This window comes from Clostridium frigidicarnis (assembly GCF_900111985.1).
GTDB lineage: Bacteria > Bacillota > Clostridia > Clostridiales > Clostridiaceae > Clostridium_Z > Clostridium_Z frigidicarnis.
Genome location: NZ_FOKI01000013.1, coordinates 1 through 57,671 on the forward strand (window position 1 = coordinate 1; position 57,671 = coordinate 57,671).

The 57,671-nt window shown below is 29.0% G+C and carries 51 protein-coding genes, 1 pseudogene and 1 riboswitch (1 of these 53 running past the window's edge); of the genes and pseudogenes, 5 read left to right on the forward strand and 47 right to left on the reverse strand.

Translation table 11 applies throughout. The features are described 5' to 3' along the window. A pseudogene (locus BM119_RS19600) lies at window positions 1–155 on the forward strand (integrase core domain-containing protein); the annotation flags it as partial. A 131-nt stretch (window positions 156–286) separates the two neighbouring features. Here the strand turns inward: BM119_RS19600 and BM119_RS09485 are convergent. The 19 genes from BM119_RS09485 to BM119_RS09575 all read right to left on the reverse strand — a co-directional run bounded on the left by BM119_RS09485 (window position 287) and on the right by BM119_RS09575 (window position 20,436). Beyond that, window positions 287–1,894 carry an N-acyl-D-amino-acid deacylase family protein gene (locus BM119_RS09485; RefSeq protein ID WP_090040945.1) on the reverse strand — a complete coding sequence of 536 codons (1,608 nt, stop codon included), beginning with the start codon at window positions 1,892–1,894 and terminating at the stop codon, window positions 287–289. Between the two features lie 23 nt (window positions 1,895–1,917). Next, window positions 1,918–3,105 (reverse strand): YgeY family selenium metabolism-linked hydrolase, encoded by a 1,188-nt coding sequence (locus tag BM119_RS09490; protein WP_090040947.1) that lies wholly within the window; start codon window positions 3,103–3,105, stop codon window positions 1,918–1,920. A 44-nt stretch (window positions 3,106–3,149) separates the two neighbouring features. Continuing rightward, window positions 3,150–4,361, reverse strand: coding sequence for a diaminopropionate ammonia-lyase (gene dpaL / locus BM119_RS09495; RefSeq protein ID WP_090040949.1), 1,212 nt, complete (start codon window positions 4,359–4,361; stop codon window positions 3,150–3,152). A 685-nt stretch (window positions 4,362–5,046) separates the two neighbouring features. Beyond that, window positions 5,047–6,057, reverse strand: a complete 1,011-nt coding sequence (locus BM119_RS09500; protein WP_090040950.1) for a molybdopterin-binding protein — start codon at window positions 6,055–6,057, stop codon at window positions 5,047–5,049. Between the two features lie 17 nt (window positions 6,058–6,074). Further along, the gene (gene modB, locus BM119_RS09505) at window positions 6,075–6,734 is read right to left on the reverse strand and encodes a molybdate ABC transporter permease subunit (RefSeq protein ID WP_090040952.1); all 660 of its coding nucleotides are present in this window, start codon (window positions 6,732–6,734) and stop codon (window positions 6,075–6,077) included. A gap of 5 nt (window positions 6,735–6,739) precedes the next feature. Continuing rightward, the gene (gene modA / locus BM119_RS09510) at window positions 6,740–7,510 is read right to left on the reverse strand and encodes a molybdate ABC transporter substrate-binding protein (protein WP_090040954.1); all 771 of its coding nucleotides are present in this window, start codon (window positions 7,508–7,510) and stop codon (window positions 6,740–6,742) included. A 233-nt stretch (window positions 7,511–7,743) separates the two neighbouring features. After that, the gene (locus tag BM119_RS09515) at window positions 7,744–8,544 is read right to left on the reverse strand and encodes an XdhC family protein (RefSeq protein ID WP_177199381.1); all 801 of its coding nucleotides are present in this window, start codon (window positions 8,542–8,544) and stop codon (window positions 7,744–7,746) included. After that, window positions 8,510–9,352: a selenium-dependent molybdenum cofactor biosynthesis protein YqeB gene (gene yqeB, locus BM119_RS09520; protein WP_090040956.1), complete on the reverse strand. Its 843-nt coding sequence runs from the start codon at window positions 9,350–9,352 to the stop codon at window positions 8,510–8,512. Before yqeB ends, BM119_RS09515 begins: the two co-directional genes overlap by 35 nt. Next, complete coding sequence (locus BM119_RS09525) at window positions 9,349–9,927, reverse strand: nucleotidyltransferase family protein (RefSeq protein ID WP_090040957.1); 579 nt, start codon at window positions 9,925–9,927, stop codon at window positions 9,349–9,351. Before BM119_RS09525 ends, yqeB begins: the two co-directional genes overlap by 4 nt. Then, entirely contained in the window at window positions 9,928–10,659 is a 732-nt protein-coding gene (gene yqeC, locus BM119_RS09530) for a selenium cofactor biosynthesis protein YqeC (RefSeq protein WP_090040958.1), read from the reverse strand. Between the two features lie 228 nt (window positions 10,660–10,887). Next, window positions 10,888–12,282, reverse strand: a complete 1,395-nt coding sequence (locus BM119_RS09535; protein WP_090040960.1) for an NCS2 family permease — start codon at window positions 12,280–12,282, stop codon at window positions 10,888–10,890. 109 nt (window positions 12,283–12,391) lie between these two features. Then, window positions 12,392–12,493: riboswitch (purine riboswitch) on the reverse strand. A 44-nt stretch (window positions 12,494–12,537) separates the two neighbouring features. Beyond that, complete coding sequence (locus BM119_RS09540; RefSeq protein ID WP_090040961.1) at window positions 12,538–13,287, reverse strand: hypothetical protein; 750 nt, start codon at window positions 13,285–13,287, stop codon at window positions 12,538–12,540. A 330-nt stretch (window positions 13,288–13,617) separates the two neighbouring features. Continuing rightward, a complete protein-coding gene (locus tag BM119_RS09545) occupies window positions 13,618–13,902 on the reverse strand; it encodes a DUF4491 family protein (protein ID WP_090040963.1) in 285 nt (94 codons plus the stop codon). 237 nt (window positions 13,903–14,139) lie between these two features. Then, window positions 14,140–14,997 carry a hypothetical protein gene (locus tag BM119_RS09550; protein WP_090040964.1) on the reverse strand — a complete coding sequence of 286 codons (858 nt, stop codon included), beginning with the start codon at window positions 14,995–14,997 and terminating at the stop codon, window positions 14,140–14,142. Between the two features lie 202 nt (window positions 14,998–15,199). Beyond that, entirely contained in the window at window positions 15,200–16,303 is a 1,104-nt protein-coding gene (locus tag BM119_RS09555; protein ID WP_090040966.1) for a hypothetical protein, read from the reverse strand. Next, a complete protein-coding gene (locus tag BM119_RS09560; protein ID WP_090040968.1) occupies window positions 16,296–17,060 on the reverse strand; it encodes a DUF1700 domain-containing protein in 765 nt (254 codons plus the stop codon). Before BM119_RS09560 ends, BM119_RS09555 begins: the two co-directional genes overlap by 8 nt. Further along, window positions 17,053–17,388, reverse strand: a complete 336-nt coding sequence (locus tag BM119_RS09565; protein WP_090040970.1) for a PadR family transcriptional regulator — start codon at window positions 17,386–17,388, stop codon at window positions 17,053–17,055. The genes BM119_RS09560 and BM119_RS09565 overlap by 8 nt, the downstream gene beginning before the upstream one ends. Before the next feature lie 305 nt (window positions 17,389–17,693). Further along, window positions 17,694–19,478: a family 10 glycosylhydrolase gene (locus tag BM119_RS09570; RefSeq protein ID WP_090040972.1), complete on the reverse strand. Its 1,785-nt coding sequence runs from the start codon at window positions 19,476–19,478 to the stop codon at window positions 17,694–17,696. Between the two features lie 139 nt (window positions 19,479–19,617). After that, window positions 19,618–20,436: a RelA/SpoT domain-containing protein gene (locus tag BM119_RS09575; RefSeq protein ID WP_090040974.1), complete on the reverse strand. Its 819-nt coding sequence runs from the start codon at window positions 20,434–20,436 to the stop codon at window positions 19,618–19,620. A 211-nt stretch (window positions 20,437–20,647) separates the two neighbouring features. On the opposite strand from BM119_RS09575, the gene BM119_RS09580 reads away from it, so the two are divergent. Next, window positions 20,648–21,268 (forward strand): HutD family protein, encoded by a 621-nt coding sequence (locus tag BM119_RS09580; protein WP_090040976.1) that lies wholly within the window; start codon window positions 20,648–20,650, stop codon window positions 21,266–21,268. 462 nt (window positions 21,269–21,730) lie between these two features. Here the strand turns inward: BM119_RS09580 and BM119_RS09585 are convergent, their stop codons facing one another. From BM119_RS09585 to BM119_RS09600, 4 genes are all read right to left on the reverse strand, one after another. After that, window positions 21,731–23,092: an APC family permease gene (locus BM119_RS09585; protein ID WP_090040978.1), complete on the reverse strand. Its 1,362-nt coding sequence runs from the start codon at window positions 23,090–23,092 to the stop codon at window positions 21,731–21,733. A gap of 254 nt (window positions 23,093–23,346) precedes the next feature. After that, window positions 23,347–24,708: an APC family permease gene (locus tag BM119_RS09590; protein ID WP_090040979.1), complete on the reverse strand. Its 1,362-nt coding sequence runs from the start codon at window positions 24,706–24,708 to the stop codon at window positions 23,347–23,349. 397 nt (window positions 24,709–25,105) lie between these two features. Further along, window positions 25,106–26,962, reverse strand: coding sequence for an ABC transporter ATP-binding protein (locus tag BM119_RS09595; protein WP_090040981.1), 1,857 nt, complete (start codon window positions 26,960–26,962; stop codon window positions 25,106–25,108). After that, the gene (locus tag BM119_RS09600; RefSeq protein ID WP_090040982.1) at window positions 26,962–29,223 is read right to left on the reverse strand and encodes an ABC transporter ATP-binding protein; all 2,262 of its coding nucleotides are present in this window, start codon (window positions 29,221–29,223) and stop codon (window positions 26,962–26,964) included. The genes BM119_RS09595 and BM119_RS09600 overlap by 1 nt, the downstream gene beginning before the upstream one ends. 478 nt (window positions 29,224–29,701) lie before the next feature. Between BM119_RS09600 and BM119_RS09605 the strand changes: the two genes are divergently transcribed. Then, a complete protein-coding gene (locus tag BM119_RS09605) occupies window positions 29,702–30,217 on the forward strand; it encodes a MarR family winged helix-turn-helix transcriptional regulator (protein ID WP_242948394.1) in 516 nt (171 codons plus the stop codon). Between the two features lie 173 nt (window positions 30,218–30,390). On the opposite strand, the gene BM119_RS09610 is transcribed toward BM119_RS09605, so the two are convergent. From BM119_RS09610 to BM119_RS20400, 15 genes are all read right to left on the reverse strand, one after another. Then, on the reverse strand, window positions 30,391–31,854 hold the full coding sequence (locus tag BM119_RS09610; RefSeq protein WP_090040984.1) for a 4Fe-4S dicluster domain-containing protein: 1,464 nt from the start codon (window positions 31,852–31,854) through the stop codon (window positions 30,391–30,393). Between the two features lie 13 nt (window positions 31,855–31,867). Then, the gene (locus tag BM119_RS09615; RefSeq protein WP_090040986.1) at window positions 31,868–33,028 is read right to left on the reverse strand and encodes a SpoIIE family protein phosphatase; all 1,161 of its coding nucleotides are present in this window, start codon (window positions 33,026–33,028) and stop codon (window positions 31,868–31,870) included. After that, the gene (locus BM119_RS09620) at window positions 33,029–34,726 is read right to left on the reverse strand and encodes a [Fe-Fe] hydrogenase large subunit C-terminal domain-containing protein (RefSeq protein WP_090040987.1); all 1,698 of its coding nucleotides are present in this window, start codon (window positions 34,724–34,726) and stop codon (window positions 33,029–33,031) included. Window positions 34,727–34,738: 12 nt separating this feature from the next. Next, on the reverse strand, window positions 34,739–34,984 hold the full coding sequence (locus tag BM119_RS09625) for a (2Fe-2S) ferredoxin domain-containing protein (RefSeq protein WP_090040989.1): 246 nt from the start codon (window positions 34,982–34,984) through the stop codon (window positions 34,739–34,741). 485 nt (window positions 34,985–35,469) lie between these two features. Further along, window positions 35,470–36,786: a class II D-tagatose-bisphosphate aldolase, non-catalytic subunit gene (locus BM119_RS09630; RefSeq protein WP_090040990.1), complete on the reverse strand. Its 1,317-nt coding sequence runs from the start codon at window positions 36,784–36,786 to the stop codon at window positions 35,470–35,472. A gap of 20 nt (window positions 36,787–36,806) precedes the next feature. Next, the gene (locus BM119_RS09635) at window positions 36,807–37,664 is read right to left on the reverse strand and encodes a tagatose bisphosphate family class II aldolase (protein ID WP_090040992.1); all 858 of its coding nucleotides are present in this window, start codon (window positions 37,662–37,664) and stop codon (window positions 36,807–36,809) included. Between the two features lie 17 nt (window positions 37,665–37,681). After that, window positions 37,682–38,107: a PTS galactosamine/N-acetylgalactosamine transporter subunit IIA gene (gene agaF / locus BM119_RS09640; RefSeq protein WP_090040993.1), complete on the reverse strand. Its 426-nt coding sequence runs from the start codon at window positions 38,105–38,107 to the stop codon at window positions 37,682–37,684. Window positions 38,108–38,121: 14 nt separating this feature from the next. Further along, window positions 38,122–39,288: an SIS domain-containing protein gene (locus BM119_RS09645; protein ID WP_090040995.1), complete on the reverse strand. Its 1,167-nt coding sequence runs from the start codon at window positions 39,286–39,288 to the stop codon at window positions 38,122–38,124. 204 nt (window positions 39,289–39,492) lie between these two features. Next, on the reverse strand, window positions 39,493–40,329 hold the full coding sequence (locus BM119_RS09650; RefSeq protein ID WP_090040997.1) for a PTS system mannose/fructose/sorbose family transporter subunit IID: 837 nt from the start codon (window positions 40,327–40,329) through the stop codon (window positions 39,493–39,495). Next, entirely contained in the window at window positions 40,319–41,083 is a 765-nt protein-coding gene (agaW, locus tag BM119_RS09655) for a PTS N-acetylgalactosamine transporter subunit IIC (RefSeq protein WP_090040999.1), read from the reverse strand. Before agaW ends, BM119_RS09650 begins: the two co-directional genes overlap by 11 nt. A gap of 29 nt (window positions 41,084–41,112) precedes the next feature. Then, window positions 41,113–41,589, reverse strand: a complete 477-nt coding sequence (gene agaB / locus BM119_RS09660; protein WP_090041000.1) for a PTS galactosamine transporter subunit IIB — start codon at window positions 41,587–41,589, stop codon at window positions 41,113–41,115. A 211-nt stretch (window positions 41,590–41,800) separates the two neighbouring features. Continuing rightward, the gene (locus BM119_RS09665; protein ID WP_090041002.1) at window positions 41,801–42,376 is read right to left on the reverse strand and encodes a hypothetical protein; all 576 of its coding nucleotides are present in this window, start codon (window positions 42,374–42,376) and stop codon (window positions 41,801–41,803) included. A gap of 299 nt (window positions 42,377–42,675) precedes the next feature. Further along, window positions 42,676–43,575: a DMT family transporter gene (locus BM119_RS09670; RefSeq protein WP_090041004.1), complete on the reverse strand. Its 900-nt coding sequence runs from the start codon at window positions 43,573–43,575 to the stop codon at window positions 42,676–42,678. A gap of 42 nt (window positions 43,576–43,617) precedes the next feature. Then, entirely contained in the window at window positions 43,618–44,367 is a 750-nt protein-coding gene (gene truA / locus BM119_RS09675) for a tRNA pseudouridine(38-40) synthase TruA (RefSeq protein ID WP_090041005.1), read from the reverse strand. A 241-nt stretch (window positions 44,368–44,608) separates the two neighbouring features. After that, a complete protein-coding gene (locus tag BM119_RS20400) occupies window positions 44,609–44,734 on the reverse strand; it encodes a hypothetical protein (protein WP_278336788.1) in 126 nt (41 codons plus the stop codon). A gap of 472 nt (window positions 44,735–45,206) precedes the next feature. Here BM119_RS20400 and BM119_RS09680 point away from each other — a divergent pair, with 472 nt between their 5' ends. After that, complete coding sequence (locus BM119_RS09680; RefSeq protein ID WP_090041007.1) at window positions 45,207–46,520, forward strand: sodium-dependent transporter; 1,314 nt, start codon at window positions 45,207–45,209, stop codon at window positions 46,518–46,520. Between the two features lie 60 nt (window positions 46,521–46,580). Here BM119_RS09680 and BM119_RS09685 read toward each other — a convergent pair whose 3' ends face one another. From BM119_RS09685 to BM119_RS09695, 3 genes are all read right to left on the reverse strand, one after another. Beyond that, a complete protein-coding gene (locus BM119_RS09685) occupies window positions 46,581–47,783 on the reverse strand; it encodes a flavin reductase family protein (RefSeq protein WP_090041009.1) in 1,203 nt (400 codons plus the stop codon). Further along, on the reverse strand, window positions 47,783–49,354 hold the full coding sequence (locus tag BM119_RS09690; RefSeq protein WP_090041011.1) for a phytoene desaturase family protein: 1,572 nt from the start codon (window positions 49,352–49,354) through the stop codon (window positions 47,783–47,785). Before BM119_RS09690 ends, BM119_RS09685 begins: the two co-directional genes overlap by 1 nt. 151 nt (window positions 49,355–49,505) lie before the next feature. Further along, entirely contained in the window at window positions 49,506–51,815 is a 2,310-nt protein-coding gene (locus BM119_RS09695; protein WP_090041012.1) for a glycoside hydrolase, read from the reverse strand. Window positions 51,816–52,185: 370 nt separating this feature from the next. Here BM119_RS09695 and BM119_RS09700 point away from each other — a divergent pair, with 370 nt between their 5' ends. Next, complete coding sequence (locus BM119_RS09700; RefSeq protein ID WP_090041014.1) at window positions 52,186–53,052, forward strand: SDR family oxidoreductase; 867 nt, start codon at window positions 52,186–52,188, stop codon at window positions 53,050–53,052. Between the two features lie 266 nt (window positions 53,053–53,318). Here BM119_RS09700 and BM119_RS09705 read toward each other — a convergent pair whose 3' ends face one another. The 6 genes from BM119_RS09705 to hpdB form a co-directional block, all read right to left on the reverse strand. Beyond that, the gene (locus tag BM119_RS09705) at window positions 53,319–53,690 is read right to left on the reverse strand and encodes a NifB/NifX family molybdenum-iron cluster-binding protein (protein WP_090041015.1); all 372 of its coding nucleotides are present in this window, start codon (window positions 53,688–53,690) and stop codon (window positions 53,319–53,321) included. A 2-nt stretch (window positions 53,691–53,692) separates the two neighbouring features. Next, entirely contained in the window at window positions 53,693–54,076 is a 384-nt protein-coding gene (locus tag BM119_RS09710; RefSeq protein ID WP_090041017.1) for an ArsR/SmtB family transcription factor, read from the reverse strand. Window positions 54,077–54,338: 262 nt separating this feature from the next. Continuing rightward, the gene (locus BM119_RS09715; protein WP_090041018.1) at window positions 54,339–55,016 is read right to left on the reverse strand and encodes a Crp/Fnr family transcriptional regulator; all 678 of its coding nucleotides are present in this window, start codon (window positions 55,014–55,016) and stop codon (window positions 54,339–54,341) included. Between the two features lie 333 nt (window positions 55,017–55,349). Beyond that, entirely contained in the window at window positions 55,350–56,288 is a 939-nt protein-coding gene (gene hpdA, locus BM119_RS09720) for a 4-hydroxyphenylacetate decarboxylase activase (RefSeq protein WP_090041019.1), read from the reverse strand. A 4-nt stretch (window positions 56,289–56,292) separates the two neighbouring features. Beyond that, window positions 56,293–56,559 carry a 4-hydroxyphenylacetate decarboxylase small subunit gene (hpdC, locus tag BM119_RS09725; protein ID WP_090041022.1) on the reverse strand — a complete coding sequence of 89 codons (267 nt, stop codon included), beginning with the start codon at window positions 56,557–56,559 and terminating at the stop codon, window positions 56,293–56,295. Between the two features lie 4 nt (window positions 56,560–56,563). After that, window positions 56,564–57,671 carry the 3' portion of a 4-hydroxyphenylacetate decarboxylase large subunit gene (gene hpdB, locus BM119_RS09730; RefSeq protein ID WP_090041024.1) on the reverse strand. It continues 1,601 nt past the right edge of the window, so the window shows 1,108 of its 2,709 coding nt (coding positions 1,602–2,709); its start codon lies off the right edge, out of view — the gene reads right to left on this strand; its stop codon occupies window positions 56,564–56,566.

Here is a 57,671-nt window from a genome sequence, read left to right on the forward strand (position 1 = left end):
ATTCTTTTGAAAAAGCAAATAATTTAATATACTTATTTGTATTTCACTATAACTTTATTAGACCACATGGTTCATTAAATAACTGTACTCCAGCAGAAGTTGCTGGCTTCGCTAGCGATAGCTCAGATAAAAACTCTTGGTTTTCAGCGGCTTAATATAAAATTAATATCTTTGATTAACCTGCAAAAATTACGTTTATTGCAGGTTTGTTTACCATACAATAAACTATCCAAACTTATATAATTTTCAAAGAACGAGCAATTCTATGAAATATTAAGCTATTTTTTCATATCAGCTTAACAGATTCACCTCTTCTCAAGACTTTTCCTGGTGCTATTTTAAAATAGTCTCCTTCTCTTATGACAACTTCTCCATTTATAATTACATAATCAATTCCTTCTGGATATTGTGTTGGATCCACAAAAGTTCCTTTTTCGCCTACAGTTTCTTCATTAAAAATTACTATGTCTGCAAAATTCCCCACTTCTAATGTTCCTCTATTTTTTATTGAAAATGCTTGTGCTGCTTTTTTACTCATTTTATAAATAGCTTCTTCTAAAGTTAAAACCTTTTTCTCTCTTACAAATCTACCAAGTATTCTTGGGAATGATCCAAAGGCTCTTGGATGAGGTTTTCCTGAAAGAAGACCATCAGTACACACATTTTGCTCTTTCATTTTCATAAATTTCTCTATATGTTCTTCTAATCCGTAAAAATCAACCATACCAACCGCATTCTCCTCTTCATAAAGAAGATCAAATGTAGCATTGTAAGAATCTTTTCCTCTCATTTCTCCAAGTTCTTTTAAGTTTTTTCCTATAACATCCCTATTTTTTTCTGTTTTCACAGATGTAACAAATATTCCATCTAACCCTGCAAAATCCACAAAGTTATCCCATCCTGGAATTCCAGTTTCCATATCATTTATCATTTTTTTTCTTAATTCACTATTGCTTAATCTTTCTAAAAGATTATCTGTTCCTCCATCATGAGCCCATGGTGGAAGTATTACTCCTAGCATTGTACTTCCAGCGGCATATGGATACTGATCAAATGATATTTTTATTCCTTCCTTTTCCGCCTTTTTTACAAGATCTATAACAGCATCTATGAATCCCCAATTTTTCTTTCCACAAACCTTAAAATGAGAAAAATGCACTCTAACTCCAGATTTTCTTCCTATTTCAATTACTTCTTCCATAGATTCAAGTATAGTATCAGCTTCACTTCTTTGGTGAACAACAAACACACCATCATACTCCGCAACCACTTTACACATTTCAACAAGCTCTTTAGTCTTTGAATAAGCACATGGCATGTATATAAGTCCTGTTGAAAGGCCTAGTGATCCCGCTTCCATTTCTCTTCTTGTTATATTACACATTTTTTCTATATCTTTATCTGTGGCTATATTGCTTCCAAGTCCCATAGCCTCCATCCTTACATTTCCATGTGGTACAAGATAAGCTTCATTTAATCCAACACCATTTTTCTCCATAATCTTTAGATAATTATCAGTTGTTTTATATGTCCAATCTATATTATCTGACTCTCCATCTAATCCAGCTAAATTTTTTCTCCAAGGAGATATATATTCTATAGGCAATGGTGCCATTGATATTCCATCTTGACCTAATACTTCTGTTGTTATTCCCTGTCTTATTTTAATTTCGTTATATGGATTTTCTATTATTTTAAGATCTGAGTGGGAATGAGTATCTATAAATCCTGGACATACAACCCTTTCCTTTGCATCTATTACCTCATCAAAGGAATTTTCATCAGCTACACTACCTATGTAGCTGATTTTTTCTCCCTCAATAACAATATTACTTTTAAATGGAGCCCTCTTATTTCCGTCAACAATTAGCCCATTTTTTATTAGTTTTTTCATTATTATTCACCTACGATTCTTTTTTACTTATTGTAAACTGATTTTAATATTCCGTAATATCCTTCTGCTCCCATAAATAATTGTTCTTGTTCTATATATTCATCTATTGTATGAGCTAAATTTTCTTTTGAAGGACCAAATCCTATGGTTTTTATTCCCTTTTCTCCTGCATAATGAGAACCGTTTGTACAGAATGAATATTGAGTTATTTTAGCATCTATTCCAGCAGATTTTAGTCCTTTATAAGCTGCTTGTACAAATTCATCATTTTCTTCATATAACCAACCTGGGAAGAACCTTTCTCCTTCTATTTTTTCTCCTGTGTAGCAAACTTCTTTTCCTATTGCATACGATGCTTTTACATTTAACCCATTATCTTCTTTTCTAAGTTCTTCTAATAAAGCTTCTATTGGAACTAATACTGATTCTTTAGTTTCACCAACCAATAATCTTCTATCAAATGTAGCTCTACAGTAATCTGGAACTACTGATGCTCCTGGATATGGTGAAGATTTTATATCAGTTAATACTAATATTCCTTTTCCAAGAACCTCATGTTCAGGTGCTTCTATTTCTTGAATTTTTTCTATTACTTTAGCCATTTTATAAACAGCATTTATTCCTTTTTCTGGGTTAGCTGAATGAGCTGGTTTTCCAAAAGTTTCCACAACAATTTCTGCTCTACCCCTTTGACCTATTTTTAAGTTAAGTTCTGAAGATTCCCCTATTATTACATAGTCAGGTTTTATTGCTTCGCTTATTTTTCTAGCTGAAACTCCCTCAAATATTTCTTCATGAACAACCCCTGCTACATATATATCTCCTTCAAAATTTCTATCTATGTCTTCAGCAAAATATGCAGCTGCTGCTATCATAGCTGAAGTTTGTCCCTTCATATCTGATGTTCCTCTACCATAGATTTTTCCATCTACTATTTCTCCTTTAAATGGTGCATGTGTCCATTTAGATTCGTCTGGTACTGGTACAGTATCTATATGACCATCAAACAATAGCTTTTTACCTGGTTTTTTACCTTTTATGTGTCCTATAATGTTTCCATAGCTATCAACAAAACATTCATCATATCCTAATTCTTTTAGCCCCTTTTTTATTGCTTCTACAACATTACCTTCTTGTCCAGACACTGATTTATTCTTTATCATCTCTTGGCATAATCTAGTTAACTGTTCTTTTCTTAATTCTGTTAACATAATACGTTCCCCCTATTTTTCTATTCTTAATGCTATTTTTCTATTTATATTCCATATTCTCCATTCCAAACTATTGACCTATATTTATCTGGGTCTGTATCCCCTTCTGTACTAAATAATAATACCTTTGAATTTTCATCTAATTCTAAAGCCTTCTTTAAATCCTCATATTCTGGATTTGTCATTATTTCATATAAAAGCCCAGCTGTTACTGCTCCTGATTCTCCTGATACTACTTTTTTATCATCTTTCATTCCGTTTCCAAGTACTCTCATGCCTTTTGCTGATACCCAGTCAGGACATGAAACAAATATCTTTGAATGATTCTTTAATACTTCCCAACCTATAGTATTTGCTTCTCCACAAGCTAACCCGGCCATTATTGTTTGCATATCGCCACCAACACTTCTTGCCTCTCCATCATTTGCTACTGCTGATTTATATAAACAATCTGCTAAATTTGCTTCAACTATTACTGTTTTTGGACATTCATCTTTATAAGTTGCTGCAAAATACCCTTGAACAGCACCTGCTAAAGATCCAACTCCAGCTTGTACAAATATGTGTGTTGGCTTTTCAACACTATATTTTTCTAATTGTTCTTTTGATTCTAGAGCCATTGTTCCATATCCCTGCATTATCCATGCTGGAATTTCCTCATATCCTTCCCATGCTGTATCCTGAACCATTAATCCATTGTGTTCCTCTGCATATTTATTTGCTAGTCTAACAGCATCATCATAATTTAAATCTGTTATTGATGCCTCTGCACCTTCTGCTCTTATATTTTCTAATCTTGTTAATGAAGACCCCTTTGGCATATAAACTACTGATTTTTGCTTTAATTGATTAGCTGTCCATGCAACCCCTCTACCATGATTACCATCTGTTGCTGTAACAAAAGTTATATCTCCAAGTTCTTTTCTAACTTCATCTGATATTATCTTTTCATATGGTAATTCTGATATATCCTTTTCAAGCTTTCCTGCTAAGTATTTTGCCATAGCAAAAGATCCGCCTAACACCTTAAATGCATTTAATCCAAATCTATATGACTCATCCTTTATGTAAACCCCACCTAATCCTATATGGTTAGCTAAACTTTCTAAACTAACTAATGGAGTCTCATTATATTGAGGAAAACTAGAATGAAAATTCTTTGCCTTTCTTATTTCTTCTTCGCATAAAAATTTAACGCTATTTTCTTTATTTCCTTGCTTAAGAGTATTTTCTTTCCATTTAATTTTTTCTGACATTACTTCATCTCTCCTTATATTTGTTGCTAATATAAGATTTAGCAACAATCATGCCAATTAATTTAATTTTTAACGAAATCTTTTTTATATTCTTTTATTTGTTTATAATTTTTTTATCTATATTACACTTTTCTTACTTTTTGTATACATTTAAATTAATTTATAACTTGAAAATATTTATTAGTTTTCGTATTTTTATCATTTTGATAATTACTATCAAAATGATAAATGCAGTAAATTCTATGTTTACAGCGTTATTTTTATTTTTTTATCAATTTGATAATTATTTTCCGCATTTTTTCTACAATATTTTGAATCTTTAATTTTTAACATTGTATATAAATAAAAATTTAACATTGTATTGCTAAAAATTCTTAAAAACAAAAAACAGATATACACTAAATTTCTTATTTAATAAATATCTGTTTTATATAAAATTTTTATTCACTTTATATCATTAATACTGCACAAAATATAATCTTCTAAAAATGGCTTATTAATATTCAATTATGTATATAGCTAATACTTTATCCCTAAATTATCCCCCTATTTTATACATAAACCTATTATCTTTACATTTGTTCTCTTCATTAAATTTATATCCCTTTGGTTATTATATATTGTATCTTCTATTTCCCTCTGTATATTAGATAAACTAGTATTTTCCCTAAATTAAATTGATTTATTATTTTCCGAATCCACATTTAGGGAAAATACATATGTTACAATTTAAACACATTCCACCTTCCCCATACATTGCAATATCTTTTTTCATTAACTTTTCATTCACTAAAATTCTAGGTAAAACTAAATCAAATATAGTTCTTTTTGCATACATAACACATCCTGGTAGCCCTAATAAAGGCTTATTTTCATAATAAGAAAGTAAAAACATTGCTCCTGGTAATACTGGTGACCCATAAGTTATAACATCTGCACCACTTTCTCTTATGGCACTAGGTGTTAAATCATCGGGATCAACTGACATTCCACCTGTACATACTACCATCTCTGCACCTTTTATGTACCAATTCTTTATTTCATTTTTAATCATTTCCTTGTTATCTGGTAAAATAACTTGCCCTAAAACTTCACATCCATATTCTTCAACCTTCTTAATTACTGCTGGGCCAAAGGCATCCTCTATTCTTTTATAATAAACTTCATTACCTGTAGTTATTATTCCAACCTTTTTACCTCTAATTTTTTCAACATGTATAAGTTTATTCACTTCTTTCTCTGCTTGTTCTAACTTCTTTTCATCTATCATAAGAGGTATAACTCTTGTACCTCCAACCTTATCACCTTTTTTTACTGGAGTATTATTATGAATTGTAGAAAACATTATTTCATCTAACATATTTAACTTTAAAAGCTCCTTTTTATTAACCTTTAAAAGCCCATCATATGCTGCAAACATATCTATCTTCCCTTCTTTTATTTCTGAAAAATCTAATCCATTTCCACAACATAATTCTTTTAATCTTATTGCTCCTTGATTTTCATGTACCATTCCCTCTATGTCTTCTAAAACATATATGTTATCTTTTCCTAAAGATAATAGCATCTCTATATCTTCTTTTTTTATCACATGCCCTTTTTTGAATGCTCTGCCTTTAAATTCTCCTGGTATTATTTGTGTTATATCATGTAATATAACTTGTCCTACTGAATCGATTGTTTTAATCTTTTTCACATTAACTTCCCCCTAAGTTAAAATTCTCTTTTCTTTAATAGAAAATTATTAAATACTATTAGCGTTGTGCTTATTATAATTACTACAAATGTTAATTTATTAGCTTTTATAAAATCTCCATTTTCTACTGCAAAATATATTGCCATGGGAATATTTTCAGTTTTTCCAGGTATATTACCACATATCATAAGACTTGCTCCAAATTCTCCAAAAGCTCTTGCAAAACTTAGAATAATGCCACTCAATATTCCTTTTATGCACATAGGTAATGTTATTCTAAATAATACTATTAAATTAGTAGCACCATCTAATTTAGCTGCTTGTATACAGTTTTTATCTATGGCCCCCATAGCCCCTTTAACACACTGATACATAATAGGTAGTGCAACAATAAAACACGCTAAAACTGACCCTTGCCATGTAAATATAAAAGAGAAATTAAATATATGATCTATAATTTTGCCTACAAAGCTTTTCTTGCCTATTAATATAAGTGTTATATATCCAACTAATGATGGCGGCATAAACAAAGGAAATAATATTAAGGTCTCTATTATGTACTTACATACTCCTTGTTTATTTAATAATCTATAAGCTATAAATATTCCCACAAATGATACTAAAACTGTAGAAACAAAAGCTGTCCTTATAGAAACAAAAATTGGATTTAATTCCATGGTTATTACCTTACTATAAAGTTGTTTTGTTTTAATATATTTTTACACTCTTCACTTGTCAAATATTCTATAAAGTCTTTTACCTCTATTTTTTCTTTGGAATTCTTTATTGTTGCTAGTGGATATATAATGGGACTATGAAGTTTATCATCTATTTTTTCTATTACCTTTGAACTTTTAAGATTGGGAGAATCATTATCATAAATTATTGCAAAATCTACCTCTCCTTTTTCAACATAACTTATAGTTGCTTTTGCATCTTTACAATATATAATTGTTGGCTCTACCTCTTTAAGTATCCCTATATTATTAAATGCTTCCTTTGTATATAACCCTAACGGAGCGCTCTTTTCTGCTACAGCTATTTTTATGTTTCCAAATTTTAAATCCTTAAAAGAATTTATTTTGGATTTAGATTCATTAGACTTAACTAAAACTAATGAGTTACCTAAAAAATCCTTTGAATTTTCTTCTTTTATATAGCCTTTCTTTATAAGATCATGAATATTTTCTTTTCCAGCTGATAAAAATATATCTACTGGTGCATCATCCTCTATTTGTTTTTGAAGAGTTCCTGATGGGCCAAAGTTTAAATTTACTGTTATATTGTTTTTTTCTTCAAAATTCTTTTTTATTTCTTCCATTGGCACCTTAAGTGATGCTGCAACACTCATATTTATTTCTTTTTTCTTAGATTTATTATTATCATTAGTTGACCCACATCCAACTAAAAATAAACTTCCTATCATAATTAAGCCAATTAATTTTTTTAACATTTCTTATTTCCCCCAATTTTATTGTTATCTCATAGCACTTATTTTCAATACTTCTAGTTTATTTTTAAATTTAATACCAAAATTATAAATAAACACCTATAACCCTCTATCTATAATAAAATATTTATTCAAAATATTTTTATTCGAAACTGAAAATTATTTTATATTAACCCTTAATGTTTTTAAAGTAAAATATACTTTTAAAATTCCTTTTTTATAAATTTACTCTCAAATTAGTATGAAAAATCTTGATTTTTGTGAACTAAACTTCCATTATTTTTGATTTTTAATATTTCAGCTAATATACTTATGGCTATTTCTCCTGGTGTGCCATCTGATATATCTAATCCAACTGGAGTATATATGGTATTTAACTTTTCCCTTTTAAATCCTTGTTCTTTAAGCATTTCCATTAACTTAAAAACCTTCTTTTTGCTACCAAGCATACCTACATACTTATATTCTTTATTTAAAATAATTTCTATTGCCTCTTTATCTAATGCATGTCCTCTAGTTGCAACTATAAAATAGGTATCTTTATTGGTTTTTAAATTTTTTAATTTTTCCTGTAAATCTCCTAATATGACCTGAACCTTTTCAAATGCTTTGTTGCTCATGAATTCTACCCTGTCTTCTAAAACAACAATATTAAATTCCAAGTTTTTAGCTATTCCACATATACTTTGAGCAACATGTCCTCCCCCTATAATTACTAACTTTGGTTTAGGTAGAAAAACTTTTATATATCCTCGCACTTGTCCTCCACAGATCATACCCTCTTCAGGTTTTTCATTTAAACTATAACTAAACTCCATTCCTTCACTATTTTCAATACATTCTAAAGCACACTTATGAGTATAAGCCTCTACCATTCCGCCGCCTACACTTCCTTCTATGTCACCATTTTCTGATACTACCATCATTGACCCGCTTTTTCTTGGTGTTGACCCCTCTGAATAAGTTAATGTAACTAGTGCTGATATCTCTCCTTCATTAAGTTTATCTAATATTTTTTTCAGCAATTTCTCTTCCATATACATAACCTCCCTTTATATTCTTCATATACATTAAAGCTTCTAAAGTAGCTCCTCCTATATTTCTAGCTTTATCTGATACCCTATTACAATTTTCAATTTCTGTTATTCTAGGGTCTATATCTGCTATTTTCAATCCTTTTTTTACATATAAACCGTCTCTAATCATCCCTCTTAAAACTCCTGGAATTGTTGCATATACATTTGAATCATTAACTAAACAAATCACATCACCTTTGTTAACAACATCTCCTATATCTTTTATTATTTTAAGTTTTCCTTCACATGGAGAATATATAACTCTTTCTATTCCGTATCCTTTTATGATCCCTGGTATCCCTGTATTTTTTGATGCCTCTCCCTGAAAAACTAATGTTCCTAAATTATGTCCTCTTTGTGTTTCAATTACTACATCTACATCTTGTCCCCCAACATACCCTGGCCCTAAAGCTATTGTTATAGGAGCCATACATTTATTAGTTCCTATGTTCCTTTTACTTAATGTTGCATCAATAATTGCAGTCACATTAATATCCTTTAATATCCTTACTTTTGGGTCTTTTAATACTGGAATTTTATTATTGTGCCAAGCATTCATTATATCTTTTAAACTTTCACTATAAACCCCTACTAACTTTTCAACTCTTACCTCTCCTTCATAAATTGCTTCGCTTAAACAGACCTTTCTTCTTATAGATGTTGGATTATTAATTTCCGTAACTATAACCTTAAATCCACTTCTATATAATTTCTGTATAACTCCTGTAGCTATATCTCCTCCACCTCTGACTATAACAATGTCGTTCATATCTTTTCCCCCTGTTCAAAAAGATTTTTTAGTGTTTCTTTATTATCAATATCTAGAAGTTCTTTTTCATTATTTAAGTAACAAAACTCTACCTCTAGAGGATTTTTTATTATTATTTCTTTACCTCCAACATCTCCATGTAGATTAAGTAAATCTTTTATAAATCTTTTAGGGAAAATAACTGGTGAACCATTTCTATCTTTATATTTAGGAACTATTATTTTATCTTTCTTTTTAAATTTTTCTATTAATTTATTTATAGTTTTCGAAGTTAAAAAAGGTTGATCTGCCATAATAAACATGAAACTATCTTCACTACAATAAGCTTTAACTCCTATTTTTATTCCCTCACTTTGTCCTAATGTGTATTTTTTATTTAATATGCAATGTATAGGAAACTGTTTGGCTATATCCTTAACATCGTTATCCTTATAAATTAATACTATTTTTTCTAATGAAGATTCTTTAGCTGCCTTTAATACATAATAAACCATTGGATTCCCGTTAATGGATTCTAATAATTTATTATTCCCAAATCGTTTACTCAAACCAGATGCTAATATAATACCTACCATTTAATTTAATTCAAAGAAAACTGAATTTCTTATACTACCTCCTAGGACTTTATTTAAAAACTTATTATTTTCCCTACTTATTTTTTCAAGCAAATTACGTGCCAGTTCTTCATGTTTTTCATCTTCTATACAATTTAAAAATAGAATTCGTTGCCCTATTGAATTTTTAAATAATCCATTAGGATTTATTACTATTTCAATCAAATGATCTAGTGTTACTTTTTCTTGCTCTTTAGCATTAGTAAGTTTTTTAAACTCTTTTAATCTATGTATATTTTTATAATTTACCTCTAAATCCAAAACGGTTACAGGAATGATTCCAACTGTTTTAGTAGTCTTACTTAATATTACTGGCTCATTATTACTCCACCCTTTTAAGGGTTTTCTTTTAGACCCATCACTTTCTATTAATGTATAATCAAATTTCTCTATGTAATTTTTCATAGTATCTTCACTGCAAACAACCTTGTTTTCCATATTAATATAATCCCCAATTAGAGTTATACCATTGTTATTTCGAAATTCATTGGACTTTGTTGTATAAAATTCATAATCTACTTCATTAGCCTTAGGCTTTTCTATTTTAGTAGATGTAGTTACTAAAACCTTACTATTAAAAGAGCATTCCTTTGCCAATTCATACATAAAAGATGTTTTTCCACCTGAACCAACTATAGATACTACATCTCCTTTTTTAAGTTTTAATAACTCTTTAATACCTAACTTTCTCATACTCCTATTCCTCCCATATATTAAGACTTCCAATATACTAAACTAATTAAACTTTATTATATATTATCACACACTGAAATCTTTAATTAGTTACCTATTGAGTTGTGAACTGTTAGTCATTTAATGATAAAAATCTAAGTTATACTAAATTCCTTATTTAAATATTGCTATAAATTCATAAAAATAAGCGGTTAATGAAATAAATCATTAACCGCTTATCTTTACTTGTTAATCTGGCATTAATATAAATCTTAAAATAAATAACATTGCAAATATATATAACATTTTATGAACTTCATGTTTTTTTCCTGTAGTAACCTTCATTAATGGATAAAAAATCATTCCTACGGCTATGCCATTAGCTATTGAATATGTAAAGGGCATCATAACTATAGTAAAGAATGCTGGTACAGCCTCTGTAAAATCTGAAAAATCTATATTTTTAATTGCTCCAAGCATTAATACTCCAACTATAACTAAAGCTGGTGATGTAGCACTTTGTGGTACGATACCAATAAGTCCACTAAAAAATAATGAGCATAATAATAATATACTGACTACCACATTAGAAAGTCCTGTTCTTGCTCCGGCTGCAATACCTGCCGCTGATTCAACAACAGTTGCTAACGTAGTTGTTCCAAGAAAAGCTCCACAAGTTGTACCTATAGCATCTGATGTAAGAGCCTTTCTAAGATTTTTAGCTTCTCCATTTTCATCAACCATTCCTGAACTCTGAGCCGTTCCAACTAAAGTTCCTATTCCATCAAATAAATCTACTAGACTTAAAGTTATAACAACCATAAATACTGTAAGTAGTGCCCCTAATATGCCATTACCATTAGTTGTTAACAAACCTTTTATGTCCATTGCAAAAAACGTTTCTCCTATATGTGGCATTGAGAATACATTTATCCCCTCTAAGTTAGTAACTCCCATAGGTATACCTATTATTGTAGTTAGTATAATTCCTATTAACATAGCCCCTTTTACATTTCTAGCCATTAATACTGAACTTATAATAAGTCCTATTATTGTCAATATAACTGTTTTATTTGTAAAATCTCCAAAAGAAACTAATGTAGATGGATTTGATACTACTATTCCTCCACTTTTTAATCCAATTAAAGCTACAAACAATCCTATTCCTGCTGTTATAGCAAATTTAAGATTTTGTGGTATTGCATGTACAATTTTTTCTCTTATGGATGTAAGGGTTATTAAAATAAATACTAGTCCAGAAATAAATACTGCAGCTAATCCTTGCTGCCAAGAGAAATTAAGCTTTAAGCATATATTATATGAAAAAAATGCTACAAGACCAAGACCTGGTGCTAAAACAAAAGGTAAATTAGCATGAAGAGCCATTATTAATGTAGCTAATGCTGCAGATATACATACAGATGCAAATGCAGATGCTATAACTGGATCTGATGCTATATTAAGAATTTCAGCAGCATCTCCTTTAACCCCTAAAGCGTTCATTCCTCCCACTTTTAAAATATTAGGAATTACAAGTAATGCATAAGCAAATGTAATAAATGTAGTTAATCCACCTATTACTTCTGTTTTTACATTTGTGTTATTCTCCTTTAATTTAAATACTTTTTCTAAAAAATTTTTCATTAGTGTCCTCCATAGATTTTATAGTGTTGCTAGTTTAAAATGGAAAAATTTCTTCATAAAATAAAAATTGCATTGGTCTACTTAAGGTAAACCAATGCAATAAAATTACACAATTAATTGATTTACCCATAGCAAGAAAATTTAAGGTCTTCTTGTAGAAACATCTGAACCATATTAACAGATATATATGGGTTTATTAAATTATTTAACATTTATTATACATTTAATTTTAATATTTGTATACATTTTTTAATATTATCTAAAATCATCTGAACTTATCCTTATTCTTATATATTTATCTTCTTCATCACATAAATTACTTTTACCGTCTAAATATGCATTTACAGTAAATCCAACTATTCTTTCATCAATTCCCTCAATTAAAATTTTTGCCTCGTTAACTTTTCCAGGCTCAATTGGTTCCTCAAATTTGATATTTTTAAATAAATTTAGAAAGTATTTATTTTTCATGTTATCTTCAACAAAAAATTTATCTGGATCATTCTTAAGGATTTCATCTGTACCATTCTCTACAATTAAAGTGAAACTTAAAGAACTGCCATATCTATTAATATCTTTAACGTATGTTATAACCTTTTCATTATAAGCAAACCCTACCTTTTTATTTAACTTACAATATTTATTTTCGTCTATTATATCTAATAAATTAATTGCTCCATTAGATATTTGTGGACTTCTTCCCCACACCTTCCATATCCTAGGTTTTTCAATAAAAGCTATGGCTAAAAATATAACTATCAACCATCCTATTACTTTAAAAATAAGTCTATTAAATATAATATTATTTATGTCCGTATGCTCACTATAGTTTTTGTTACCACCTTTATATAATTTTTCCCCATACATAAATAAGACTATTCCAATCAAAAAAATTACTATAGATAAAATTGTACTAATACTCATATTGTTACTTCGTGAAAATATGGAAGAAATCATACAAATTAATCCTAAAATTCTAGGAAAACAAATTTTTATTTTTTTCAACTTCCCCCTCCTAACTATCCCTTTTGTTACATATTAACATACAGTTTACTCTATGTTAATATATTGTTTGTATATTTATAAAATTTTCTTTTTTGTAAATAATAGTAATAACACAATTTTTACATGATAGTGTATATTATTCAAACCCAGTTATTCCAATATTGAGATAAGAGTATTACAGCACCCAGTCATGGGATAAATTTAAATCTTTGTTAATATGTTAAAATCTCTTATAACACACTTAGCGATTTGTCCTTAAACCTAAAAATATAAAATATAATAAGAAATAGGAAATGGGCATGCAATTTATAGCATGTCCATTTCCTATTCCTATTTCTTATTTGGATTTTTAGGAAACCATCCTTTTTTAACTCGATCTTCTTGTTCAATAATTTCATGAATACTCCAAATGGATGAAAATCCTGTGACCCCTATAATTGATGATAATATAAAGTTTTTAGTCACCACTGAAATTCCTATTAATAGTAATCCAACAATTAAAAATAAAGGCCAAATCTTTTTACCAAAATAATATTCACTCTTTATCACAATAGGATGAAATGCACCTATTATCAAAAAAGCAACTAGTCCTATTAAAGCCCCATTATAATTCATATTTTCACCTCCTATTTACTCCATAACTACTATTCCCAATCCCCTCATAACTTACCATTTGAACTTAATAGTATACACCTTTTTCACTTTAACTTTAACTCAACTCATCATTCTTAGTTTTTAACTTATCATTATAGGAAATCACTCTCAAAATAAGTTCTTCTGAGTTTTAGCTTAATGAAATGTATTACTTTTAATTAAATTCCAAGTTAATTTCAAAAATTATTTGATTCAAAATTATGGTTCCTTAGGCTTCTCAGTATTTCCTGACCCCTCAGAGGGTTTAGTTTCCGTATCCTTTGGTGTTTTATTATTTTCTGTATTTGGCTTAGTTTCTGAATTGGGCTTATTATTGTTAGACTCATTGGTATTAGGTTTATTAGTTTCTGGTTTATTTTCTTCTGGTTTCGTATTGTTATTTTTTTTGTTGTTATCCCCACCATTTTCAGACTTGTCTTCTTTTGGTTTTTTAGTATTCTTAGGCTTATTATTAGGTTTTTGTTCCTCAGTTTTTATTGTTGAATTAATGTTACTATTATTTTCTTGTTGTTCTGGTTTTGTTATATCATCATTAGATTTTTTCTCTTCCTCATGTTTTGTTTCTTCTTGTTTTATTGGAAGTGTAAAATTAAATTTATCCTTAAGATCACCAAATGTATTTTTTATTGTAGGCATCCCAATTATAAGCACAAAATAAATTGTAAATAAAACTGTGAGCCTTTTTTTTGTTTTTCTTTTTAAGGATCTATTGAACCATGTAAGAATTATTCCTATAGGTGGTAGTAGAAATAGCATAATCCACATAAACCATGTTGTTCTATAAAATGCTTTTCCCTTATTGTTTGACTTATTACCACTACGCTTATTCCTACCTTGCCTTTTATTGTCTAAATTTTGATACTTATCTTCTATTTTATCAAATACATCCTTTTGTTCATTATTAAAATCTTTCTTATCCTTCTTCTTGAACTCCTCTTCCTTAATTCTGGGTATAGCCATGGTATTATCACTAAAACTTTCCTTATGAAAATCTTCCTTTGACATAATCATTGTTTCATTATCATGAAACTTTTCACCTATATTTTTTTTATCCATACTTCCTCCCCCTTTGTTTCGAAACATATTATATAAGACCACTAATTATTATATTTTATACATAACAAGTACACAACCTTTTAATTATAACAATTATAATGTTATGTACTTAATATGTATACATTTTATCAGTTTATCTCAATTTAGATTATTTTTATTAAACTTATTATTTAAATCAGCTGACGGTTACCACATTTATTCATTAAAATCCTATCTCATTTTGAATTCTATCCTTATTATAATTTCTTAAATCCAACCTTTTTCCTACTATATTTAATTTAAAATCCCCCTCATCTCCATCTGATATTTTGCCCTCATATTTTCCATTTTCATCAAATGGTAGGGAAATATACTCTCCCTTTTCACTATTTCTATTCCTAGCTTCTAATGATTTGTTATTACTATAGTTATCTTCCTTATATTCTAACTTTATATTTGAATCAATATTAAACCTATTAAAATCCATTTTTACTTTAATACAATTTTGAATATTTAAATTAACTATTTTAGCTATTGGAATGTATGATTCTACATACATTTCATTAGCTATAACATTCATTTCATTTGGTACTTTATCCACATTATATACTTCATAATTTCCATAAGAATATATTCTTAAGTGGGACACATTAATATCTATCTTTTCAATATTCATTAAACTTCTTAAATCTAGCTCTATTGCTGAGTTACACTTTATATTTAAATTTTTCAAGTTATTAAACTCTGGTAATTTTAGCTTACCTGCTGTAACTAAGAAATTTAAATTCTCACCTAAGACCTCTTTATTTTTTATATTTAAATAAGTATAGTTTCTAGAATTCACATCCACATCTACACCATTTGGTACATAAATTTCAATTCTTGATTCTCTATCTGCTGATGCTATTAGATCTATAGCAGTGTTATATAATTCTTTGAAATTTAAGTTACTACTTCTAAATATATTTGCATTAAATTGTGACTTTCCCTTTAAAGTTAGTACTCCATCATTATCTAAATTTGTTTCTAAATTTACTTCATCGAACATTTTATCATATTTTATAACCTTAACTTTTTCATCAGTAGATTTCTTTATATATACTCTTACACCATTACCACATATTGATTCTATATTTATTTTTTTAACTACTTCAGCTGAATCATATACTAAACTTTCCCCTATTCCACTTTCTTTAAGATGAATTCTTGCATCATTAACATCATTTGCAAAACTTGGTACTGCCCAAATAAGACTAGGGATAAATCCAAACAAACCCACTGTAGCAAAAACTGCTGCAACAATTAACGCCTTTTTAGATTTACTCATTCTTATCACCTTCTTCCTTATATGTTTCACCCTCTACAGCTTCATTTTTGTTAAAACCATTCTTCACCTTTGAATTGTCTCTTTTATCAGTATTACTTGCTCTTAAATACATAAACTTTTTCTTTATCCAACCCCTATATTTTACTATAAATATCTTAATATATTTAATAATGTTCAAATAAATAGTCCATCCTAAAACAATTAGGCCCGTTAAAAATATAGACCCAAATATACTAGCCGTTGCAACATAGTTATTTGCACTAAAGAGTAATATTCCCAAAATATATCCTAATCCATTTACTAAAGAACCACCTATTAATACCAACGTTATTGCTATAAAAATAGGTATCATAAATAACCCTATTAAAATTAGCATTCCTGTAACAATATAAATTATAGTTTTTACAAAAGAGCTTGATCTAGATCCATTTATTATTGAATCTGAATTTAAAAATTCTTTAGCTTTTTTATTAGCTTTATTGAAATATATCCTTACCTTTTTCCTTAATGTCTCTAGATTCTCTTTTACAAAAGATCTTGTTTCTTCTTTAGTTGCACCCTTCATTTCCCTTATTAATTCTTTAGCAACATTTTTAGGAGAACCTAGTGTTTTACATATCTCTTCCTCACTTTTCCCTTCTAGTTTGCCATTTATAAAAAATTCTTCATAATCTCTTAAAATATCTATAATATCTGACTCACTAAAATTTTCAGTTAAATAATCCTGTAATATATCTAAAAATTCTACTTTATTCATTACCTCTATATTCCTTTCTGTAAGATTCTAATATATAATTTACATCATAAACAAATCTATCCCATTCCTTAACCTGATTTTTCAAACTCTCTTTACCTTCATTGGTAATTTTATAATATTTTCTATCCGGACCTTCTTCTGATTTTCTAATATAAGATTCAAAATAACCATCTGAAGTTAGTCTTCTTAGAAGTGGATATATGGTACTTTCTTTAACTTCCATTACCCTTGATATACTGTCTACAACTTCATATCCATACATATCCTTTATATTTATCATTGCAAGTACACATATTTCAAGAACGCCCTTTCTTAACTGTGTGCTCATACTTTATACCACCTCCAACTAATGTGTATAACATAGTAGTGTTCTAAAATTATTATCTTTTATATACTACTCCATTAACACTATTGTGTATTACACAATACCTTATGAATTTATACTATCACACTACAATGCATTGCACAATAGCTTTTTTATTAATATTTTCTTACAAAAAACCATCATTCAAATTCTTCTCTTGAATGATGGTTTTTATTTTATTAACTTATTATTTTGGAAATGTTTTTAGATATTATTTCATCTTTATCTGATGACTACCATCTGTAATACTAGTTGAATGAAGATTTATTCTATAAAAGTAATCCACTATCATTGAAGTAATAGTTTTTACCATCTACAGTGAACCATCCTGTAACCATTCTTCCATCTTCTTTTAAATAGTACCAGTCTTTTCCTAATTGTAACCAACCTGTTTTCATTGCTCCACTACCATCAAGGTAATACCAGCTTTTATCTAACTTAACCCATCCTGTTTTCATTACACCAGTTGACTCTAAGTAATACCAAAATCCATTTACATTAGTCCAGCCAGTTCTCATAGCCCCAGAAGAATCTAAATAATACCAATTTCCATTTAAATTAATCCAATCGGTTCTCATTGATCCATTTGAATCTAAATAGTACCAAGTTCCATTTAAGTTAATCCAGCCTGTTTTCATTGCTCCATTAGAGTCTAAATAATACCAAGTATTATTTATTTTAACCCATCCTGTTGTCATTACTCCATTATTATTAAAGTAATACCATGTTCCATTTATATATTGCCAGTCTTTTGCCATTGAACCATCTGAATTATAGAAATACCAAATCCCTCCGCGTTGAACCCAACCATTTCCATTTAACCAATTCATGTTAGGTACATCAGCTTTTGTATTATATACAGTTTTTAATCTTTCTAAAATACCGTCTTTATTATCTTTAAGATCCCTTAAACTAAAGAAACTTGAACCCTTAACATTTTTATTATTTCTATTATACTTAATTTGATTTATTATTTCATCACTACCAAATTGATCATTTATTTTATAAGTGGCTTGTCCTATATATAGATGAACCTTTTTTCCTTCAACCTGTTTAGACCACCAATCCACTAACTCTCCATAAGGAGCTACTTTTGTATCAAATGCCCAGTATATTTGGGGAACAATATAATCTAGCCATTCTTCTTGAACCCACTTTTTTGAATCTACATAAATTGCATCATAACTACTTAATCCGTTTGTATTAGAACCTCCAACACTACTTCCATTTCTCCATATTCCAAAAGGACTTATACCAAATTTAACTTGAGGTTTTTCAGATTTTATTGAAGAATTTAAATCTTTTACAAACTTATTAATATTATCTCTTCTCCAATCTTCCTTATTAGAATATCCTTGTCCATATTTATTGAATGTTTCATCATCTGGAAAAACAATGTTATCTTTAGGATATGGATAAAAATAATCATCTAAATGTATTCCATCTATATTGTAATTTTTCACAACTTCAGTAATTGAATCTATAACATATTTTCTTGCTTCTGGTATACCAATATCTAAGCAATGATAATTTCCATACTGAACTATCCATTGAGGATTGTTTTTTAAGGCACTTCCATTAGGCAATGAATTTATGTATCCTTGTTTATCAAAATTATCACCATCTGTGCTTATTCTAAATGGATTAAACCATGGATGTATTTCAAGTCCTCTTGCATGTGCTTCATCAACAGCTAATTTTAATGGATCATATCCTGGATTTTTACCTAAAGTTCCTGTTAAAAACCTTGACCATGGTGCATAATTTGAAGGATAAAATGCATCACCCATTGTTCTTACTTGAAAAAATACAGTATTTAAGTTTTGATTTTTTACAAAGTCTAAATTTTCTTTTAATGTTATTTTTTGCCTTTCCAGGTTGTTGTAATCACTAGTTAATGGCCAATCATTATTCCATACAGTTGTAAGCCATGTGGCTCTCATTTCCTCATTATCATTTAGTGCATATGCATTAACATTCCCTATTGCATACACAAAAATAAATGCTAAAACAAAAGATACCACTAGACTTATTCTTTTTTTCTTACTATTCATTTTTCTTTTCCCCCCACATTACCATTTAATACTCTCTGAAATTTACTAAGTTACATTGTTATGAATTACTAAAATCACAGTTTAAAATCAAATAAATAAACTTTATTGAATCATATATATATTTTTTTGTGTGAAATTCTTATCTTTCCTTCTCAAATTTTAATAATTTTTTCTTTAATTCTTCTATTTCCTTTTCCTTCTTATCTAAAATATCTTCATATCTATATTCCATTTCCCCTAAATTTTTATTTAATAAATTTATAAATGATGCCATTTCATCAGCACTTCCTGAAATTCTATTAAACAATAAAAGATTTAATGCTAAAACTTCTGGAATTTCTTTGTGAGTATATCTTAATTGGTGATCTATTTCACCATATCCTTCTTCAAAAATAGTCCTTACTTGTATCTCTGCTATTACCCTCTGACTTGTTGGATAAAACTCTATAAGATAATGAACTGATCTATATCCTGATTTTCTTGACTGTATTTCAATATCTAGTTCTTCAAACCTTTTAGTGTCGTCTCCCTCCCTCACATTAGCTGTTATTTCTATTACTTTCCATGTATCTAATATGAATTCATGAATATTTTCCCAGTCTTGTTTGAAAATATGTATTACCCTAATTCCTATTAAATCATTTATTTCTTCTTTGTAATTATCCACTGAAAATTGAAATTTTTCTCCATATTTTTCTTTTCTATCTGAGGTTTTTCTTATTATTTTTTCAATTAATCTTTCTGAGTCTTTAATTCTAGACTTAACACTATGTATCTTATTATGGGTTCTTAATGTATTAGATATAAAGTCTGCTTGTGCTTCATATGTATCCTTATATACATTAAAATCTTCATATATACTATTTAATACATTCCAATCTATATTATTACTTTTTATTTCATCTTCTGCAAATTTATACTTTTCAATAAATTCTTCTTTTACAAGCTTATTTTTCATCTTATCCCTCCAAGAGTAAATGAAATTTACATTCCATATATTATATCATATAAGAAGTATTTTTGTCTTTATTTCATATTTTTTCTATATATTGAAATTAAGTGTTACTTTATAATGAAATTCACAGAAAATTTTCAATTTTAGGTTTTTAAGTGTATAATATATTTGTATAATAATACTTAAATATAAATTACTGTTTAGGAGGTTAGCCATGACATATTCTATAGATATTTTAAACGAGTCTAATTTTAAAACTTCAGATTGGTCTGGTGGAAAAACTACTGAACTTGCAATATATCCATATAATGCAATATATAAAAAGTTAAATTTCAAGTGGAGAATTAGTTCTGCAACTGTAGATTTAGAAAAAAGCATCTTTACAAACTTACCAAATATAACCAGATTCATCACTCCATTAAATGGGGTATTGAAACTTAAACATAATTCTGAAGAATTAATAACACTCCATCCATTTGAGATTCATAAATTTAATGGAGATTGTGAAACTATAAGCTATGGAAAAGTTAAAGATTTTAATTTAATGTTAGGTAAAGATGTGTCAGGATCCCTTTCAACAGTATCCTTAGACTCAGATACTGTTGAAATTAATTTAAACCCAATAAATAGTGAAAATAATTTTAATGAAATATCCGAAATATTTTTTTCCCAAGATAGTTCTGTGAAATTTGGCATTGGAGAAAATGAGGAAGTAATTTTACATGAAAATGAATTACTCTTAATACATCTTGATTCTCAGTATAATGATTTTAAGATCACAATAACACCTCAAAATGAACAATGCACTGTTTTAAGATCTACTATAATGTATTAATTTTTTTCATTCAAGTACTTTAATTAAGAATTGACATTTGACAACTTATGAATTTAAAACGGAAGTTATTCATCCTCATGAACCCAATATGAATCTTCTTCCGTTTTCTTTTCTCCTAAATAATAAAAATTTGCATTACAATTAGAGCATTCCTTTTTACACTTATGTTCCAAACTGCATTCTTCATTACAATATTCATCTATATCTCTGCAAATCCATCTACGATGTGGTTGGTATCACTCCCACTCCCCACCTTTTATACAATTTTAACAATACTTTTCTTTAAACTCTTCATATTTATCTATTAATATTTCTTTTAATGTTATTTTTTATTCATTCTTTTCATACCATTAATTATATTAAGCCATCAACAGATTCCAAATCTATAATATCCTATAGAGTAAAAAAAGTGGATTCCTACAGAACCCACTTTTTTATATTTAATACGTATTTAAATTTATTTTATATAGCCATTTTCTCTTCAGTTTTCACTATATTTTTCTTTTTAATATAAGAATATACTGGCAATCCTATTGCAGTGATTCCTATAGCAATTAAAGCTGTAGTAGTAGATGTAATAATAGTACTAACAACTACATATGTTGCCCCCAAAATACCCACTATAGGTACTACAGGGTATAAAGGAACCTTATATGAATCTTTTTTTATAATATGTTTAAAATCTTTTCTTAATTTAAACACTCCACCTATACCAAGTATAAAAAATAACCATATTACAAAAACAGCTAAATCAGCAACAGTATTAAAAGATCCACTTAGTGCATATGAACATGCAACTACACCTTGAAATATTAACGCATTAGAAGGTGTATTTCTCTTTTCGTTTATCTTACCGAAAAAGTTTTTAAATGGGAATAACTTATCCTCTGCCATAGCTTGTGGCATTCTTGCACCTGTCATTATTACTGCACTTAAACATCCAACAAGAGATACTAATATACCTGTTGCTACAATTTTTTCTCCTGTAGGTCCAAATAATACTATAGCTGCCTCAGATGCTGGCTTTGCAGAGGCTACAATCTGATCTACTGATATTGTATTTACTAGAGCTAAATTTATTCCAACATATACTATTGTTGATATAGTTAATCCTAAAACTATAGCTTTGGGTAAATTCTTAGATGGATTTTCCATCTCTCCAGCGATATTTGCTACAGAAACCCATCCTTCATATGCAAATAATACTCCTAATAATGCTGCTCCAAATCCAGCAACTGTTGTATTTTCTGAAATAACAGGAGTAAAACTATGAACATCACCCTTTAATAACCCAAATACAATAATTAATCCTATTGGAACTAATTTTCCTATAGCAAATAAAGTGTTGCACTTAGTTCCAAATTCAGTTGATAAAATATTTACTACTGTAATAAATATAATTACACCTACAGCTAATAACTTTTGGTCTGTAGGTGATATGTCTATAAAACTAGTACTTTGTATTGCAAATATCATAGCTACTGCTGCAATCATTCCTGGATAATATATAACCGCTTGTACCCAACCATATAAAAATGCTATTCTTTCCCCATACAGTTCTTTTAAATAAACAAACATACCTCCTGATTTTGGAATCACAGATGCTATTTCAGCTATTGTAAGTGCTCCTGCCATTGTTATTGAAGCTCCAACTATCCATGCTAAAATACCCATACCGGGTGCTCCTGCATTTCCAAATATTACAGAGGGTTTAAAAAACACTCCACTTCCTATAACTATACCTACTACTAATAGCACCGCCTGTACAAGACTAACCCCCTCTTTACATTCCGAATCTATGCTTACTCTATTATCCTTATTCATATTAATAGCCCCTTCCGTTGACCACTTTTTAATGTATATTTGTTTTCATATAGTATTTCTCTTAGAATTATACTTTTTTTTGTAAAATATCAACTAATTCTATATTTATGTTTTTCATCAAATCATAACAATAATCATTTAATAAAACATTTTAAATCTTATAAAATCTATTTTTTCTTTACAAAGGCTGTTGCATTTTTGCAACAGCCTTCTAATTTAATTAATTCAGCTTACCACCTCATTGAAGATTTCGTCTATGCAGCTAACTCATCTGTAGTTTCTTCTATGTTTTTCTTTTTAATATAAGAATATACAGGTAATCCTATTGCAGTAATTACTATGCCAACTAAAGCTGTAGTGGTAGCTGTAACAATCGTACTAATAACAACATATATAGCCCCTAGAATACCAACTATAGGTACTATAGGATATAATGGCACCTTATATGAATCCTTTGTTATAATATGTTTAAAGTCTTTTCTTAATTTAAACACTCCACCTATACCTAATATAAAAAATAACCATATTACAAAAACAGCTAAATTTGTTAATGTATTAAAAGATCCACTTAATGCATATAAGCTTGCAAGTATACCTTGAAATATTAATGCATTAGAAGGTGTATCCCTCTTTTTATTTACCTTACCAAAAAATCTTTTAAATGGAAACAAATTATCTTCAGCCATAGCTTGAGGCATCCTTGCTCCTGTCATTATTACTGCACTTAAACATCCCACAATAGATACTAATATTCCTACCGCTATAATTTTTTCCCCTGTAGGTCCAAATAATACTATAGCTGCCTCTGATGCAGGTTTTGCAGATGCTATAATTTGATCTACTGGTATTGTGTTTATTAATGCTAAGTTTATTCCTACATACACTACTGTTGATATTGTTAACCCCAGTACTATAGCCCTTGGTAAATTTTTAGATGGATTTTCCATCTCTCCAGCCATATTTGCTACTGAAACCCATCCTTCATATGCAAACAATACTCCTAATAATGCTGCCCCAAAACCAGCAACTGTTGTACCTTCCGCAATAACAGGAGTAAAGTCATGAACATTTCCCTTAAAGAAACCAAATACAATAATTAATCCTATTGGAAGTAGTTTGCCTATAGTAAATAAGGTGTTAAACTTAGTCCCAAATTTAGTTGATAAAATATTTACTACTGTAATAAATATAATTACACCTACTGCTAATAATTTTTGACCCATAGATGATAGTGCTATGAAGCTTGTACTTTGTATCGCAAATATCATAGCACCTGCCGCACTCATTCCTGGATAATATATAAACGACTGTACCCAACCATACAAAAACGCTGTTCTTTCCCCATAAAGTTCTTTTAAATAAACAAACATACCACCTGACTTTGGAATTACAGATGCTATCTCTGCTATAGTAAGCGCTCCTGCCATTGTTATAGAAGCTCCAACTATCCATGCTAAAATACCCATTCCAGGTGCCCCTGCATTACCAAATACTACAGATGGCTTAAAAAACACTCCACTACCTATAACTATACCTACAACTAATAAAATTGATTGTACAAGACTAATCCCCTTTTTACCAATTGTACCTTCTTGTGCTTTAGTGTCTTTATTCATATACCCTACTCCTTCAGTGATTAATTTGTAATCTGTATTTGTTTTCATATAGTACATATTTAAAAATTATACATATTTTTTTGTAAAATATCAACGAATTATAAACAATTTATTGTTAAATTTTCTTTACATATTTTTATTAAATTACAATAAAAACCATTTAATAGAATAATTTTAATCTAATATAAAATTATACAAAACCTTTTATAAAACATGGTTTATTTTGCAAAAATCTTTTACCTGAATATTTTTATTTTTGAAACTATTTCTATAATAAGAAAAGAGCATACTTTTAATTAAAAAAGATGCTCTTTTCTTAATTTTATCTCATAGCCATCACCTGTTAACTCATCTAACATTTAGATGTTAGAAAGAGTGCCAATGAGGAAGATTCATTCTATGAAACCTGTTCTTCTCCATCAAATTGACTATTATATAATGATGAATAGAATCCATTAGCAGATAAAAGTTCCTCATGGTTACCTTGTTCTACAATATCTCCATCTTTCATTACTAATATCAAATCTGCATCACGTATAGTTGATAATCTATGGGCTATAATAAAACTAGTTCTATCCTTCATAAGATTTTCCATAGCTTTTTGTATAAGCACCTCTGTACGTGTATCAACAGAACTTGTTGCTTCGTCAAGTATAAGTATCTTTGGATCTGCTAATATAGCACGAGCAATAGTTAACAGCTGTTTTTGTCCTTGAGATACATTGCTTGCTTCTTCATTTAAAACCATATTATATCCTTCAGGTAATGTTTTTATAAAACGATGAGCATGAGCAGCTTTTGCAGCTTCAATAACTTCTTCATCACTTGCATCCAAATTACCATAACGAATATTCTCCATTATTTCTCCATTAAATAACCATGTATCTTGAAGTACCATTCCAAATACTTTTCTTAAATCTTTACGTTTAAAATCTCTTATATCTCTTCCATCTACTAAAATTGATCCACTATTTACATCATAAAATCTCATAAGAAGTTTAACCATTGTTGTTTTACCTGCTCCTGTAGGCCCTACTATTGCAACCTTCTGTCCTGGTTTAACATTTATTGAAAAATCATTAACTATAATTTTATCTGGATCATATCCAAAATGTACATCTTTAAAAGAAACTTCTCCCTTTATATCTGTAATATCAACATTTTCATTTGTTTCTTCAATTTCTTCTTCTTCACCTAAAAACTCAAATACTCTTTCTGCTGCTGCTGCTGTTGACTGAAGTACATTAGCAATTTGAGCAGTTTGTGCTATTGGTTGTGTAAATGAACGAACATATTGAATGAAAGAAAGTATATCTCCAACTTCTATTGCTTTTTTAATTGCAAGAATTCCACCTAATATAGACACTATTACATATCCTATATTTCCTATAAAAGTCATTATAGGCATCATCATTCCTGATAAAAATTGTGACTTCCATGCTGAATGATATAACTCACCATTTAGTTCATCAAAACCTTTTACTGCGTCTTCTTCTCCATTAAATGCTTTCATTATAGTGTGTCCACCATAAATCTCTTCTACATGACCATTAAGATGACCTAAGAATTTTTGTTGTTGTTTAAAATATTTTTGTGATTTTTTAACAACCATTGATATAAATATAATTGATAATGGAATTATTAACATAGCTGCAAGTGTCATAACCCAACTTATAGAAAACATCATTATCAATACACCTATTATTGTTGTTATAGCTGTAAGCATTTGAGACATACTTTGATTTAAAGTTTGGCTTACTGTATCTACATCATTTGTAACTCTTGATAAAACTTCTCCATGAGTCCTCTTATCAAAATATCCAAGAGGCATACGATTAAACTTTTCTGATATTTCTTTTCTTAGTTTATAGGATATTTTTTGAGCTACTCCCGACATAACATATCCTTGTATTATTCCAAAGACCGCACTTATAATATACAGTCCAAGTAAAAACACTGCAATATTTCCTATATACCCAAAGTCTATTGCTGCACCTTCTACTCCTGATACTTTGCTTACCAAGCCTTCAAAGAGCTTTGTTGTAGCCTTACCTAATATTTTAGGTCCAACTATTGAAAAAGCAGCACTTCCAATCGCAAAGATTAGTACAATTACTATAGATAGGCTATATGGCTTTAAATATTCAAGGAGCTTTTTCATGGTGCCCTTGAAATCTTTAGCTTTTTCAAAGTTCATTTTTCCATGACCACCGCCAAAGCCTTTGTCCATACCTTTATCATTTTTATTACTCATTATGCTAGCTCCTCCTTTGAAAGTTGTGATAAAGCAATTTGCTTATATACTTCACATTTTTCCATAAGTTCACTATGGGTTCCTATTCCAACCATTTTTCCTTCATCTAAAACAACAATTTGTTCTGCATGCATTATAGTACTAATTCTTTGAGCAACTAAAAGTACTGTGCTTTCTGCAGTCTTTTCTTTTAATGCCTTACGTAATGCTGCATCTGTTTTAAAATCAAGAGCTGAAAAACTGTCATCAAATATATATATTTCTGGTTTTTTTACTATAGCACGCGCAATAGAAAGTCTTTGTTTCTGTCCACCTGAAACATTAGTTCCACCTTGTGAAATTTCTGTATCAAATCCCTCTGATTTTGAACTGATAAATTCCATAGCTTGGGCTATTTCAGAAGCTCTTAATAACTCTTCTTCTGTTGCATTCTTTTTACCATATTTTAAATTACTATCTATTGTTCCTGAGAATAAAATTCCCTTTTGAGGTACATATCCAATTTTATCTCTTAACTCATGTTGTTTTACATTTTTAACATTTACTCCATCAACTAATATTTCTCCCTCTGTAGAATCATAAAAACGAGGAACTAAATTAACAAGAGTTGATTTTCCACTACCTGTACTTCCTATAAAGGCTGTTGTTTCACCTGGCTTAGCTACAAATGTTATATCACTTATAACATTTTCTTCTGCACCCGGATATTTAAATCCAACATTTTTGAACTCAACATATCCATTTTTATCTTCATTAAATTCCTCATCTGTTGTAGGATCGTTTATAGTTGCTTCTGTATCTAACACTTCAGTTATACGTTGTGCTGAAACTGATGCACGAGGAAGCATTATTGAAATCATTGATAACATTAAGAAAGACATTATTATTTGCATTGTATACTGCATAAATGCCATCATATTACCAACTTGCATTGTTCCTGCATCAACTTGATGTGATCCAACCCAAACTATAAGAATGGTAATACAGTTCATTATAAGCATCATTAATGGCATCATGCTTGACATTATACGATTTACAAAAAGATTTGTTTTTGTAAGGTCTTTATTTACATTATCAAATTTCTTTTCTTCATGTTTTTCAGTACTAAATGCACGTATAACTAACATTCCAGTAAGAAGTTCACGTGTTACAAGATTTAATTTATCAATAATTTTTTGAATTCTTTTAAATCTTGGTATAGCCATTCCAAACAATACAACAACTAATGTAAGAATTGCCATAACTGCAACTGCAATAATCCAAGCCATTGAAACATCAGTATTTATAACTTTTATTATTCCACCAACACCTAATATTGGTGCATAGAATACTATCTTAAATATCATAACAGTAAACATTTGTATCTGTTGAATATCATTTGTACTACGAGTTATAAGTGATGCTGTTGAGAAATTATTAAGTTCTACATTAGAAAAATTTGTAACCTTCTCAAATACATTTTTACGAAGATTTTTACTAAGCCCTGCTGCAATTCTAGCTGATAGCAATCCAACAATTACTGTAGCTGCCATACTAACAAGAGCTATACCTACCATTAATAATCCTGTAAACAGTATATAGTTTAATTGTTGTTTACTTGTATCTATACCTATGATTCCATATTCATCATGTATATAAGATACTGCAGACTGTGTAAGCATACTTTCTGGCATTTCTTCAAATTTTTCATCTATACCTGTTCTCATCTCTTTAAGCTTTTCTTCTGGCATTTTTGAAAGTATTACAAATGGATCCATACCCTCTGCTCCTTGAGTAATTTCACCTTGCTGTTTCGGTGCTCCATCATTCATATCTTTATTGCTTTCCATTCCTTGTAACCCATCTTTCTCAATGCCAAGAGTTATAAGAATTGGTTTAGCCATTATTGTATTTAATTCATCATTTACTTTTTTATTTTTAGTATTTAATTTATAAAGTGGTTCATTTTTAAGTTCTGGATATTTTTTCACGTAATCATTATATTCAGTTTCGTTAAGGGTATCTTTATTCAATAATATATAATTATCCAACACCTTTTGGTTCTCATCACTATTCATAAAAAGGCTTAATTTGTCAAGCTCACTTTTACGAATAACATCAGGAACTGCATTTTTAACACCCTCCTGTTGAATTCCTACATTTACAATATTAGACATGTAATCTGGAAGTGATAAGTCACAGGTTGCTTGTACTAAAAGCAATGCGATTATAACCAGAATTGATATTGTAAATTGTTTTAAATATTTAACTAACTTAAACATTATTTAGTCTCCTCCCTAGTAATCTGTATCCATTTAAGAATTTCTAATAGAATTTATCCTCTATCATAGCACTTAGTCATAGGATAAATCTTTTAAGTTCCATGTATTCTGTTCTATGATAATATTGATTATACTTTTATAACTATTATATGTCAATAATAATTTTTATTGTATAATTAATTTTTATAGGTTATAATTAATTCATAGGTTACATTTTTGTTTATAGATTCTATAATAAGAATATATTGTATTTTACTAAAATATAATGTTCATCGTTTTCAAATTATACATTGATATTTTAATCAAATATAAATGTATAATTTACATAAATTTTAATTATTATCAAATGATTCTTAGCTTTAGACGGACTTTACTTAAAGTAAAGTATTACTCCAGATGAATCTTAGAATAACTTATCCAAGTGCCTAGAAATGCTTAACCTCTATTTAAGAATTGATAGCATTATAAATTGTATCTATTGGATAAAAATATTATTGAAAGGCAGGTGAAAAAACTGATTTTAAGTATTAATAATTTAAAATCAGAATGTATGGACAATTTAAATTTAAATGGGTTATCTAATAATCTATATGATTTGATGATGATATTACACAAAAAAGTATTTAACATGGGTGAAATAATGAAAACCTTTCCTGTTCCACCATCACATGTTAAAGTAATATTTTTTCTATCACATAATGGACCATGTCCTGTTTCTATGATAGCTAAAGATTTAGAAATATCAAAGCCTAATATGACTCCTATTATAGACAAGTTGCTTTCTGAGGGATTGGTCAATAGATGTTATGATGAGAATGATAGAAGAATAATTATAATTGAATTAACGGACGAGGCTCGCAAACTTTTTAAACGCCAACAACAAAAAATTAAAGATATGCTATGCGATAAAATATCTCATCTAGATGCTGATGATCTAGATTCTTTAAATCTCATAGTTCCTAAGATGTTGAAAATAACATCTAAGCTAGATTAAATAAGGCACATGAAAGAAACTAACAAGTCAAAGATGTTAGCATACTGACTTGTTATTTTTTGAATGTGCCTAATATTATATAAGTAAAAAAACTATGAAATCATAATTTAAAAATAGATTTCATAGTTTTTTATTTATATATATTAACGCATTATTTTAATCTCAGATAAATTTTAGTGCCTATGAAGATTTATATCACTTAAATCAAGTGCTCTTAAAGAATCTTTAATGTTACGCTCTATAGCTTCACTTGCATACTTATCAACTAATTTTTGATCTTTAGGCTCATGTGTTAAAGATGCTGCTCCATTTATACATCCACCCTTACATGCCATTCCTTCTATAAAGTTAAATGGTAATTTACCAAACTTCAATAGTTTTAAAGCCTTATCAATTTCATCTATTCCATTACATGCAGTAGGGTTAAATTTAACATCTGTAATATTTTCTTCTGCTATAACCTCAACTACTGCATCTCTTACTCCACCATGTCTAGCAAATACTCTACCAAAATGAGATGCATTTTGCATTGCTTCGCTTTCACATTCTGCAACGTTAATTCCATATGCATCTATCATAGCTTCCAATTCTTCAAATGTCATAACATAATCAGTAGCATCTTTTATATCATCTTGACGAGCCTCTTCCTTTTTAGCTGTACATGGTCCTATAAATACAACAACAGCATCTGGATGAGATTTCTTTATAAATCTTGAAACAGCTACCATAGGTGAAACCATTGTAGATATATATTTCGCAAGGTCTGGATAATTTTTCTTCACATGAGATACAAATGCTGGACAACAAGAAGTCATCATACATGGTTCCTCATTATTTCCAACTCTATCTACGAATTCAAGCGCTTCATAATATGCTACCATATCCGCACCTAATGCAGCTTCAATTACATCTTGGAATCCCATTTTTTTAATAGCACTAACAATTTGTCCAATTTGAGCATTGTATTGAGTTGATATAGCTGGTGCTATTACTGCATAAACCTTACTTCCACCTTCGGTTTTAGATTTCTCTAAAGCCTTAACTATAGGAACTATTTCACTTCTATCAATTACAGCTCCAAATGGACATTTGTAAACACAGGCGCCACAGCTTGAACACTTATCTCTATTTATGCCAACTTTTTTGTCTTCCTTTACTTCAATTGCCTTACTTCCACAAGCTTTTTTACACGGACGCATTACATCTGATATTGCATTGTAAGGACATGCTTCTTTACATTTTCCGCATTGAACACACTTATCTTGGTCTATGTATGCTTTCCCATTAATTGTACTTATTGCATTACGAGGACATACTTGTATACATCTATGAGCAAGACAACCCCTACAAACCTCTGTTACTTTAAATCTTTCTGATGGACACTCATCACAAGCTAGGTCTAATATTTCTATAATTGCCTCATCTTTTTTCACAGAATCAACTATTAAATCTATACGTTGAGATATAATTTCTCTTTCTTTATATACGCAGCATCTTGTTATAGGTTCATTCCCCGGAATTATTTCCTTAGGCATTTTATGGCGCTCCTCCATAAGGTTTCCATCTATGGTTTTTCTAACAACCTCTTTTAATACTTTGTATTTTATTAATTGCACTTGACTTTCAAATTTTCTCATTTTTTTATCCTCCCTAATAGTATTCCACCTCAACGACTTTTCCAAGACCTTGAAGAACATTTTGTAAATCCTTCAATAATTTATACTTAATACTTAACTCTTCTGGAAAATCTGGATTTTGATGAGCAGGGTTAATTGCTCTTCCAACCATCATGTACAAATGAGTACAATCTTCAAAAAGCATTTTCGCTAATTTTGCTGCTCCATTATTTTCATACAAAAAACTTATGTCTATCGATGAATTAATTTTTTCAAGCATTTCAAGAGCAGCTCTAACAGTAAGCACTCCTTCTGTAACAAGATCTATTCCTTTAATATAACCTATAGGTGGAATTTCTCTATTATTATAATCAATTATAGTTTCAATTTCTTCACCTAGTTCTCTAGATACAATATTTGCTGCTGTGCCTCCACATACAATTTTTTTTCCTTTAGAGCACATCAAATAATCCACCATAATTTTATCCCTGTGTCTATCTTTAGGTGGCCCTGAAAAAAGAGTTACCTTTTTAGGTTCGATTAATTTCATTGTTACAGCAGTAGTATCGTCACCTGGTTCCCCAACATATAAAGCGTCGCAAGCATCCAGTACTTTGCTAGTTACTAATTTTGCAGATAATTCACTATGTGGCATATCCTCTATAAAGGCCGCTATGTCATTCCATCCCCAACCTAAATTCATGGTATTTCCTACACCTGCATGAATAGCACCATCACTAACAAAAACTAATGTGTCGCCTTCCTTGAGCTTAACTCTACTTTCCTTTATTTTTCTTCCATTTATCTCTTTCACGATACTTTTTATAAATTGAATTTTATTGTTGTGAATAAAAAATATACTTGGACTATCAAATTCTACAATATAAGCCATACCATCTGTATCTACTTCTACTATTGTAAATGTAGAGTATGCTAGTTTTCTTACTTGACATACTGGCAATGTTTGCATTATTGTGTCAACAACTTCTTCAATAGAAAGACCTTCCTTAAGCATTGTTATTGCTATTTTTGCTGTTAATGTTGCAAGAATATTTGCTTTCACTCCACTGCCTAAACCGTCAGAGAGCACAGCAATACAGCTGTGTGCTGATCTATAGAACTCTACAATATCACCACACAACTCTTCTCCAACCTTATTTAAGCTTGATGCTGCATAATCTACAAAGAAACTCATCTAATCAACCTCTTCTCCTTGTACTAATCGTTTTAATTTAGTCAAAGATACCTTTGTTTCTGCGGTTGTTTCTCCTAACAAACTAGCTATTTCTTGAGCAACCCTCATCTGTTTATCTATAACATACTGGGCTACCTCGACAGCATTAATTTTCATTTGCTGATATTTTTCTTCCTGATTCAAAGTTTCTGTAAAATCATTTATAACTATCAACATAGAATCTGAATCTTTGATTTTAATTATACTCTCAAGAACGGTTGCATTTTGTTCTTTTAAATACGCTTTTTTACTTATGCTATTTTCATTAGATTGTGTTAACTCGTTTATCATATCCACTTCCATAAGTGCAGATAAATTTATTCCAATAGCCCATTTCTTCTTTATTTTAAAAAATGTTTCTGCAGCAGGATTTAAGTCTACAATATCATTTTTCTTATTAATAACAACAACAATTGTTGGTGTTATATCAAAAATTACATTGGAAAGATTTTCTGCTTTTTGTTTCATATATGGCAGACACATTGTCAATTCAGCCATTCCATTATAAACTGCAACAGCTTTATCTCTACATGTATCATATCCACAAGTACCACAATTTAATTCATCCCTAGAGCTATATTTACCTATATTCTCAAGAATTTCTCTTATTTCTTTTTCACTTGGTTCTTTTAATGGTTTTAATTTAGCATCAAAAGTCTTACCCATGCTTATTTTATTGCAAAATTCTTCTAGCGAATCTGCATATTTTTCATCTTTATTTGCATATTTTCTTATCAATTGTTGTTTTTCCTGAATAATAAGTTCACTTTCTGGCATTGCCGGCCCATTAATGCATCCATAATCGCATAAACTCATTTCTATGAATCTATCTTTAAATCTTCCATTCTTTATTTTTTTTAAGACTGTAAGACATTGCTCCATGCCATGAACATGTAATAATTCCCTTTTTATCTTATTTTTATCCATACTATCAGTTATTCCACCTAGTATTGGATAGATTCTTTCTTTTGTTGCTATAGCATCAAGTGGAATTTTTTCACATTTTCCCAAGTCTATATTTTTACATTGAAACAAGCTTATTAATTCCTCAAAAGTCATTACTGCATCTATAGAATCTTCTTCCTTAGCCTCATTCTTTTTGGCTATACATGGTCCTATAAAAACAACCTTTGTATCTTGTCCATACTTTTCCTTCATTAATCGTCCATGACAAGCCATTGGAGATATAACTGGGACAAGATTTGGAATAAGTTCTGAATGATGTTTTTGAATAAGTTCATTTAAGGATGGACAGCAACTTGTAATATAGCAAGTTTCGTCTAACCTTGATGCATATTCTTCATACACCTTATTTACTAATCTAGCACCTATTGCGGTTTCCTCTACATAGTTGAACCCAATAGATTTAAGTGCACCACATATCTTATCACTTAATGTCTCAAAAGCTACAACAAAAGAAGGAGCTAAAGATACGGCAATAGTTTCTCCATCTTCTAGAAACTTTTTAATTACATATACATCACTTTCAATCTCTTTAGCATTTTTGGGGCAAGCCTTTATACATTTTCCACATGCAATACATCTTTCCTCAAGTATTTCAGCTTGATCGTTCTTCACCTTTACTGCCTTAACCTTGCAAGCTCTAACACACGAGTAACAATGCTTGCAATTAGTTTTTGAAAAGTTAATAACCCCCATGAAATATCCTCCTTATATCTCAGACACTATATATTTTTCAAAAACTTCATCTATATTGTCCTTAGAAACTGATAATATTTTTCCATCCCAACGCTGTACTGAAACGGCTTCTGTACAATTTCCAAGGCAAAATGCAGCTTTCAATTCAACTTTATCTCCAAGATTATTTTTTTCAATCATTTTTTTAAATTCCTCAATTACATCATAAGATCCTTTTAGATGACACGAACTTCCTATACAGACTTTTAATGTTTTCATCAATCCCACTCCTTTGTAATATTAATACACTTATATTTTCTCAAAATAAATTATATATTTCAATATAATTTGTAAAATGAACAATTTAATTCTTTTTATTGGCTAAATATACATTAATTATAAAAATTCAACACTTTAGATAGTAATTTAATTTTATTACTTATACTTATTTGATTTTATTGCAAAATAAACCTTCCTAAAATATATTAATTTTTCATTAATTTTTCTCTAAATAACTCTGATGCAATTTTTGCAATTTTCTTTTAATTCTTCATTTAAAACGAAATCTACAATCTGTAGTTATATTCTAGATTTTGTTCTAGATATCTAGAACAAATAATAGGCTATAGATTCTAAGGATATTTAATATAAGGCAAAAAATTAAAAGTCATTCATAGTGTTGCTATAGATGACTTTTAACCATGAAATATTATGCCAAATATACAAGAATACTGGTCTATTATTTTTTGAAGATACCTTATATTTTATTTTTTTAAGCTAACAGCATATATATAATCATCAATATACTCACCGATTCTATCTTTAATTAAATTTTCAGGTGTTAATTTCATTTCTCCTAACCTAATTTTCTTATACTGACTATGCATAAATTGACTTATTAAGGTTATTGGTATATCTACTTTATTAAGGTTGTTTATCATTTTATTTAAAGAAAATTCTACTTCTTTCATTGGCATATAATATCTGCACCTATCAGATAAACTATATTTTCTTTCTATTTTTATATTTTCACCACACCCTGAGTAGTAATTTTTCCAATAATTTGGTCTATTAGCCATAATAAAATCTAATACGTCCCTAAATTTTGATAACTCTATATTAGCATTATATTTAAACATTTCATTTTCTATGTCATTTAAAGCAAAGGCTCCCTCCCTAAAACCATAGGTCAATGCTGGTCCTACTTTTAAAATTATAAAACCATCTTGTACCATATTTCTTAAAGCTTGTGGTGTTTGATAATCTGTTGAATGTGCCTCAAACACTAGAGATGGGTATTCTTTTAATACTTCTGATAAGTCCTTGGCGCTTTCTCTATCATACTCTAAAATATAATCACTACCAAATTCAACGCCTGGCTGCACTACAACACCAACAACAAAGTCCCATGCTTCATATATATTAAACTCATGGAATTTGTTTTTAAAAGTATCAATTGTTGTTTTTAAATCCTTTATCCTTGTTATTACAACCCCTTTCTCATCTTCACAACACTTTACTCCTCCTGGTGTAGGAACTTCACTTCCAATTATATAAACCGGATGTGTTGCTGACACGTTATCCTTTTTTAGCTCTTTATATGCCTCTTCTGATACCTTGCATAGTTCAGCTGCCCTTTGAGCTATTAAATTATCATTATAAATTCCTATTTTAATATCATCTTTTAATGGCATACTTGTATCTATGTGTATTTTGGTATACCCTGCCATAACATACTGCCTTATTAATTCTTTTGAATTTTCCATAGCTTCCTTTTCATCTAAATTTGTCCATGTTAATGGTCCTAAATGGTCTCCACCTAATAAAATTTTTTTTCTTGGAAACTTATTTTCATCTGCTATTTTATAAACATAGTTAACAAAATCTTTAGGTTTCATACCTGTATATCCGCCAAACTGGTCAACTTGATTCGCCGTAGACTCTATTAATAAGTACATATCTTTATTTCTTAATCTATCCATAGCAGCTTCTATTACATATTTGTTAGAACAGCATACTGAAAATATTCCACCCTTATTGTTCTGTTTAAACTCTCTTACAATTTCTTTAATTGCATTCATTCTATACCTCCAGAATTTAATTAATATCTTCCATTACTTCCACATACCATGATTTTATGTTTAACTACTTCTCTCATAGCATCTTTACCTGGAGTCATATATTTTCTTATATCATTTTCATTTGGGTTTTCTTTAAAATATTTTTTCACAGCATTAGCAAATGGTATTTTTAAGTCTGTTGCTACATTTACTTTACATATTCCTAAACTTATAGCCTTTCTAACTAATTCATCTCCCACGTCAGAGGCACCATGTAAAACTAAAGGCACTCTAACTTTTTCTTTGATTTTCTTTAATCTCAAAAAATCCAACTTTGGACTGCCCTTATATAGTCCGTGTGCTGTTCCTATTGCTACAGCTAAGGAATCTATGCCTGTTAAATTAATAAACTCACTAGCAGTCTCTGGATCAGTGTAGACAGAATCTTTTTCTTCTACAATCAAGCTATCTTCCTTACCAATTAATTTTCCTAATTCCCCCTCTACTGCAACATCATATCTATGTGCATATTCAACTACTTCTTTCACAGTATTTACGTTACCTTGAAAGTCTTTATGAGATGCATCAATCATAACTGATTTAAAACCAGCCTCTATTCCACCTTTAATACCATCTATTTCTTGGAAATGATCTAAATGTACTGCTATTGGTATATCATATTTATTTGCCCCCACATTAGCCATAGCAACTATATAATTATCTCCTGCATATTCTATAGTTGATGGAGTTCCTGCTAAAATTACTGGAGATCTTAACTCCATGGCTACTTCTATAACCACTTGCAAGGTTTCTAAATTGTGTATATTAAATGCTGGAACTGCATATTTTTCTATTTGTGCTTTAATTAACATTTCTCTTGTAGACACTATTTTAAACATTTAAATCATCCCCTAATTTAAATTCCATCAAAATCCTCTACTTCTTCTTTGTCCTTTAATTTAAATCTTTTTAAGGCATTACCTCCTGAATTTAAAGCCATTTCTGCTAATTTTTCTGCGCATGTATCTCCTCTAAGTAAAACTATCTCCAAAAGCATTCCCAAATTTACTCCTGCTACAACTTCAATTTTTTTGTTACTTATGGTCCTACTTAAGATTACTGAAGTTTTAAAAGGTGATCCTCCCGCTAAATCACAAAAAACTATAATTTCATCACCTAATAAATTTAATGATCTTTCTATATTTTCTTTTAATATTTCTGTACTCTGATTTTCAATAAAGTCTATAACAACAACATTTTCTTGTTTCCCTGCAATTAGCTCTAATGCACTTACAATTCCACTTGCAAACCTTCCGTGACCAGTTACTAATATTCCCGTCATGCTTTACCATCTCCTTAGACACTCTTATAGTTATATATATTTACTCCTTTAACCACTCTGTTCACAGTACCGTCAATTCTAGGATTATCAGGAGATATGTTAACTCTTAAAGAATTCAAAAATCCAAATATTTGTCCAATTAACATAAAGCTGAAAACGCAATATATCTCTGGTATAGGTTCCCCGTTAATTTCTATGTGCTTATTACAAAATTTAGTCATATCTTTGTACTTACCATAGGTAACTGCACACAATTTATGATTACCACTATCACTATAAATTTCTTTCATTAAATCCATATCATATAGATTAGTATATTTATTCATTGAATTCATAACTATTACCAATGTATTATCATTTATTATAGATTTAGGACCATGTCTAAACCCTAAAACTGATTCCCAAATAGTCTCTACTCTCCCACTTGTAAGTTCTAAATTCTTAAGTGCCATTTCCTTACTTAATCCTTTTAATATACCTGAGCCTAAATACACAACTCTATCACAGTTATAATCAACTAGTGATAAAATTTCTTTCCACTTATTTTCGATAATATTTCCTCCATTACTTACAATAATATCTAAATAAGTTTTATTATTATCTATATTATCAATATCAAATATAAGTATTAAAGCTAACATCATACAGCTAAAAGAACTTGTCATAGCAAACCCTTTATCATTAGACTCTTCAGGCATTAATAAACATAAGCTATTTTTACTTTGTGAAGCTTTTTTAGCTAATTCCCCTTCTCTGTTACATGTGATAACAAGTTGAGATATGTCTTTAATGTTTTCCTGAAACAAATCATATACTCCAATACTTTCAGGACTGTTTCCTGATCTTGCAAAAGATATCAGTAAGGTTTTAATATCTTTCTTTATATAATATTCAGGATTTGATACTAAGTCTGTTGTTGCAACAGATTGAACCTCTATGTTTAATTTGTTTTTCAAATAAAGTTCTACGGTATCTCCTACATATGCTGATGTTCCTGCTCCGGTTAATATTATTTTTGTATCACTTTTCACTTTATCATTTAGAAATTTTTTTATACTTTTTTTATTCTCATTTATAATATTGTATGTTTTAAGCCAAGTTTTAGGTTGCTGAGATATTTCCTTAGCTGTATAAATACCACCTAAATCACTTAACTTTTCATCTTCAATACCAAAATACATAATACTCCCCCCTTAACCATCAATCTCCTCATGCCATAGCAATCACCAAACTTAAAACCTGCTTATCAGTTGAATTTTCTCACTCTAGATTAAGTAATTCTAATCTTATTAAATGTATTCATTTTAAGCTAATAACTATTTTATTGATAAAAGATTAAACAGAACTCATACCATCATATAGATATGAGTTCCATAAAGATTTGATTACAATATATTTATTGGAGTAAAGGCTCCCAATAATTTACATGCGATTCCAATACAAACAGTTATTAATATTAATTTAACTGGTGAATACCCTTTTTTAAGTAATTTATACATTAATAGTGTATAAACTAATGGAAGTAAATTAGGCATTATTGCATCTAACACTTTTTCTTGAACCTCTACTGTAGCCTGTCCTGCAGTTATAACTAAAGGAGTTTTCAATTTAACAAAAGAAGCTATTAATCCTCCTACAACTGTCAAACCTAATATTGATGCTGCATGAGCTACTTTTTTGGTCTTTTCTTTTAAGGTTGTGATTGCTTTAACTCCTGTGTTATACCCATATTTCATCAATGAAAATATTGCTAAGAAATGTATAACATTAAATAATACTAAGAATACTATAGGTCCAGCTATATTGCCTTCCATTGCCATGGACACACCTATTCCTGAACATATTGGCAATGCTGTTAACCAGAACAATGCATCTCCTATTCCGCCTAGCGGTCCCATTGTAGCAATTTTTATAGCTCTTATTGTTCCCCTATTTTCTTTATTCTCCTCCATAGCTAATATTAATCCCATTATAAATGTAACTAGAAATGGATGAGTATTAAAAAACTCCATATGATCTTTCATGGCCATAGCCAAATCTTCTTTATCTTTATGAATCTTTTTAAGACCAGGAAGTAAAGAATACAACCATCCACATGCCTGCATTCTTTCATAGTTAAATGATGCTTGAAGTAATAGTGAACGCCATACCATTACGTTTAGATCTTTTTTAGTTATGACTTTTTCTGAACTTGGATTTTTATATTGATTGTTAGATTCCATCCTCATAATCCTCCTTTGCCACTACTACTTGAGCATTACCCTTTGAAAAATAATCATATAATGCAATAGCTAATCCTACTAAAGCTATAGCTAATATAGGAAGGTTTCCATAGGTAACTAAAACAAATCCTATTAAAAGATATGCTGTATATTCTTTTTTAAACATTATTTTTAATAGCATTGCAAATCCTATAGCGGGCATCATTCCTCCTGCAACTGATAATCCATCAATAAGCCACTTTGGTATTACACTAACCATAGTCTCAGCCTTGTCTGCACCAAAATAAATTACTAGGAAAGCTATAACAAAGTAAAAACAAAATAAACCTATTAATCCTATATAGTTTACCTTTTCAATACCTTTTGTATCTGCCTCTTCTGCATACTTATCAGCCTTATGCATTACAGGTGAAAAAGCAGTGAATAATAAAGTTATGCAAGCCTGAGCTGCAACTGCAAAAGGAACCGCTAACCCTACAGCTGCTTGAGGTTCAAGTTTTCCTAAAATAGCTATACTTGTACCAATTACTCCACCTATAACAACATTTGGAGGTTGAGCTCCTGCTAAAGGAACCATACCCATCCATACAAGTTCTAATGTAGCTCCAACTACAAGACCTGTCTTAATATCACCTAAAATAATTCCAATTACAAGCCCAGTGACTAAAGGCCTATGAATATGGGTGAGACCATCAAAATAATCTATCCCTGCTATACCTGCCCATATTGCAACTAATAGAGCTTTTACAAACATTTATTTTTCCTCCTTTTATTTTTAAGGTTTTAAATGTATTTTAAAATATCTACTTCAATTTTTTCATCTGGTACCCTTCTAATTTCTAGTTTTATCCCCATATCGTGTAGTTTTCTTAAGGTTTTTTTATCATCATCATCTAAAGAAACTGTTGATGATATTTGTTGTTTTCCTGTTTTAAAATGCATGTTTCCTATGTTAATTTCTTTTATAGGTACTCCCCCTTCTATTAACCTCAAAACATCTTGTGGAGTCTTGCATACTAAAAATATTAATTGTCTTGGTGCTGCTTTGTTAATCACTTTTATTGTTTTTTCAATAGTAAAAAACCTTGTTCCTATGGCATCTGGTAGAACCATCTCCATTAAGCTTTGTTGTACCTCATCACTTGCAACCTCATCATTTGCTACTAAAATTAGATTTGCACCTAGATGATTTACCCAAGTTACGCCTACCTGTCCATGAATTAGACGGTTGTCTATTCTTGTTAATAAAATATTTGGCATTCTTACACCCCCATTTTTTTTATATGTTTTAGGTACATGAAAGAAATTAACAATTCAAAGATGCTATTTATATTTTGGGTCAATATTACTTACGCAGTATGACACGAAATAGACTAGCATACTGACTTGTTATTTTTTGAATGTGCTTTACATACAAAACATACTTCCAACTTATTTACACTTATACAAAACTATTTGCGTATTTGCTATATTAATTTTTTGTTCTCTCACGTTGTAGTGCCATATTACTTTTAAAGAAAACTTTATATGTTATTGAGACAATTATTGCCATACATATTACTAAAATATCTGAAAACTGTATTTGCAGAAATTTAAGTATTATGAAATTTGTTAATAAATTTATTAAAAACATTATTATTACACTTGTTATATTTACTGTTCTTTGTTTATTATCTACTAAAACTATCATTTCTGAATTTGTAAGATTTTTATTTTTATATTTTTTACTTAAATATATTGCTATTAAATCTAATCCTATTTTTCTACATATAAAATCACAGAAAAATATTATAACTATTGTAAAAAGTACTATTGTAAAAATTTGAAAAGTTGTAATCCCAACCATTAACTTTATCAGTACAATCTTAAATGCTAAAAACAAAACTCCACCAATTAACATTAATAATGGTAATGTTATTAATGTTGACATAGCTGCTAGCTTTAAACTTTCGTTAAATTTTTTATCTCCATTTATCCTCATGCTTATAATATTGTTAGAAATAAACATAATCACTAAAAGCATTATTATCTCAAATAAATACTTCAATCTATCATCTCCTTTTTAAGATATAATATTTATTACTATATCTTAGTTTTCTTTGTATTTTAATACTATTATATGTTCTCATTTTGTATAAATTACCATTTGTTTATATTCATTTATATTTTGAATTCTATATATTTTGCCTAAAAATAAAAGTATTTGCCTATGATTCATCCCAACTTATGCATTAAAATACAAAACATATGCCTAATATGATAAAACAAAACAGCCAACATATTATTGAAAATAATATGTTGGCTGTTTATTATTATATAAGCTACTCTATTCTATAATATCTAAATCTACTCTATAATACCTGTATTATCATTTAAAGAAGTTTTTGCATTTATTTTTTTCACAGTTATTGTTGAGTAAAATGATGTACCCAAAATAATCACGCCTCCTATAACTTCCCTAATAGTTGGCAATTCTCCCAAAAGTAGAACTGCTAATATTATACCGTAAACTGGCTCAAGACTAGAAATTATACCTGCTGTTTGAGTTTTTATATTTTTCAAACTGTTTATAAATAGTGTATGAGCTATTCCTGTAAAAACTATACCTAATAATATTAATAGTCCTATATCTTTCCCAGTGAAATTAGGCCTATATAAAAATATGGCTGGCACTAGTACAAGTGTTGCTATAGATTGTTCATAAAATGCTATAACCACACTTGAATATTCCTCTACATATTTTCTATTAAGCATTGAAAGTATTGCATAAGTAAATCCTGAAATAATTCCCCATATTGCTCCCTTTGTTAAATCATCACCTAAATTAAACTTTGGTACAACAAAAATTACTCCCAAAAAAGTTATTATAGCTATTATTATATCTTTTGCATTAATTTTTTCTTTAAAAAAATAAGGCTCCAGGAATGTGGTAAACACAGGAAATGTTGAAAAGGTAAGTAGTCCTATTGCTACTGTGGACATCTGAATTGCTTGAAAAAATGTTGTCCAGTGTATAGCTAAGATTACTCCCATTATTATTAAATAAATATAATCATTTCTTTTTTTTAATTTCAAATCTTTTTTAAAGTAGAATAGAACACACATTAAAAAGATACTTGAAAAAAGAACTCTCCCCCAAACTATAACCATAGATGGTAATGATATAAATTTACCAAATAAGCCTGATAACCCAAAAAGTAAAACTGCTAAATGAAGTTCCATCAAACTTCTATTCTTTTCATTCATATAGTTATCTCCCCCACTGTATACTAATACTATATATTGACTTTAATATTCAAGTTCTTTTAATGTTAAACCTTTAGCTGGAGCCTTATTAGATGATTTTTCCTTACTTTTTTCATTTAATATATTTTCCATATCTTCTGGATTTATGTTTCCTTCTCCAACAGAGATAAGAGTCCCAACTATGATTCTTACCATATTCAAAAGGAATCCATTTCCATTGACCTCTACTTCTATTAATCCATTATTTTTATTTATATTTATGTAGTTAATTGTTCTAACTGTTGATTTATCGCTATTTGACTTTAAACTTGTAAAACTTCTAAAATCATGAGTTCCTACTAAATACTTAGCCGATTCTTTCATTTTTTCTAAATCCAAGTCATTATTTACATGATATGCAAAATCTCTAGTAAATACATTAATATAATTATTGTTATCTATTTTATATGTATATGTCTTTGATTTAACATTGTATCTTGAATGAAATCTCTCTTTTGCAATTTTTAATTCCTTTATTGATATATCTTTAGGCAAATATTCAACTAAATATTTATTCATATCATCTAATGTAACATTGCAATTTGTTGAAAAATTAGCTACATAATTTTCAGCATGAACTCCTGAATCTGTTCGCCCACAACCAATTAAAGATATATCCTCCCCTGTAATTTTACTCAAAACATTTTCTATCTTTCCTTGTATTGTAACAGCAGTACTTCCCTTTTGATTTTGCTTCTGCCATCCATTATACTTGGTTCCATCATATTGAATTACCATTTTTATATTTCTCATAATTATTGACTTTATAAAATCTAAAAAAATATATTCTTAAACTTTATTCATACACTAATTCCACTTTGTAATTGACAATTGAAAATTGAGAATTGACACTTATGATTGAATGCTCTAAGTTTCCTTAATATAAAGTTGAGAATTGAGAGTGTCAGGTTGAAAGTTATTCCCAGATTCAATCTCCTATAATTAACAATAACATTTCGTATAATAAAGTATTAATGTACATAATAGCATCTCTCTACAATGCTATACCATAAGCCCCTGGTTGTTTGTCACATCCTCTCTTAATATTAAAATAACTAATTCCCATTTTAGAAATATAGAGTAGCTCTTTTAATTTATATTTTTGAATTATACTATTCATCTTTAATTATACCTTATTATAGCTTAGTGTTTAACCTTTATAATTTTTTTTATATTTACAAACGCTTTTTCATGTACTATATTAAAATATCATAAATATAATTTTCGCAATTTATATTGACATTTACTTTTCTACATGGTACTATAAATGAAAATTTAATTATTAACAGGAGATAAAATTATGAATTTAAAAATAACCCTATGTATCTCAAAATTGAATAACAAATTTTTCTTTAGCTATTTTAGATAGGGTTTGTATCTATAGATTGTTACGTTTTTACTAACATAGATACAAATCACACCGATTATGTGTTTTGTATCTATGTTGGCTAAAGACTTTTGTGTTTTTAATAATAGCCTCATAGATAATGCTAAGAGGCTATATCCTAGGTAAAAAAATAGCCTCATAGCATAGCTGTGGGGCTATTTTTATTTATAAATTTATATTCATTAATACCTAGGAGGTTTTAGTTATGGAAAAAAGAGAAGGATTCTCTAGTAAAATTGGCTTCATAATGTCTTGCGTTGGAGCTGCTGTGGGTTTAGGAAACATATGGATGTTCCCTTATAAATTAGGTGAAAATGGTGGTGCAGCATTCTTAATTCCATATTTCATTTTTGTTGCTATTCTTGGCACAGTTGGATTAATTTCAGAATTTGCTTTAGGTAGACAATTTAAAAAGGGGTCTTTTGGTTCTATTAGTCAAACTCTAAAAAAGAAAAAAATAAAAGGAGGCTCTATAATATCCTTAATCCCCACATTGGGCTTAACTGGAATCTTTATGTTCTATACTGTTGTAATTGGTTGGATATTAAAATATTTCTTCATAAGCGTAACAGGAGAAATATCATCTATAAACACAGAGGTTTACTTTTCAACATTTACAGGTAGTCCAAGTGCAGTATTTTGGCATGGACTTGCAGTTATAATAACATTAATAATAGTTAGTTTTGGAGTTTCAAATGGTATAGAAAAAATTAATAAAGTAATTATTCCGTTATTATTTATTATCTTTATAGTTTTAATTGCAAAATCATTAAGTCTTCCTGGTTCAAATGAAGGAGTAAAATATCTTCTAACTCCTGATTGGTCTTATCTTTTAAAAGCTAACACTTGGATTGCGGCTATGGGACAAGCTTTTTTCACAGTGTCCTTAACTGGATGTGCAATGGTTGTTTGTGGAAGTTATGCTAAAAAAGATTTTGATATACCTAATTGTGCTATAAACACTGCTTTTTTCGATACTCTTTCAGCTATGTTAGCTGCATTTATGATTATGCCAGCTGTATTTGCTTTAGGTTTAACTCCAACAGCTGGACCAGCATTGCTATTTATAACTGTTCCAAGCATATTCCAAACAATGCAGTTTGGTAACCTTATAAGTTCATTGTTTTTCTTAAGTATTATTTTTGCTTCAATTTCTTCTTCAATAGCAATGCTAGAAGGTCCTGTTGAAGCAGTTATGAATATAACTAATTGGAATAGGAAAAAAACTACTATAATTACTGGTATTTCCGCATTTATTTTATCAATTCCTTTAAGTTTAAGTAGCACTTTGTTTGATAACTTCACTAATTTCATAACCATTATATTATCCCCAATTGGTGCACTTATTGCTGCTATTATCTTCTTCTACGTTTTAGATCCTAACACAGCTTTAAGTGAATTAAATTTAGGTGCAAAACATAAACTTGGAGTTTGGTTTATGAAATTAGGAAAATATATATTTGTACCAACCACTATTGTTGTTATAATCCTTGGAATAATCTATGGTGGTATTGGCTAAACATTTATTATGTATAAAAAAACAAAAGGGAAATAAATCCCTTTTGTTTTTTGTGTTTATTTATTGCTCTATTATAGGTATTTCTATTTCCAAATCAGTTATTGGGTAAGTTGAACATGGATGAATATATCCAAAAATCATATCCCCTTTTCTTCTTCCATCGCACTCTGGACTTACTGCTATTTTCCCGGAAATAAGCTTAGAACGACAAAATCCACATTCTCCTGAGCGGCATTGTGAAGGACAAATTATTCCCGCTCTTTCTAAAGCTACTAATATACTCTCTGAACCTAGTGCTGGAATTTTAATACTTCCTTTTCCAACTTTAACAGTTATATTAAATTTTTTATCCATGTTAATCTTTAACATTTCATTATTTAATAAAAACGCCTTATCTTCTCCCATAACCTCTTGTCTTATACGTCTAGACGGTATATTAAGATTTTTCATCTCATTTTCTAAAAACCTATACATAGCAGTTGGACCACATAGATAAAAAGTTTTATTTTTACTATCAATATATTTATTTATAAGTTCTGAATTTATAAATCCTGTTTCTCCTTCCCAATTTGAATCATGTTCTGCCAAAACATAAACAATTTTTATTTTTCCTTTAGATTGTTTTTCATAATTATCAAGTTCATCTTTAAATGCTATTTCTTCTACACTATTAGCACCATAAAACATTGTAAAATTTAAAGGCAGATCTTTTTCAACTATATTTTTAACTATAGAATATATAGGTGTAACTCCACATCCACCACATATTCCTATTAATTCTTTTGTATCCCTTATTTCATTATATCCAAAGAATCCTGTAGGAGATGACGTTTTTATTTTTGTTCCAACAGTCCAGTTTTTAAAAATATAATTAGTTAAAAGTCCATCTTCCTTAAACTTTATAGATATTGAGTAATATCCAGATTTTATTGCATCCTGAGGTGTGGAACACAAGGAGTATGCTCTCGTTATTGGACAGTCATCAACAACAAATTTTATGCTTAAATATTGTCCCGATTTAAAAATAGGTAATTCCCTTGTTCCAAAATCCTTATTTGCTACTAATTTAAATGTTCTCATTGTAGGAGTTTCTTGTCTTACCTCTTTAATAATAAGATTTAATTGTTTTGGATGAAGCTTTTGTGCTAATTCCCCTACTGGGTCATTTAAATCTATTTTATCCTTCTCTGAATTTATAATTTTTTTTCTTTCTTTCAAAATTCCCCATGGACTTTTTATAGTATTTACATATTTTCCACTCATTACTTACTGCCCCCCATATATCTTATTGCTTTGTTTGTAGTTAATCTTGTAAGTCTAATAATAGGTGTATATCCATGGGTACTTTGAGAACATCCTCCTACAAAATATAATCCACTTACTTCTTTTTTATTTTCAAACTTTTCTGCTGCAAGTCTTACAACCGCTGAATTCCACGGAGTCTGTTCATGACCAAATACCTGTCCTTTATATGCCCCTGTATATCTATTCCAAGTAATTGGAGTTACCATTTCAACTTCTTCAATATGATCTCTTATTTTAGCACCTGTAATCTTTTCAAATATATCTATCATTTCTTCTCCAAAACGAGTCTTTAAATCCTCATAGTCCTCTATTAAAACATCTTTAAATATATCTCCAAATACTAACCAAGAAATAGTAAGCTGACATCTTCCTTCTCCTGTAGCTCCTGGTATTGCATTATCTAAACAAATGGCTGATAAAAACCCTTCTGGATTTAATGTAAATAGTGAATCATAGATTTTTCTAGTATCCATGGTATTTGTTATAAAATACTCATAATACTTTATTCCAAGGTCTTCTGGATTAGCATCTAATCCTAAATATATAGCAATAGATGAACATGTGTTTACTTCAGCATTGGTTTTCTTTACACTAAATTCTGGAGCTGAAGTTATTGGTGTTATCATCTTTCCATATACAAGTTCTGGATGTGCATTAGATAATACACATTTAGTTTTTATATAAGTTCCATCTTTGAGTTCCACAGCTATAACCTTATTGTTTTCTACATGTATTTTTTCAACTTTACAGTTATATTCAATCTGCCCACCTAGTTCCTTAGTTCTTTCTGCAATAGCTGTTGATAATGCATGAGACCTATTTGCTGGTATATATGCTCCAGTATATATATATCCATATAACATGTATCCCCATAATAAAAATGTTAAAGCATCCACAGATGGTCCTTGATAACACCAGTATGCATGCAATATACTCTTTATTCTGTTTGGAAGTTCAAATTCTTTTTCAACTTCTTCAATAGTCATATGAGAATATTTAATAAAGTTAGGATATTTTCTTTTCACAGTAATAATATTTGGTAACTTTCCTTTCATCTCTTGATCTACCATATAATTTATAGCTTCATACATTTCCTTACACAATTCCATATATCTAGTTACTTCTTTTTTCACCCCTGGCGATTCCTTTTCCATGCATTCTATAAATTCATTTATTCCAAAAGGTACGCATACATTTATATCTTCTTCTGGTACTATAAGTACATAAGCTTCTGGAACAGCCTCAAACTCATATTTAACCCCCAACCTGTCTAATGTTTTTCTTACATCATAGCTCTGTTTCTTTGTACCCACATCAAGAATTTCATGTAATGTAGCCTCAAATTCATATCTTCCTCTAACAAAAGAAGTTGCAAACCCTCCTGCTAAATTGTGTTGTTCTAATATTAAAGTTCTCTTTCCTTCATAAGCAAGTTCACATCCAGCCATAAGACCGCCAATCCCTGCCCCTATAACCACTGCATCATATTCTTTGTCAAATCTAGATAATAAAAAATCTTTCATTTCCATCTTTCATCCCCCTTATGTTCTTAACTTTATTTTAGTTGCAACATAATAATGTATATGATGAAAAATGTAGTTTTAACCCCTTAAGTATTATAAATAAAAAGGATTAAAAGTTAATACTCTTAATCCCCTTTGTTTTAGGCACATTCCTTTTTTACGCTCCTGGTTTGTATACTTCTTTTTTATCTCCTCTATATATTATTAATGATTGTCCCTCTATTACATCATCATTATACTTAAAATCCTTATTAGAGAAATTACAAACTACTTTTATATCATCTCCATACTGAGTCATTTGAACTAACTTGTTCTCAGATAACACCTTAAAATCAGTCATTTCTTTATTAATTACTTCTTTGCTGAACTTTGACCAAACTTTAGAATGTTCAGATATTTTAGTTCCATGTTCCTCCCATTGAAACTTATCTAGATGGTAAAGTGAAGGTACATTATAAAGAATTTCATATAACATTCTATTTTTGACCTCATCCTTAATTTTTAAAGTTGACCATTCCCATTGATATGTTGTTATAACTGAATCATTATAAACTAATTTAAATAGAGGTACATTATAAGTATTATCTAAAAAGATTTTTTTGTACTCTTCCTTTACTGGAACTTCCTTAGAATATTTTTCTGGAACCCCCCCATTTGGTGAATAATATCTACCCAAATAATATTTGCTATCTTTGTTCTTCTTCATATCATCATCCATCCAAGAAAATGCTGGTATTTCTATTCCATGAGCAAACGCTATTGTAGAACTTGCAAAATCATTTCCACCTTCTGATCCTATAACCATATTTTTATCATTTCCTATATAAGCCATTCTATCTAATCTAGCCTTTAAATCTTCTTTCTGAGTTGTTATATGATCCTTGGAATAATCATCATAAACTTCCCCTGTTGCATCACAATCAATAAACCAAGAATTAAAGTTAACTCCAGTGTTCAAAATACTCTTTACTCTTTCTTCTACAGATGGCATTGACAATGTTGGATTCAATTTTCTTCCAACATTTTGAAATCCACTTAACTTTTTACCTTTTTTATCTGTAACAGTTGCATTTTCATATAAGGTTTTATCTTCAAACTCAGCTGTATTCCACTGTTCTTTTCCTGGCTCATGTATGGAATGGTATGAATCATATGGTCCTATAAGGTATCCATTATCATTAGCATACTTAACCATTTCTGGTTTTATAAAACCTTGAGTCCAATTATCTAATCCTATCCAAGCATTATCTAATCCAGAGTCCTTTATATCTTTCAACAAGTCTGTAGTTCTATCACTTGCCCATTGCTCAACAGGCATAAATACCCCTTCCATATTTTCATTAAGAGCTCTCTTGTTTAGATCTATTATTTCAACTTGATTTAAATTGTTACTTCCCTTTTTAAGTAACTCTTCCATTTTCGCATCCTTTTTAGGAAATACCTCTTCATTGTAGAAATCAGGTAATGTTAATACATCACTTAATCCTTGGCATATTGTATTCTTATTATATTTATCAACATAATCCTTTGTACCCGCTTCTTCTAATGCTTTAACCTTTTCAGTAGAATCCTCAATTTTATTTTTCAATAAAGTCTTTATCCATTCTACAGGTTTGCTTCCACTACTCTTTCTAAATAAATCCCAGTTTATATCCTTCTCTGATATAACAGTTGTATCCCATAAATACATATGAGTGGCACCATAAAGTTTTTCTATATTTTTATTATCCTTAGCTTTTTCTTCTAAAGTTTTAAATTCCCCTTTTTCTATAACGTAATTTCTATAAACTTTGCTAATATCAACAGGATTGTTCTGTGTGAAATAAATTCTAAATCCATAATCCTTGTCTTTATTTATCTTTGTATATTCATGATTAAATGAAAATTCAATACCCTGTTTTGTATTAAAATTTATACTATCATTAAACATATCATCCATTAGATATACAGCTGAATAACTTTCATAATTAACTGCAAAAAATCCCATAGAAAAAGATTGTATTACGTCTATTTCCTTTTCATTTAAATACTTCATCCAATTATCATCATTCTTTGGGATTGATTTTCCTTCACCTAAAGGTAAAATATAATTTTCTCCTTCTACTTTTGGCCAAGTAAATTCATTTTCATCATCCTTAATAGATTTAATTTTTACATCTATATACTGTTTTTCTTTTTTTAAATTAACCTGAATTCCCTCATTAGGATAAGACCATGACATAGTTGAGGAATCCTCTTTTAAATTAGATACCTCTCTCTTATCCATTGCTTTAGAAATAACTTCTTCTTTTCCATTACATTCAGCTATTATTTCAAAAGTTTCAGGATTAACTTTATAATTGAAATTTAATGTATCCACTACTGATTTGGTATATTCCACTTGGTTTTTTATATTTTTCTTTGAATACGAAGCCATTATTCCTGCTAACACGGTTATACTCATTAACAAACATATTATTTTCTTCATTTATTTTCACCTCCAAAAACAAATATACTATATTTATGTCACATGAATTTAACATTGTATAAGTTATTTTTTCTTTCATGTATTAAACAATATTAATAAAAACTGTTTTTTTTGATTAGTTACACATTTTATATTAATATGATTGTATGAATTTATTTTTATAAAAAACTTCATCTCAACCTAAGAATCACTTTATATTTACATTTATTTTATTAATCATAATGAAGTCTATACTTAATAGGATAATAGCCATGGATATTTTCATTGTTCTAGTTAACTTTCAAAGAAGTGAGCTCATACTAAGAATTCCATTATCATAGAGTAGTAACCTTTTATAAAATATAAATAATAATTTAATGGAGGATTAATAATGAAAAAAATTTTAGTAACTGGCTCCAACGGTTTCTTAGCTTCTAGATTTATTGATTTTTATAAAGATAAATATGATATAGTTCCTTTAACTAGAAACACTTTAGATATAACCGTTGAAAATCAAGTTTTAGATTTTTTTAAGCATAATAAATTTGATTTAGTTTTTCACACAGCTGCTATTTCTGACACTCAAAAATGTGAGAGAGAACCAGATTTAGCTGAAGAAATAAATGTAAGATCCACTTTAAACATAGCTAAAGCATGTACATTAAAAAACTCTACTTTGGTTTTTGCTAGTAGTGACCAAATTTTTAATGGAAATAGTAATAATGGACCCTATGCTGAAACTATATTGCCAAATCCCAACACAGTTTATGGACATACTAAGTTTGAATGCGAAACTCGTATAAAGGAATTTATGGATAACTATTATAATTTAAGATTAACTTGGCTCTTTACTTTTCCTGAAAGATGTAAAAAAGTTAATACCAATATAATTACTAATACCTTAAATGCTATTTTCAATAACTCTAAATTGAAACTTTCAGATAATGAATTTAGAGGCATGACTTATGTTTATGATGTTATAGAAAACTTTGAAAAACTGATTACACTTCCATATGGAGATTATAATTATGGTAGTGAAAATAACTTATCAACTTATGATATAGCTTGTTATTTGTTAAAATCTATGAATTTATCTAATAGAATTGACTCAACATTGATTATGGACGCTGAAAGATTTAAAGATCTCAAAAGAGATTTGAGAATTAGCAACAAAAAACTAAAAGAAAATTCTATAATATTTCCTATAACTACAGAAGGTTTAATGAAATGCATTTATGATTTTGGTATTAATAAATAAATAATAGATGATTCATTATGATTTTTATATACTTTTTTCTATAAGCACATTATATAAAAATAAACTTTAATGGTTTCCCTTTATCAGTAAGTTAATATTTAACTTTTGAAATTATCTCTACATAAACTTTTGGTCCAACAAAATTGTTTTATTTTAGTGAAGTTTTAAATTTCCAAAAATAAAATTCAAGTAAATATTTGTTATTAATATAGTTTTTCACCAATCAAAAAGAACTCTTATTGATTTAAGAGTTCTTTTTGCATTTATTAATGGTGCGAACATCCATCATGACTACATGTATGATTACTTGGAAATTGAACTAACTTATCTTGTTTAAACATTTCTAAATTATTGCCTATAGTTCCTTCTTGAGCCTTATAAACCTTAATTCCCATAGAATTTAGTTTAACTATTGCCCCTTGACCTATTCCACCTACTACTACTGCATCTACAACTTCACCTGATAATGCTTTTATAGGTTGGCATTTTCCATGTTCATGTCCTAAATCTCCATTACCTACAGTGGTAACTTCATTTTTATCTAAGTCACATATTACAAACATTGGTGCTGTTCCAAAATGACCATATGGCATACTGTCCATTCCCTCATTGGATTTTACCGGAAAACATACTCTCATTTTTATTCCTCCTTAAGAAATTTTTTGCAACATCCTTGCATCTTTTTACAATTATCTTTGCATTTTAAATTATTAAAGTCTTTTATATCTAAGTTCAATTCATTTTTAATTGAATTTAAATCTTCATTTATTAGTAGTTTTATAAAATCTATAGCATTGTCTAAAATTTCCTTATTTAAATCATAAACAACATAGTATCCTTTTTTATATCCTACTATTAAGCCTACATCCTTTAATACCTTTATATGTTGAGATACAGCTGCTTCTGATATGTCTAAATGTTTTGAGATTCCCTTTGCACATATGTTTCTTTTAGACAAAAGAAGTAGTATTTTTATTCTTGTTTCATCACCAATAGCTTTAAAAAGTTTTACTGTTTCTTTCATAAATTCTCCTCAACAATTTAATTAATCATCTGCTTAATTAAATTATAATACTATTAATTAGTTTTTTCAACACATATTTAAATTCACTTTATTATATAGATTCTAATTAAGAACATTCACTATCTATAACCTTACAGTTATAACACATGCTAACTAAGTACAAAATAATACAAAATATCTTAACTGTCAGGATAACCATATGAATAATTCAGGTTATTATTTAATTTATAGACATATAAATAATTACTTGATTAAGCAGTAATTAAAATATATTAAATTTAAATTCTTCTGTATTCTTTTGTCTAAATTCCTTAACATAATAAGATAGTTCAATAAGAGTTTTTTTATTTAAAATAATTATTGAATTGTCTCTCTTTAAGATATAACCCTTACTAATAAATTTATTTATTGTGTTGTATAAATTTTTTCTACTTGTTGATAACATCTTGCATAAATTATAAACACTTTTAAATTTAAATATATTATCATCACAATTTTCTAAAATATAAGATGCAAATAATTCATCAAATCTAAATAAATCTTTCATAATAAGTTTTTTATACATATTGTAAATTCTCTTACTTGTTTTAAAGAAAAATATATTAAGAAACTCAGGATTTTTTTGTAGTTTTTTAAAAGTATCTTTGTTAATCTTTAATAGTCTAGCTTCGCTAGTTGCAATTATATCGCAAAATAAGTTTTGATCATAAATCTCACTTATTTTCCCTACAAATTCATTTTCATAAAGTATGTCAACCAAAAAAGTTTTACCTTCTTTAGTTATGCACTCAACCTTTACCACACCACTTAATATAAAGAACATGCTTTCAAGATTTTCATCTCCTGTTGATATATATTGTCCTTTATGATAATCTATAATATTTATCTCATCTAAATATTCTTTTATGTTGTTATATATGCATATATCCTTCATTTTCATTTTTTTATACCCCTAAAAAAAATTTCATAAATACCATATACTATTCTATATCATCAAGTGATTGTTTAAATATCTCTAAATAAAAATACTTAAAAATAATAACTTTTTTATAATATCTATATATTTATTATATAGGAAAAGCTAGCAATCCTACTATAGAAATTACTAGCCGTTTACATTTACTTATATTCCTTTTAAAGTTAATCCATCCTAGTATCTTTATAATTCAATATTTTTTATCCTTAAATTATCAATTTTATAGATTAACTTTAAAATTTTTTTGAAATTTATTTTTAGAAATTTATTTCTTACTAATTTAATCGATAATTAAATTTAAAATAATGTATCCTCCCCTATATAGCAGGCTATTTGATTATCTAAAAATATGTTCTGAATTTTTTCCAACTTATCTTTAGTAACCTCTCCAACTTGTGAATAAGCATAGTTTTTCCCAAGTTGTAACCATTTAGATTCTCCTAATCTATGAAACGGTAGAAGATTTATTTCTACTATTTCATTGTCTTTCATAAACTTAATTAATAAATCTATATTTTGTTTATTATCATTAAAGCCTCCTATAACTGGAACTCTAAGAACCATTCTTCCCCTCCAGTTAGACTTTGATAATGATCTTATATTTTCATGTATTAAATCATTATAAACTCCTGTTTCATTTTTATGCTTTTCTCTATTCATATTTTTCACATCTATAAATGCAAAGTCTATATACTTCATAACATTTAAAAATACATCGTTTTTTATATATGCACTAGTTTCAATGGCTGTATGAATACTATTTTTTTTACATTCCTTTAATACTTCTATTAGAAATTCATACTGCATAAGTGGTTCTCCGCCACTAAAGGTAACCCCACCTTCACTTCTCCAGTTATTTGAATCCCTTTGTAATATTTTTAGTACATCTTCTACTTTATATTCCTTAGCGCATACTTTTAAAGCATTATTATAGCAAGATTTTGTACATTCAAATGTATTACAAATTTTACATACTTCCCAGTTTAACATGGGCTTACCATTGTCATGAAAAGTTAATCCATTTTTATTACATTTATCTTTACATGCTATACATCCATTGTTGTACTTACATGATAGCTCACTAAACATAATATGAGGCTTAATGCCCCAACTTTCTGGATTTGCGCACCATCTGCATTTTAGAGGACATCCATTTAAAAATACAGTTGTCCTACATCCTGGACCATCATGAACTGAAAAGCTCTGTATATCGAATATAATTCCCTTAGTACTCATAGATTTACCTCTCTTGTTTAAATTCATGACCTTTGCATGTTATAGCGTTTAGACTTTCAAATGTCCAATCATCTTTAGATAAACCTTTACATAGCCCTATACCATTAACATCTGATGCACCAAAGTGCTTGCAGTTCTTACACTTTGGAACTATAGCTATATTTCTGCAAGTACCACTATCTATATTTACAATGTCCTTTGTAAGTCTACAAATTCCTTTAACAGCATCTATAGGTGAAAAATTCAAACAATCATTATGCTTTAAACTCATAACATTACACCCCCTCATATTGTGTTCTTGCAATAACTTCATCTTGTATTGGTTTTCCAAGCTCACACCAATATTGAGTAAATCCTGCTACTCTTACCATAAGATCTCTGTAGTTATATGGATTTTTTTGTGCATCTTTAAGAATATTAGAATCAACTACATTATATTGAATGTGAAATCCACCTTTTCTTAAATAAGAACGAGTAAGATCTAAAAGTTTTCTAGTTCCTTGCTTTCCACTTACAGCCATTGGGTGCAATTTTAGATTCATTTGTGAATTCTGCACCACAGACTGATCCCAAATGGTTGCAGACTCAAATAAAGCATAAGGTCCATTTTTATCCGTACCTGGATAAGCAGAAACTGATCCATCAGAATAAGTTGTACCACTTAATCTTCCGTCTGGTGTCGCCAATGTTGCAGCTCCTTGTGGCCCGTGAGTAGACACGGATATTTGACAAGGATACATTTTCTTACCATATAAAGATTCTGCTTTTCTACATACTTCTAACAACCACTTTTCATAATCTTTTAAAATGCTATCTACATAGAAATCATTGTTACCATACTTAGGTGCATCTAAGCATGCTTTATATATCTCATCATATTTTCCAGTTTTATCATTTTTAACTTGATCTGCTAAAGAATAATTTTCTACTTCTAATGCATCCTTAAATCCAAAATTATTTAAAATAGCATTTCTAAGTTCATCTAAGGTATATTGTTTTTTATCATATATTAAACTTTTGATTGATGCTAATGAATTTACCATTGTTATAGTTCCACAGGTTTCTATATTTAAAGTAGCATTATATCTATATCCCATATTTCCTATATGCTGACCTTTATCTAGACAATCAGGCTTAAGAAAGGAATTTATAACTGACATGTTATGTTTTCTCCAAATATCAAGTTCTATATTATTAGCTTTTTCTAAAACATGTATAGCTTTTTCGTAATACTCCTTAAAAACTTCAACTACCTCTTCATAGGTTTTAAGTTTCTTATTATGAGGTTCAAAAATTTGCACCCCAGTTCTACAGTCTTTACCATTCATAAGAACAAGTTCCAATATTTTAGGATTAGCTATAAAATGAACTCCCGATCCAGCT

Bases quoted from the DNA above. Each gene is read 5' to 3' on its own strand.
- BM119_RS09485 (WP_090040945.1), bottom strand. From the start codon at position 1,894: ATGAAAAAACTAATAAAAAATGGGCTAATTGTTGACGGAAATAAGAGG.
- BM119_RS09490 (WP_090040947.1), bottom strand. From the start codon at position 3,105: ATGTTAACAGAATTAAGAAAAGAACAGTTAACTAGATTATGCCAAGAG.
- dpaL (WP_090040949.1), bottom strand. From the start codon at position 4,361: ATGTCAGAAAAAATTAAATGGAAAGAAAATACTCTTAAGCAAGGAAAT.
- modB (WP_090040952.1), bottom strand. From the start codon at position 6,734: ATGGAATTAAATCCAATTTTTGTTTCTATAAGGACAGCTTTTGTTTCT.
- modA (WP_090040954.1), bottom strand. From the start codon at position 7,510: ATGTTAAAAAAATTAATTGGCTTAATTATGATAGGAAGTTTATTTTTA.
- BM119_RS09515 (WP_177199381.1), bottom strand. From the start codon at position 8,544: ATGGAAGAGAAATTGCTGAAAAAAATATTAGATAAACTTAATGAAGGA.
- yqeB (WP_090040956.1), bottom strand. From the start codon at position 9,352: ATGAACGACATTGTTATAGTCAGAGGTGGAGGAGATATAGCTACAGGA.
- BM119_RS09525 (WP_090040957.1), bottom strand. From the start codon at position 9,927: ATGGTAGGTATTATATTAGCATCTGGTTTGAGTAAACGATTTGGGAAT.
- yqeC (WP_090040958.1), bottom strand. From the start codon at position 10,659: ATGAGAAAGTTAGGTATTAAAGAGTTATTAAAACTTAAAAAAGGAGAT.
- BM119_RS09535 (WP_090040960.1), bottom strand. From the start codon at position 12,282: ATGAAAAATTTTTTAGAAAAAGTATTTAAATTAAAGGAGAATAACACA.
- BM119_RS09545 (WP_090040963.1), bottom strand. From the start codon at position 13,902: ATGAATTATAATGGGGCTTTAATAGGACTAGTTGCTTTTTTGATAATA.
- BM119_RS09550 (WP_090040964.1), bottom strand. From the start codon at position 14,997: ATGGATAAAAAAAATATAGGTGAAAAGTTTCATGATAATGAAACAATG.
- BM119_RS09555 (WP_090040966.1), bottom strand. From the start codon at position 16,303: ATGAGTAAATCTAAAAAGGCGTTAATTGTTGCAGCAGTTTTTGCTACA.
- BM119_RS09560 (WP_090040968.1), bottom strand. From the start codon at position 17,060: ATGAATAAAGTAGAATTTTTAGATATATTACAGGATTATTTAACTGAA.
- BM119_RS09565 (WP_090040970.1), bottom strand. From the start codon at position 17,388: ATGAGCACACAGTTAAGAAAGGGCGTTCTTGAAATATGTGTACTTGCA.
- BM119_RS09570 (WP_090040972.1), bottom strand. From the start codon at position 19,478: ATGAATAGTAAGAAAAAAAGAATAAGTCTAGTGGTATCTTTTGTTTTA.
- BM119_RS09575 (WP_090040974.1), bottom strand. From the start codon at position 20,436: ATGAAAAATAAGCTTGTAAAAGAAGAATTTATTGAAAAGTATAAATTT.
- BM119_RS09580 (WP_090040976.1), top strand. From the start codon at position 20,648: ATGACATATTCTATAGATATTTTAAACGAGTCTAATTTTAAAACTTCA.
- BM119_RS09585 (WP_090040978.1), bottom strand. From the start codon at position 23,092: ATGAATAAGGATAATAGAGTAAGCATAGATTCGGAATGTAAAGAGGGG.
- BM119_RS09590 (WP_090040979.1), bottom strand. From the start codon at position 24,708: ATGAATAAAGACACTAAAGCACAAGAAGGTACAATTGGTAAAAAGGGG.
- BM119_RS09595 (WP_090040981.1), bottom strand. From the start codon at position 26,962: ATGAGTAATAAAAATGATAAAGGTATGGACAAAGGCTTTGGCGGTGGT.
- BM119_RS09600 (WP_090040982.1), bottom strand. From the start codon at position 29,223: ATGTTTAAGTTAGTTAAATATTTAAAACAATTTACAATATCAATTCTG.
- BM119_RS09610 (WP_090040984.1), bottom strand. From the start codon at position 31,854: ATGAGAAAATTTGAAAGTCAAGTGCAATTAATAAAATACAAAGTATTA.
- BM119_RS09615 (WP_090040986.1), bottom strand. From the start codon at position 33,028: ATGAGTTTCTTTGTAGATTATGCAGCATCAAGCTTAAATAAGGTTGGA.
- BM119_RS09620 (WP_090040987.1), bottom strand. From the start codon at position 34,726: ATGGGGGTTATTAACTTTTCAAAAACTAATTGCAAGCATTGTTACTCG.
- BM119_RS09625 (WP_090040989.1), bottom strand. From the start codon at position 34,984: ATGAAAACATTAAAAGTCTGTATAGGAAGTTCGTGTCATCTAAAAGGA.
- BM119_RS09630 (WP_090040990.1), bottom strand. From the start codon at position 36,786: ATGAATGCAATTAAAGAAATTGTAAGAGAGTTTAAACAGAACAATAAG.
- BM119_RS09635 (WP_090040992.1), bottom strand. From the start codon at position 37,664: ATGTTTAAAATAGTGTCTACAAGAGAAATGTTAATTAAAGCACAAATA.
- agaF (WP_090040993.1), bottom strand. From the start codon at position 38,107: ATGACGGGAATATTAGTAACTGGTCACGGAAGGTTTGCAAGTGGAATT.
- BM119_RS09645 (WP_090040995.1), bottom strand. From the start codon at position 39,288: ATGTATTTTGGTATTGAAGATGAAAAGTTAAGTGATTTAGGTGGTATT.
- BM119_RS09650 (WP_090040997.1), bottom strand. From the start codon at position 40,329: ATGGAATCTAACAATCAATATAAAAATCCAAGTTCAGAAAAAGTCATA.
- agaW (WP_090040999.1), bottom strand. From the start codon at position 41,083: ATGTTTGTAAAAGCTCTATTAGTTGCAATATGGGCAGGTATAGCAGGG.
- agaB (WP_090041000.1), bottom strand. From the start codon at position 41,589: ATGCCAAATATTTTATTAACAAGAATAGACAACCGTCTAATTCATGGA.
- BM119_RS09670 (WP_090041004.1), bottom strand. From the start codon at position 43,575: ATGAATGAAAAGAATAGAAGTTTGATGGAACTTCATTTAGCAGTTTTA.
- truA (WP_090041005.1), bottom strand. From the start codon at position 44,367: ATGAGAAATATAAAAATGGTAATTCAATATGATGGAACCAAGTATAAT.
- BM119_RS20400 (WP_278336788.1), bottom strand. From the start codon at position 44,734: ATGAATAGTATAATTCAAAAATATAAATTAAAAGAGCTACTCTATATT.
- BM119_RS09680 (WP_090041007.1), top strand. From the start codon at position 45,207: ATGGAAAAAAGAGAAGGATTCTCTAGTAAAATTGGCTTCATAATGTCT.
- BM119_RS09685 (WP_090041009.1), bottom strand. From the start codon at position 47,783: ATGAGTGGAAAATATGTAAATACTATAAAAAGTCCATGGGGAATTTTG.
- BM119_RS09690 (WP_090041011.1), bottom strand. From the start codon at position 49,354: ATGGAAATGAAAGATTTTTTATTATCTAGATTTGACAAAGAATATGAT.
- BM119_RS09695 (WP_090041012.1), bottom strand. From the start codon at position 51,815: ATGAAGAAAATAATATGTTTGTTAATGAGTATAACCGTGTTAGCAGGA.
- BM119_RS09700 (WP_090041014.1), top strand. From the start codon at position 52,186: ATGAAAAAAATTTTAGTAACTGGCTCCAACGGTTTCTTAGCTTCTAGA.
- BM119_RS09705 (WP_090041015.1), bottom strand. From the start codon at position 53,690: ATGAGAGTATGTTTTCCGGTAAAATCCAATGAGGGAATGGACAGTATG.
- BM119_RS09710 (WP_090041017.1), bottom strand. From the start codon at position 54,076: ATGAAAGAAACAGTAAAACTTTTTAAAGCTATTGGTGATGAAACAAGA.
- BM119_RS09715 (WP_090041018.1), bottom strand. From the start codon at position 55,016: ATGAAAATGAAGGATATATGCATATATAACAACATAAAAGAATATTTA.
- hpdA (WP_090041019.1), bottom strand. From the start codon at position 56,288: ATGAGTACTAAGGGAATTATATTCGATATACAGAGCTTTTCAGTTCAT.
- hpdC (WP_090041022.1), bottom strand. From the start codon at position 56,559: ATGAGTTTAAAGCATAATGATTGTTTGAATTTTTCACCTATAGATGCT.